At 70.1% G+C, this 57475-nt stretch carries 48 protein-coding genes and 5 pseudogenes; 22 read left to right on the forward strand and 31 right to left on the reverse strand.

Going from position 1 to position 57475, the window contains the following annotated elements:
• From KBY19_RS08175 to KBY19_RS08185, 3 genes are all read left to right on the forward strand, one after another.
• Positions 1-567, forward strand: a 567-nt coding sequence (locus KBY19_RS08175) for a 4'-phosphopantetheinyl transferase superfamily protein (protein ID WP_210965489.1), incomplete at its 5' end; no start/stop codon positions are given.
• Between the two features lie 10 nt (positions 568-577).
• Positions 578-1744: a RedV protein gene (locus KBY19_RS08180; protein WP_210965490.1), complete on the forward strand. Its 1167-nt coding sequence runs from the start codon at positions 578-580 to the stop codon at positions 1742-1744.
• A gap of 346 nt (positions 1745-2090) precedes the next feature.
• Entirely contained in the window at positions 2091-2741 is a 651-nt protein-coding gene (locus tag KBY19_RS08185; protein WP_099878152.1) for a response regulator transcription factor, read from the forward strand.
• Positions 2742-2814: 73 nt separating this feature from the next.
• Here KBY19_RS08185 and KBY19_RS08190 read toward each other — a convergent pair whose 3' ends face one another.
• From KBY19_RS08190 to KBY19_RS08205, 4 genes are all read right to left on the reverse strand, one after another.
• Entirely contained in the window at positions 2815-3132 is a 318-nt protein-coding gene (locus KBY19_RS08190) for a RedY protein (RefSeq protein ID WP_099878155.1), read from the reverse strand.
• 76 nt (positions 3133-3208) lie between these two features.
• The gene (gene redW, locus KBY19_RS08195; protein WP_099878157.1) at positions 3209-4372 is read right to left on the reverse strand and encodes an L-prolyl-[peptidyl-carrier protein] dehydrogenase; all 1164 of its coding nucleotides are present in this window, start codon (positions 4370-4372) and stop codon (positions 3209-3211) included.
• Positions 4362-7271 carry a polyketide synthase gene (locus KBY19_RS08200; RefSeq protein ID WP_247690743.1) on the reverse strand — a complete coding sequence of 970 codons (2910 nt, stop codon included), beginning with the start codon at positions 7269-7271 and terminating at the stop codon, positions 4362-4364. The genes redW and KBY19_RS08200 overlap by 11 nt, the downstream gene beginning before the upstream one ends.
• Positions 7272-7277: 6 nt before the next feature.
• Positions 7278-8087, reverse strand: a complete 810-nt coding sequence (locus KBY19_RS08205; RefSeq protein ID WP_099878160.1) for an AfsR/SARP family transcriptional regulator — start codon at positions 8085-8087, stop codon at positions 7278-7280.
• A 646-nt stretch (positions 8088-8733) separates the two neighbouring features.
• On the opposite strand from KBY19_RS08205, the gene KBY19_RS08210 reads away from it, so the two are divergent.
• Complete coding sequence (locus KBY19_RS08210) at positions 8734-9480, forward strand: 1-acyl-sn-glycerol-3-phosphate acyltransferase (RefSeq protein WP_099878162.1); 747 nt, start codon at positions 8734-8736, stop codon at positions 9478-9480.
• Between the two features lie 161 nt (positions 9481-9641).
• Here the strand turns inward: KBY19_RS08210 and KBY19_RS08215 are convergent, their stop codons facing one another.
• The 3 genes and pseudogenes from KBY19_RS08215 to KBY19_RS08225 form a co-directional block, all read right to left on the reverse strand.
• Entirely contained in the window at positions 9642-11306 is a 1665-nt protein-coding gene (locus KBY19_RS08215) for an alpha/beta hydrolase (RefSeq protein WP_210965491.1), read from the reverse strand.
• A gap of 118 nt (positions 11307-11424) precedes the next feature.
• Positions 11425-12210: an urease accessory protein UreD gene (locus tag KBY19_RS08220; protein ID WP_185016197.1), complete on the reverse strand. Its 786-nt coding sequence runs from the start codon at positions 12208-12210 to the stop codon at positions 11425-11427.
• Positions 12207-12467 (reverse strand): annotated as a pseudogene (locus tag KBY19_RS08225) (GTP-binding protein); the annotation flags it as partial. The gene KBY19_RS08220 and the pseudogene KBY19_RS08225, both read right to left, overlap by 4 nt.
• On the opposite strand from KBY19_RS08225, the pseudogene KBY19_RS08230 reads away from it, so the two are divergent.
• Positions 12450-13163: pseudogene (locus KBY19_RS08230) on the forward strand (FAD-dependent oxidoreductase); the annotation flags it as partial. The pseudogenes KBY19_RS08225 and KBY19_RS08230 sit on opposite strands and share 18 nt — an antisense overlap.
• Before the next feature lie 1615 nt (positions 13164-14778).
• Complete coding sequence (locus tag KBY19_RS08235; protein ID WP_099885982.1) at positions 14779-15900, forward strand: hypothetical protein; 1122 nt, start codon at positions 14779-14781, stop codon at positions 15898-15900.
• 234 nt (positions 15901-16134) lie between these two features.
• Here KBY19_RS08235 and KBY19_RS08240 read toward each other — a convergent pair whose 3' ends face one another.
• Together KBY19_RS08240 and KBY19_RS08245 are read right to left on the reverse strand one after the other, a co-directional pair.
• Entirely contained in the window at positions 16135-16596 is a 462-nt protein-coding gene (locus tag KBY19_RS08240) for a GNAT family N-acetyltransferase (protein ID WP_210955608.1), read from the reverse strand.
• Between the two features lie 236 nt (positions 16597-16832).
• Positions 16833-17183 carry a helix-turn-helix domain-containing protein gene (locus KBY19_RS08245; protein ID WP_099885981.1) on the reverse strand — a complete coding sequence of 117 codons (351 nt, stop codon included), beginning with the start codon at positions 17181-17183 and terminating at the stop codon, positions 16833-16835.
• Between the two features lie 130 nt (positions 17184-17313).
• On the opposite strand from KBY19_RS08245, the gene KBY19_RS08250 reads away from it, so the two are divergent.
• The 3 genes from KBY19_RS08250 (at position 17314) to KBY19_RS08260 (ending at position 20191) form a co-directional block, all read left to right on the forward strand.
• Positions 17314-18057, forward strand: coding sequence for an ANTAR domain-containing protein (locus KBY19_RS08250; RefSeq protein WP_099885980.1), 744 nt, complete (start codon positions 17314-17316; stop codon positions 18055-18057).
• 211 nt (positions 18058-18268) lie between these two features.
• Positions 18269-18970 carry a 2-phosphosulfolactate phosphatase gene (locus KBY19_RS08255; protein WP_185019645.1) on the forward strand — a complete coding sequence of 234 codons (702 nt, stop codon included), beginning with the start codon at positions 18269-18271 and terminating at the stop codon, positions 18968-18970.
• Between the two features lie 603 nt (positions 18971-19573).
• A complete protein-coding gene (locus tag KBY19_RS08260; RefSeq protein ID WP_185019119.1) occupies positions 19574-20191 on the forward strand; it encodes a TOPRIM nucleotidyl transferase/hydrolase domain-containing protein in 618 nt (205 codons plus the stop codon).
• 236 nt (positions 20192-20427) lie between these two features.
• On the opposite strand, the gene KBY19_RS08265 is transcribed toward KBY19_RS08260, so the two are convergent.
• Together KBY19_RS08265 and KBY19_RS08270 are read right to left on the reverse strand one after the other, a co-directional pair.
• Positions 20428-20835: a VOC family protein gene (locus KBY19_RS08265; RefSeq protein WP_099885978.1), complete on the reverse strand. Its 408-nt coding sequence runs from the start codon at positions 20833-20835 to the stop codon at positions 20428-20430.
• 10 nt (positions 20836-20845) lie between these two features.
• Positions 20846-21646, reverse strand: coding sequence for an AraC family transcriptional regulator (locus KBY19_RS08270; protein WP_210965492.1), 801 nt, complete (start codon positions 21644-21646; stop codon positions 20846-20848).
• A 246-nt stretch (positions 21647-21892) separates the two neighbouring features.
• On the opposite strand from KBY19_RS08270, the gene KBY19_RS08275 reads away from it, so the two are divergent.
• The 3 genes from KBY19_RS08275 (at position 21893) to KBY19_RS08285 (ending at position 24015) form a co-directional block, all read left to right on the forward strand.
• Positions 21893-22399 (forward strand): carboxymuconolactone decarboxylase family protein, encoded by a 507-nt coding sequence (locus tag KBY19_RS08275; RefSeq protein ID WP_210955604.1) that lies wholly within the window; start codon positions 21893-21895, stop codon positions 22397-22399.
• A gap of 141 nt (positions 22400-22540) precedes the next feature.
• A complete protein-coding gene (sigJ, locus tag KBY19_RS08280; protein ID WP_307843467.1) occupies positions 22541-23428 on the forward strand; it encodes an RNA polymerase sigma factor SigJ in 888 nt (295 codons plus the stop codon).
• A 113-nt stretch (positions 23429-23541) separates the two neighbouring features.
• Positions 23542-24015, forward strand: coding sequence for a hypothetical protein (locus tag KBY19_RS08285; RefSeq protein ID WP_210965494.1), 474 nt, complete (start codon positions 23542-23544; stop codon positions 24013-24015).
• A 121-nt stretch (positions 24016-24136) separates the two neighbouring features.
• On the opposite strand, the gene KBY19_RS08290 is transcribed toward KBY19_RS08285, so the two are convergent.
• Positions 24137-24724 carry a TetR family transcriptional regulator gene (locus tag KBY19_RS08290; RefSeq protein ID WP_210965495.1) on the reverse strand — a complete coding sequence of 196 codons (588 nt, stop codon included), beginning with the start codon at positions 24722-24724 and terminating at the stop codon, positions 24137-24139.
• Positions 24725-24820: 96 nt separating this feature from the next.
• Between KBY19_RS08290 and KBY19_RS08295 the strand changes: the two genes are divergently transcribed.
• Positions 24821-25861 (forward strand): NAD(P)-dependent alcohol dehydrogenase, encoded by a 1041-nt coding sequence (locus KBY19_RS08295; RefSeq protein WP_210965496.1) that lies wholly within the window; start codon positions 24821-24823, stop codon positions 25859-25861.
• Positions 25862-26232: 371 nt separating this feature from the next.
• On the opposite strand, the gene KBY19_RS08300 is transcribed toward KBY19_RS08295, so the two are convergent.
• The 7 genes from KBY19_RS08300 to KBY19_RS08330 all read right to left on the reverse strand — a co-directional run bounded on the left by KBY19_RS08300 (position 26233) and on the right by KBY19_RS08330 (position 33079).
• Positions 26233-26832 (reverse strand): hypothetical protein, encoded by a 600-nt coding sequence (locus KBY19_RS08300; RefSeq protein ID WP_099885972.1) that lies wholly within the window; start codon positions 26830-26832, stop codon positions 26233-26235.
• A gap of 4 nt (positions 26833-26836) precedes the next feature.
• A complete protein-coding gene (locus tag KBY19_RS08305; protein ID WP_210965497.1) occupies positions 26837-27739 on the reverse strand; it encodes a carbohydrate ABC transporter permease in 903 nt (300 codons plus the stop codon).
• A complete protein-coding gene (locus KBY19_RS08310; RefSeq protein ID WP_185019115.1) occupies positions 27739-28758 on the reverse strand; it encodes a carbohydrate ABC transporter permease in 1020 nt (339 codons plus the stop codon). Before KBY19_RS08310 ends, KBY19_RS08305 begins: the two co-directional genes overlap by 1 nt.
• A complete protein-coding gene (locus tag KBY19_RS08315) occupies positions 28758-30041 on the reverse strand; it encodes an ABC transporter substrate-binding protein (protein WP_210955600.1) in 1284 nt (427 codons plus the stop codon). Before KBY19_RS08315 ends, KBY19_RS08310 begins: the two co-directional genes overlap by 1 nt.
• 123 nt (positions 30042-30164) lie before the next feature.
• Positions 30165-30908, reverse strand: a complete 744-nt coding sequence (locus KBY19_RS08320) for a cupin domain-containing protein (RefSeq protein WP_210965498.1) — start codon at positions 30906-30908, stop codon at positions 30165-30167.
• Positions 30909-30950: 42 nt separating this feature from the next.
• Positions 30951-31904, reverse strand: a complete 954-nt coding sequence (locus tag KBY19_RS08325; RefSeq protein WP_307843468.1) for a PmoA family protein — start codon at positions 31902-31904, stop codon at positions 30951-30953.
• Positions 31901-33079, reverse strand: coding sequence for a Gfo/Idh/MocA family protein (locus tag KBY19_RS08330; protein WP_210965499.1), 1179 nt, complete (start codon positions 33077-33079; stop codon positions 31901-31903). Before KBY19_RS08330 ends, KBY19_RS08325 begins: the two co-directional genes overlap by 4 nt.
• Before the next feature lie 612 nt (positions 33080-33691).
• Here KBY19_RS08330 and KBY19_RS08335 point away from each other — a divergent pair.
• Entirely contained in the window at positions 33692-34099 is a 408-nt protein-coding gene (locus tag KBY19_RS08335; protein ID WP_210965500.1) for a (2Fe-2S) ferredoxin domain-containing protein, read from the forward strand.
• An 83-nt stretch (positions 34100-34182) separates the two neighbouring features.
• On the forward strand, positions 34183-34668 hold the full coding sequence (locus KBY19_RS36310; RefSeq protein ID WP_247690744.1) for a hypothetical protein: 486 nt from the start codon (positions 34183-34185) through the stop codon (positions 34666-34668).
• A gap of 76 nt (positions 34669-34744) precedes the next feature.
• Here KBY19_RS36310 and KBY19_RS08345 read toward each other — a convergent pair.
• Positions 34745-35108: pseudogene (locus tag KBY19_RS08345) on the reverse strand (zinc-binding dehydrogenase); the annotation flags it as partial.
• A 468-nt stretch (positions 35109-35576) separates the two neighbouring features.
• Positions 35577-36086 (reverse strand): DinB family protein, encoded by a 510-nt coding sequence (locus KBY19_RS08350; RefSeq protein ID WP_210965501.1) that lies wholly within the window; start codon positions 36084-36086, stop codon positions 35577-35579.
• A 329-nt stretch (positions 36087-36415) separates the two neighbouring features.
• On the opposite strand from KBY19_RS08350, the gene KBY19_RS08355 reads away from it, so the two are divergent.
• Entirely contained in the window at positions 36416-37861 is a 1446-nt protein-coding gene (locus KBY19_RS08355) for a cellulase family glycosylhydrolase (protein ID WP_307843469.1), read from the forward strand.
• Positions 37862-38069: 208 nt separating this feature from the next.
• Positions 38070-38174, forward strand: a pseudogene (locus KBY19_RS36315) (VOC family protein); the annotation flags it as partial.
• A gap of 6 nt (positions 38175-38180) precedes the next feature.
• On the opposite strand, the gene KBY19_RS08360 reads toward KBY19_RS36315, so the two are convergent.
• Both KBY19_RS08360 and KBY19_RS08365 read right to left on the reverse strand, forming a co-directional pair.
• A complete protein-coding gene (locus KBY19_RS08360) occupies positions 38181-39281 on the reverse strand; it encodes an ABC transporter permease subunit (protein ID WP_210965502.1) in 1101 nt (366 codons plus the stop codon).
• On the reverse strand, positions 39278-40264 hold the full coding sequence (locus KBY19_RS08365) for an ABC transporter ATP-binding protein (RefSeq protein WP_210965503.1): 987 nt from the start codon (positions 40262-40264) through the stop codon (positions 39278-39280). Before KBY19_RS08365 ends, KBY19_RS08360 begins: the two co-directional genes overlap by 4 nt.
• A 314-nt stretch (positions 40265-40578) precedes the next feature.
• On the opposite strand from KBY19_RS08365, the gene KBY19_RS08370 reads away from it, so the two are divergent.
• The 4 genes from KBY19_RS08370 (at position 40579) to KBY19_RS08385 (ending at position 43413) form a co-directional block, all read left to right on the forward strand.
• On the forward strand, positions 40579-41850 hold the full coding sequence (locus KBY19_RS08370; protein WP_185019642.1) for a sensor histidine kinase: 1272 nt from the start codon (positions 40579-40581) through the stop codon (positions 41848-41850).
• A complete protein-coding gene (locus KBY19_RS08375; RefSeq protein WP_099885962.1) occupies positions 41847-42503 on the forward strand; it encodes a response regulator transcription factor in 657 nt (218 codons plus the stop codon). Before KBY19_RS08370 ends, KBY19_RS08375 begins: the two co-directional genes overlap by 4 nt.
• 194 nt (positions 42504-42697) lie before the next feature.
• A complete protein-coding gene (locus tag KBY19_RS08380; protein WP_210965504.1) occupies positions 42698-43171 on the forward strand; it encodes an NUDIX hydrolase in 474 nt (157 codons plus the stop codon).
• Between the two features lie 101 nt (positions 43172-43272).
• Positions 43273-43413, forward strand: a complete 141-nt coding sequence (locus KBY19_RS08385; protein WP_185019111.1) for a hypothetical protein — start codon at positions 43273-43275, stop codon at positions 43411-43413.
• A gap of 105 nt (positions 43414-43518) precedes the next feature.
• Here the strand turns inward: KBY19_RS08385 and KBY19_RS08390 are convergent, their stop codons facing one another.
• From KBY19_RS08390 to KBY19_RS08425, 8 genes and pseudogenes are all read right to left on the reverse strand, one after another.
• A complete protein-coding gene (locus KBY19_RS08390) occupies positions 43519-44184 on the reverse strand; it encodes a GNAT family N-acetyltransferase (protein ID WP_210965505.1) in 666 nt (221 codons plus the stop codon).
• A 65-nt stretch (positions 44185-44249) separates the two neighbouring features.
• Positions 44250-45431 carry a serine hydrolase gene (locus KBY19_RS08395; RefSeq protein WP_210955597.1) on the reverse strand — a complete coding sequence of 394 codons (1182 nt, stop codon included), beginning with the start codon at positions 45429-45431 and terminating at the stop codon, positions 44250-44252.
• Between the two features lie 122 nt (positions 45432-45553).
• The gene (locus KBY19_RS08400) at positions 45554-46315 is read right to left on the reverse strand and encodes a hypothetical protein (protein WP_210965506.1); all 762 of its coding nucleotides are present in this window, start codon (positions 46313-46315) and stop codon (positions 45554-45556) included.
• 261 nt (positions 46316-46576) lie between these two features.
• Complete coding sequence (locus tag KBY19_RS08405; protein ID WP_180289850.1) at positions 46577-46969, reverse strand: peptidase inhibitor family I36 protein; 393 nt, start codon at positions 46967-46969, stop codon at positions 46577-46579.
• 201 nt (positions 46970-47170) lie between these two features.
• A pseudogene (locus KBY19_RS08410) lies at positions 47171-47419 on the reverse strand (RNA polymerase subunit sigma-24); the annotation flags it as partial.
• Positions 47420-47641: 222 nt separating this feature from the next.
• Positions 47642-48766 (reverse strand): hypothetical protein, encoded by a 1125-nt coding sequence (locus KBY19_RS08415; protein WP_210965507.1) that lies wholly within the window; start codon positions 48764-48766, stop codon positions 47642-47644.
• Between the two features lie 100 nt (positions 48767-48866).
• Positions 48867-49079 carry an MbtH family protein gene (locus KBY19_RS08420; RefSeq protein ID WP_099885955.1) on the reverse strand — a complete coding sequence of 71 codons (213 nt, stop codon included), beginning with the start codon at positions 49077-49079 and terminating at the stop codon, positions 48867-48869.
• Between the two features lies 1 nt (position 49080).
• The gene (locus KBY19_RS08425; protein WP_210965508.1) at positions 49081-56328 is read right to left on the reverse strand and encodes a non-ribosomal peptide synthetase; all 7248 of its coding nucleotides are present in this window, start codon (positions 56326-56328) and stop codon (positions 49081-49083) included.
• 936 nt (positions 56329-57264) lie between these two features.
• On the opposite strand from KBY19_RS08425, the gene KBY19_RS08430 reads away from it, so the two are divergent.
• The gene (locus KBY19_RS08430; RefSeq protein WP_210955591.1) at positions 57265-57453 is read left to right on the forward strand and encodes a hypothetical protein; all 189 of its coding nucleotides are present in this window, start codon (positions 57265-57267) and stop codon (positions 57451-57453) included.
• Positions 57454-57475: the final 22 nt, after the last annotated feature.

Raw genomic sequence — 57475 nt, forward strand, 5'->3', positions numbered from 1 at the left:
CTGCCGAGCAGACGGTGCGAGTGGCTGGCGGGGCGGCTCGCTCTCAAGCACAGCGTCTGCGCCCACCAGTTGCGGCAGCGGGGCCACCTGGTCACGAACCGCGAGGTACGCGTCGACGCCATCCCCGACGGGATGCGGGCGGGCAAGCCGGTGGTCGACGCGCCGGTGGAGGTGGGGCTGTCCCACTCGGCCGACCTGGCGGTGGCCGTCTGCGGGCCGCACGCGGTCGGGGTGGATCTGGAGCACCGGCGCGTGGTCCCGCCGCTGCTGGCCGAGTTGCTGACCGCCGAGGGGGAGCCGCACTCCGCCGACCCCGAGCGGCGACTCCTGGCGGCGATGCCGCTGCCGCTGCGCTGGGCCTGCAAGGAGGCCGTGCTCAAGCACTACGGCTTCGGTCTCCGCGTCGACGCCTGCGAAGTGGCGCTGACCGGGTGGCGGCCGGACGGCCGTTTCAGCTGGCGGGCCGGCGTCGGGCTGCTCCGTCACGCACCCGCCGCGGAAGGCGGACTCAAGGAGAGCTGGGCGTTCGAGATCGACGGCTATTACCTGGCCGTGGTGAGCACGTAGTGGAGGATCCATGCAGCCGACGAGCCATGCGGCGACCGAACTGGAGCGGCGCTTCGACGCGGCCCTCACCGGAGCGACCGCGACGGCCGCGCTCAGTCCCTCGTCGCACAACTGCCAGCCCTGGGGCCTCGCCCGGCTGTCCACGGACGCGGCGCGGGCTGCCGCGGCCACCCTGCTCGGTGGCGGGGAGGAGAGAACGGACGAGGAGTATGTGGCACTCGCCCTGGACCACGGCCGCGAGCTGACCGCCCTGCCGGCCCACGCCGTCGAGATGCGGGTGAGCTGCGGCGCGTACTGGCGTACGCTGCTGCGCGCGCTCGCCGCGCAGGGCTGGGCCCCGTCCCGGGTGCGGGTCCTGGAAGCCGACGCTCGGGCACCCTTCAGCGGGTGGCCGCCGAGGTGGTCCCTGCTGTGTGTGGCGGCCCTGAGGTACGGCGAGGGGTCCGGCGAACGGTTCGCCGAGCTCCGCACCACAGCCGGGGCCCGACGTACCCAGCGCGGCGCCTACCGGAGGGAGCCGCTCGACGCCGGCCTTCTCGACGGTCTGGAGACCCCGACCGTCGAGGAGCTGTGGCCGGGCACCGTGACCGTCCAGCATCTGACGCGACCCCAACAGCTGGAGGCCTTCGCCGCCTTCTGCTCCCGCTACGCCGGACGCGACTTCAGCCATCCGGAAGCGTGGCGGGAGACCCATTCCTATCTGCGCCTGAGCCGTGCCGAAGCGGACATGCGTGGTGACGGCTTCACGTTGCGGCAGCTCTTCGGCCCTCTGACACCCGCCCGGCATCTGGCCAAGCGGGTGCTGCTCGATCCCCGGGTGCTGCGGCCGTTGTGCCGTCTCGGCTTCGACCGCCGCCTGGCCGACGGTCTCGCCGCCACCGTACGCGCCGGCACCCCCGCCCTGACGACCATGGGCTTCACGACTGCACAGCCCGGACCCGCCGATCTGCTGGCCGGCGGTGCGCGGCTCGCGGACTACTGGCTGGCGGCGGCCGGTGCGGGACTGGCCCTGCACCCGGTGAGTGTCGTGGTGCAGCACGAGGACCTGCGGCAGAAGCTGCAGGCCCGGCTCGGGCTGGCGGGACGGACGTTCTTCGTCAGCCGGCTCGGCCGGCCCACCGCCGCGGTCCCGCCCACGGCGAGACGCCCCGACGCCGGGGAACACCGCTCGCTCTGACAGCGGCGAAGCGACGGGACCGCGTCACCAAGATTTCTCCTGTTGTATGCCGCAACAGGCAAACACCCGGCAATAGGTTGCAGCAAGCGATTGGCTGTCTCGCATTCCACGCACTTGAATCCTGTTCAAGCCGTGCGGATTTGCCTGGTCGACATTACCCTGGCTACCGCCTGAAGGTCGTGTTAAAGTGACCCATTCCGACGGACGGGGGACGGATGCTTATGAGGGTATGGTTGTTGACGCATCGTTCAATTACCAGGACCTACGCCAAGCCACCCGGGCACTTCGGCCGGGAAGTTCATTCACCACACAGACCCCCTCGGCCGACCACCCGGGGGGGTCGGTCATGAGCACCCGCATACTGATGTTCTGCGACAAAGTCATCATGTGCGAGGGCATGCGCGCCCTGCTCGAAGAACACAACCTGCAGGTCAGGGCGGAGACATCGGTGCAGAGCATCGTCGCGCTCGCGACGGAGGACCCGCCCGAGGTGATCGTCGTGGTGAGTCCGGCGCTCACCGTCGACGACCGAACCGAGCTCGCCGAGCTCGCCCAGCTGAGCAAAGTCCTCATGCTCGCCAAGGCCGAGAACATGCCCAGGGCCTTCGAAGCGCTCCGGGTCGGGGTACGTGCCGTACTTTCCGTGGAAAGCTCGGTGGATGAACTCATTCACGTGATCAGAACGCTGGTCGAAGTGGATGCCATTGTGGTTCCGGTTGCCGCGCGAAAATCCGTGGAAATGTTGGCGCGTTCCTGTCCGTTACCCCCGGCAGCGAATACATTGACACTACGGGAGAACGAGGTGTTGCTGTTGCTGGCGCAGGGAATGGCCAACGACGAGATCGCGGAAAAGCTTTCGGTCTCCGGCGCCACGATCCGGTCCCATGTCCACAATGTGCTGCACAAGCTCAACGTCCGGTCACGGGCGCAGGCTGTCGCCGTCGCGTACGAGACGGGACTGATCAACACGATCGAACAGAAGGTGTCCCGCCGATGAGCGGGCTGCCGCTCCCGCCGACCCCGCCTGCGACGGCCCCGGAGCGGGGCACAGGCCCGCCCGCTGGTGGGCCTCATGCCGCAGAGTAGCCGGGCTCGACGCGCTCGCCGACCAGCTCGTCCACGACGGTCGCCAGCTTCTCGAACTCGGCGGCCAGCCCCTGGAACGTGTCGCCTTCCATATCACGCCGGAACTCCGCACGGCTGCGCACGGAGATCACCTCGAAGTAGTCGAACTGCGTCGAACTGTCGTCCGTAACCCGCTGCACGGTGAAGGACAGCACACTGGGCAACAGGGGGCAGGTGGCGTAGTCCGTCTCCCGCACCCACCTTTCGAACGCGGCGGGGTCCACTCCGCCGCGCAGCCGGATCCGGTGAACAATGACGTCCATTCCGTTCTTCCTTCCCTCATATGCTGACCATTCTCTTCATATGCCGACCGCCCTCTTCGCTTCCCGGCGGTCGGATTCACAGCCGTCCGGTGCCGCGCCGACGGGGGTTGAGTCCGAGCACACGTGCCACATTGTTCTTCTGGATCTCGTTCGTGCCGGAAAAGATCCGGGCGGGCAGGGCGTCCCGCAGCAGTGCTTCGGCCTCGCCGTCGAGGATCCCCAACGCACCGCGCAACTGCACCGCGTCCAGGCCGAGCTGTACCGCTGCCTCGCTCACCGCGATCTTCGCCAGCGCCGGGCCTATCTCGTCGCCGGTACCGTCGGCCAGCCCCCGGGCCGCCTTGTAGAGCAGCAGCCGGGCCGACTCGTGGCGGACCATCATGTCGACCACGCGGTGGCTCACGGCCTGGAAGGCGCCGATCGGCGTACCGAACTGTTCACGTTCCCTGACGTGCGCGACCGTGGAGTCCAGCACCCGTTTCATGGCGCCCAGGTAGGCAGCGAACAGGCAGGTGCGCTCCCACTTCATCGAACAGGAGAAGACGGCGGCGCCCGAACCCTCGGCTCCGAGCACCTGGGTGGCCGGGACGAGGCAGTCGTCGAAGTGGACGTCCGCCATGGGTGAGCCGCGCAGACCGACCTTCTCGTAGCGCTGTCCCACGCTCAGGCCGGGTGTTCCCGCCTCGACGATGAAGGTGGTCAGGCCGAAGAATCCGCCGTCCGGATCGGTGGCGGCCTGCACGATGAACAGGTCCGCGACCGGCGCGTTCGTGGTGAAGCACTTGGAGCCGCTGAGCCGGTAGCCGTCGCCGTCGCGCGTGGCGCGGGTCCGCAGCCGCAGTGCGTCCGAGCCGGCCTCCGGCTCCGTGATGCAGTGCGCGGCTATCCACTCCCCCGAACCCAGCGCGGGGAGCCAGGTCTTCTTCTGCTCCGGTGTCCCGAACTCGACGATGGGCATGACGGCGGCGAACAGGTGCGCGGCGATCGAGAAGGCGAAGCCTGTGTCGTCGCAGCCGAACCCGAGGGCCTCCATCATCGCCGCGGCCGACTCCGCGTCCAGGCCGCTGCCACCGTACGCGGTGGGGACGCTGCTGCCGACGAGCCCCTGTCGGCCGGCCGCCAGCCAGCGACGACGGAAGTCCACGGCGTCGAAGGCGGCCGGCGGGGCCAGCTCGCGCTGGGCGAAACGCACGACCATGTCGCGCATCTCTTCCGTTTCGGGCGAGAGATCAAAGTCCATGACTGTCCGTGTACTCCTCTAGGAGCAGGTGATAGTTGATGCCACCGGTGCCGAACGAGCTGACACCCGCGCGCCGGGGGCGGCCGGACCCCGTATGCCAGGGCTGCGCACCGGTGGAGACGCGGGCGGGAATCAGATCGAGTTCCAGTTCCGGGTTAAGCGTCCGGAGGTTGGCGTTCGGCGGAAGGGTCCGCGCGCCCACGGCCAGCAGCGCACGCAGCAACCCGGCGGCTCCCGCGGCCGCGAAGGTGTGCCCGAAGAACGACTTGGCGGAACCGATCTCCAGCGGGGCGCGCCGCGGGCCCGAGTAGACCTGCGCCATGGCCGCGACCTCCACACGGTCGCCCACCCGGGTCCCGGTTCCGTGCGCCTCCACGTAATCCACCGCCGCGGGGGCGAAGTCGACCTGCTCGAAGGCCTGTCGCATGGCGCGGGACTGGCCCGCCGCATCGGGAGCGATGAGCGACTTGGCGTCGTTGGACGCGCCGACGCCGCGCAGCAGACCGAGGACCCGATCACCGTCCCGCCGCGCGTCCCGCAGCCTCTTCAGCAGGAAGAGCGCGCAGCCGTCCCCGGGGGTGAAGCCGTCGGCCGCCAGATCGAACGGCGTGATCTTGTCGTGCGAGAGCAGGCCCAGCGCCGAGCAGAGAATCATGTCGCGTGCGTTGCAGGGCAGTTCGACGCCGCCGGCGAGCGCATAGTCCGCGGCGCCCGTCCGCAGCCGGGTGACCGCCATGTCGACGGCGGCGAGCGAGGAGGCGCAGGCGGCCTCGACGGCGACCGGGACGGCGGCCAGACCGTATTCGTTGGCGATGAGCGCCGCCACCCCGCTCGCCAGACAGCCGTCGAGCATCGTCGGACGGTCGGCGGGCCCCGGCTCGCCGTACAGCTCGCGCACCGACTTCAACAGGGGCTCCACCTCGTCACGGGACCAGCCCTCGAGCGTGCCCAGGGAGCGCACCGTCTCCTCGAACACGTCCAGGCACCGCCCGGTGTGCGCGTTCCGCTCGGTGGCGAGCCCCAAGTTGCTGCCCACGGCGACCAGACCGGTACCGGTCAGCGTGCCGGGCGCCATCCCCCGGCGGGCGAACAGTTCGTCGGCCACCGCCAGCCCGACCCGCTGAGCCGCATCCAGCGCCTCGTACCGGCCCGGCGGAATCCGCACGCCCGGCGGCGGTGTCCTCGGCACGGGCATCGGAGCGCCTTGTTCGGCGTAACTGCGGTTGAGGCTGAGGGCGTGCGGGCTGTGGTAGAGCTCCCGGTCGAGCAGGGCGTCGGGGACCGGGCGGATGTGGTCCCGGCCGGCCAGCATCGCGGCCCAGAACGCCTCGGCATCGGCCGTGTCGGCGAACCGCCCGCCGTATCCGATCACGGCGATGGGTTCCGGGCCGGTTCCGTGCCATCGGAGCCGGGCACCGCGCCTCTGGGGCTCCGGGGGCTGCGAGCGGTCATCGTCCTGCGCGTATTCCTGGAGCACCAGGTGGCACAGCGTGCCCGTCACAGAGGCCCCGCCGACCACGGCACGGCGGGGGCCGCCGCCCGCCGGCCGCTGCCAGTCCTCCGCCTCCACCACCGTGCGCAACGGTGTGCCGGAGACGGGCAACTCCCCGGGCACCGCCGCGCGCTGTGCGGGGAGCCGTCGGTGGTACAGCGCCAGGGCGACCTTGCTGACACCCGCCAGCCCGGCGTTCGCGTAGGTGTCCCCGAGCCGGTCCCGGACGCTGCCGACGGCCACGGGGGCGGGCGCGGCCTCCAGCAGGCCCGAGTACGTCCCCGCCAGCAACTCGACACCGCCCCCCGCGCACTCCACGTACTGCACGGAGGCCGCGGGCGCACCCGTCCGCCGCCAGCTCGCGTCGATGGTCTCCCGCTGCCGAGGGGTCGAGGACGAGTGGCGGAAGACACCGGGGTGCGCGTCCTGGCGCAGGGTGCAGTCCACGAGGGTGGCGTAGACGCGGTCACCGTCCCGCACCGCCGAGGACAGCCGCTTGAGCAGCAGCGCCCCGACGCCCTCGGAGAGCGGAAGAGCGGCGCTGCCGGACGACGGCCCGGGGGCCGGGGAGGCCGAGCGGCCCTCATGGCACTGCCCGGCCAGCACCAAGGCGGCGTCCGTCAGGTCGCAGCGGAGGCTGTCCACCGCGTGCGCGATGCCCAGATACGAGGTGGCGTCGGCCGACTCCACGGCCAGGGTGCGTCCTCGCAGCTTGAACGCCGCCGCCACCCTGGCCGGGATCGTGCTCGCCATCTCTCCTATCCGGTCGTGGGGCGAGGCACCCAGTCGGCGCAGCATCGCGGAGCGGAACTCCTCGGCGGCACGGGCCCCCGCGCCACCGGGACCGGGCGTCTCGGCCTCGGCCGTCGCCCGCTCCAGGTCGCGCGCGTACCGGCTGCCCTCCACCCGCAGGGCGTTCGCGTACTGCCGGTCGAGCCCGAAGCAGGTGCCGGTCACCACGTCCGTTCTCTCGGACGGCAACGGCCGCTGTGCGTAACCCGCGTCGTCCAGGCACTGGCGGGCGGCCTCCAGCATGAGGAGCTGCATGCGTGCCATGGAGGCGGCCTGGGCCGGCGGGATGCCGAACCGGGCGACGTCGACCTCGATATCGTCGAGTCCGGAGCCGGATCCGGAGCCGTAGCCGGCTTCCGGTGGCCCGGCGGTACCGGTCGTCGTGCTCGTACCGCTCGTACCGGCGGCTGGCCGCCCCGTTTCCCGGTCGCCCTCGCCCGCCGCGTCCGTGTGCAGCCGCCAGTAGTCGGCCACTGACCGGGCCGCCGGGTAGAGCGCCGCGATGCCCACCACGGCGATCGGCTCGGACCCGAAGGCCCCGTGGTCGTCGTCGGTGCTGCTGCCCCGTCCCGAGTGCATGGCGGGCTGCTCCTGTTCCTCGTCTGGGGTGGTCATGTGGCGTCAACCCGTGGGAAGTCCGTCGCGCCCCGGTTCGCGACGGCCCCACAGCACCCCGGGATGGGAGAGCGCGGGATCGTGCGCGAGGATCTCGGCGTGCCGGCGCTGGAGGGGCTCCGCCGGTTGGATGCCCAGTTCCTCGTCGAGGCGCCGCTGGGTGAGGCGGAAGAGTTCCAGCGCGTCGCTCTGCCGGCCGGTCCGGTACAGCGCGAGCATCAGCAGTTCGCAGAAGCGCTCGCGCAGCGGGTACTGCGCCGTGAGCTGGCGCAGTTCGGCGATCGCCCGCGACTCGTCGCCCAGGATCAGCCGGGCGCTTGCCAGGTCTTCCCAGACCGTCAGCCGTCGCTCCTCGAACAGCGCGCCCGCGCTGCGGCACCGCAGCCCGTCGCCCGCATCCAGCAGGGCCGGCCCCCGCCACAGCCCGAGCGCGGCTTCCAGATGGCGCAGCGCCCGCTCCGGTTCGCCGGCCAGGGCTTCCGAACCCCGCACCGCGTGATCCAGGAACCTGTTGCCGTCGATGCGGTCCCGGGAGACGTTCAGCAGATAGCCGTTGGGGACGGCACGCAGCAGCGCCGCGTCCCCTGCCGGCAGGCCCAGCACTTTGCGGACGCGCGTGGCGTGCGCCTGCAGCGCGTTGCGGGGATTCCCGACCGGATGTCCCGCCCACAGTTCATCGGCCAGTTCCACATGCGAGACGACGTGCCCCGGCTCCAGCGCCAGGGTGGCGAGCATGGCGCGGACCTTGCTGGCGCGCACCCCGATGGTTCGTCCCTCGCAGGAGACGGACAGCGGGCCGAGTATGTCAATGTCCACAGCGTTATTCCCCCATGATGCTTGAACTCGCTCATCGGCCGTGGCCGAGAGAATTCGCGCACTGAATTCCTCTGTGACTCGAACTGCGCCCACCCGGCAGGCGGGACGCCTGTTGCGCTACCGCGCTCGTACTCTTCATCGACCGTGCCGGGATGCGGCATTCCGCCCAACACATTTTCTGGAAGTTGCGACTCGGAACGGTGTGGCGCTGACCAGGTGCTCTCCTGCTGCAGACAGCTGAATTTCCTTTCAGATGGGCCATACTTTCAGCCGGCCGGGAGGGTGTCATCGATCAACCGACTCGTTTTGCCCATGCACGGACGATGGAACCTGCCCTGTCCACTCATCCATTCGTTGAGTGACCGCATGATCACCTCAACGGAGCACCAGGAAACACCCGAGGACCTCATGAAGAGGACGTTTACGGCGATTAGCGACAGAACGCCGTTCGTCGGGTCGAACATGCCTGAGAGGCAGTACCCCGGACCGCGGCCCGTCCAGGCGCTACGATCGGTACCTCAATCACATGAAGTGACGTTCGGTCAGGAGCCGACAGTTGCCCGCGCTGACCGGCGAGGAGCGCATCGTTGAGCCACCTGAGGCGCCTGAGGCACCTGAGCCGCCGCGGTAGAGCCGGGAGAGGCACGTGTTCTATTACGTCCTGAAGTACGTGCTGCTGGGGCCGCTGCTGCGGCTGGTGTTCCGGCCACGGATCGAGGGCCTGGAGAACGTACCGGACGAGGGGCCCGCGATCGTCGCGGGAAACCATCTGTCCTTCTCCGACCACTTCGTGATGCCGGCGATCCTCAAGCGCCGCATCACCTTCCTCGCCAAGGCCGAGTACTTCACGGGCCCGGGTCTCAAGGGCAGGCTGACCGCGGCGTTCTTCCACAGCGTGGGCCAGATCCCCGTCGACCGCTCCGGGAAGGGCGCCGGGCAGGCGGCCATCGACGAAGGGCTGGGCGTTCTGCGCAAGGGAGAGTTGCTCGGCATCTACCCGGAGGGCACCCGCTCCCACGACGGACGGCTCTACAAGGGCCGGGTCGGCGTCGCCGCGATGGCGCTCGGAGCCGGGGTGAAGGTGATCCCGTGCGCGATGGTGGGGACCTTCGAACTCCAGCCGCCGGGCCGGAAGGTGCCCCGCATGGGCCGGGTGACGATCAGGTTCGGCAAGCCGCTGGACTTCTCGCGGTTCGCGGGGATGGAGCACGAGCGGACGGTACTGCGGGCCGTCACCGACGAGATCATCCACGAGATCATGCAGCTCTCCGGCCAGGAGTACGTCGATATGTACGCCCCCGACGCGAAGGCCGCCCAGGCCGAGGAACGGGCCCGCGAGAAACAGGAGAAGCAGGGAAAGCAGGAGAGGCGGGAAAAGCGGCAGAAGCATTAGGCGACGGACAAGGGGCAGCCCGAAGGATTCGGGCCGCCCCTTGTCCGTGCCGGCCGGTCGACTTCCGTGGCACCTCGGACTCGCTCCGAGGCGCCACGGAAGTCGGCGTTCACTGAACGTCGACGTACTGCGGAAGCCGACGCTCTACCGAAGCCGACGCTCTACGGAACTAGCGCGGGCACCGCTGCGGCCTTCGCTTTCGCGGTTGCCTTGGCCGGGGACCCGACGGGCTCCGGGGTGGCGTGCGGGGCGCAGGTCACGTCCTTGGCGCCGACAGTCCCCTTGAGGAGATAGGCGTCGACGCGCTCGTTGATGCAGGGGTTCTTCAGGTTGGTGATGCCGTGCGAGCCCGCGTCCCTCTCGGTGATCAGCCGGGAGCCCTTGAGGCGCTTGTGCAGCTCCACACCGCCCGGGTAGGGCGTCGCGGCGTCCCGGGTGGCCTGGATCATCAGCACCGGGTGCGAGGTCTTGGCGCGGATCTCCAGGGCGTCGTGCTGCTTGAGCGGCCAGACGGCGCAGGGGTAGTTCATCCACGCGTTGGACCACGTCAGGAACGGGTACTTCTCGTGCAGCCGGGTGTTGTCCCGGTCCCAGGTCTTCCAGTCTCGGGGCCACTTGGCGTCGTTGCACTCGACGGCGTTGTAGACGGCGTTGCCGTTCTCGCTCGCCTTGTTGCCCGCCACGTCGGACAGGTCCGGTGCTGCGGACTCGATCAGCGGCTTCTCGTCCCCCTTGAGGTAGGCGGACCACACCGAGGCGACACTGGCCCAGGCCGAGTCGTAGTACGGCGCGCTCTGGAAGAAGCCCAGCAGCTCGGCGGGGCCGACGACGCCGCCGATGGGGTTCTTCTTGGCGGTGGCGCGCAGCTCGCGCCACTTGGCCTCGACCTTCTCGGGGGTCGAGCCGATGCCGTAGACGTCGTCGTGCTCGGCCACCCACTTCTTCCAGTCGTCCCAGCGGGCCTGGAACGCCACGTCCTGGTCGAGGTTGACGTCGTACCAGATCTTCTTCCGGGAGGGGTTCACCACGCTGTCGGTGATCATCCGCCGGATGTGGCCGGGGAACAGCTCGGCGTAGACGGCGCCCATATAGGTGCCGTAGGAGACACCGAGGAAGTTGAGCTTCTTGTCGCCGAGCGCGGCGCGGATGACGTCGAGGTCGCGTGCGGCGTTGGGCGTGGTCATCTGGGAGAGCAGGTCGCCGCTGCGCTCCTTGCAGCCGTCGGCGTACTCCTTGGCCAGCTTGCGCTGGGCGAGCTTGTCGGCCTCGCTGTCTGGGACCGGGTCCGCCTTGGGGGCCTTGACCCACTCCTGGGGGTCGGCACAGGAGATGGGAGCCGAGTGACCGACACCGCGCGGGTCGAAGCCGACGAAGTCGTAGGCGGTGGCGGCCTTGGCCCACAGCGGGTTCTTGTCCGGGATGCGGTTGGGGAAGCGCAGCCCGGAGCCGCCGGGGCCGCCCGGGTTGTAGACGAGGGAGCCCTGGCGCTTCTCCTGGCCGCCGGTGCTGCGGGCCCGATCGACGGCGAGCTTGATCTTCTTGCCGTCGGGGGCGGCGTAATCGAGGGGGACGGTGACCCAGCCGCACTCGACGCCGTCCTTGAGTCCCCAGTCGGCCGGGCAGTCCCTCCAGTCGATGCCGGCGCGGGCGGCGCGGGCGGCTGCCTTCCGCACCCCGCGCGCCTCGGCGGCGCCCGAGTGCTTGCCGGCTCGCGCGTGGGTGCTGCCGCCCTCCGCGACGGCGGACGGAACGGATATCAGCCCCGCCGTGAGGGCTCCGGCGGCGATGGTGCCGGCGGCGGCTATGGCCGCCTTCCGTCTGTTCACGTGATTCCCCTCCGATTGCTGCCGGGTGCGACGGCTGTTGTCGGTGACCACGGTGGTGGCCTTCAGAGGGGATCCTTCATGGTCGTCGCCGGTAAGGGACAGGCCGCCGGATCGTTCTTTACCAAGAAGTGAACGTCAGTGCGGAATCGAGAACACGCCGCAGTTGAAGAGCGTCCGGGGCGAGGGCGGTGACCAGCACGGCGGGCCCCGCCAGCGGGGTGACGACCGCCGTCTCCCCCAGGACGCGGGCCCGCGGGGGCTCCTGGTCCCACACCGGGTCGACCACCAGGAGCTGGCCCACCGCCCGGTGTCCGCCCAGGGCCGCACCGCCGTCCCAACCGGGAGCACCCGGCCCGAAATCGAGTTGCTGGTCCAGGAGCGGGCGCCCGGCGCGGCGCACGGTGAGGCGGCTGCTGAGCCGGCCGGGCTCCTCGCCGGTACGGCCCAGCACCTGTTCGTCCCGCACCACAAGGCGTGCGCCCGGCGCCAGTTCGGCACGGAGCTGCTGCCGCAGGTCGCTGCCGCCGACGGAGATCAACGGCTCGGGCAGCCAGTGCAGCACAGCGCCCTCGCCCGCCTCCAGTCGTACGTCGTGGCGGGCGGGCTCCGCCGTACGGCCCGGCAGTGCGAGGGTGGCCGCACTGCCGTCCACCCGCAGTGCGGCGCCCGCTTCGGCCCGGACCTCGACGGCGAGCCGGTCCCCGCGCAGCGGAGCGCTCATCGCCCCGACCAGCGTGACCCGGGCGGCGCTCGGATCGGCCGAGCGGGTACGGCGCAGCGCCACCGGTCCCCCGCCGCTGAGCAGCGGCAGCGCGGTCCCGCCGCGTCCGTCGGGTACGGCGGTGATCCGGGCGCGGGCGCTGACGCCCGCGGTGGCCTGCGGCGCCGTGGCGGTCGTCGTCATGCGGGAAGGGCCGCTGTCGCCGTCCAGGCGGCGAACTGCTCATGAACCCAGTCCGCGACCGGTCCCACGCCGGGCTCACCGCGCAGCGACTGGAAGAGCACCGGCAGTTCACCGCGCTGCTCCTCGGCGTCCCGCGCCATGCCCGCAAGGTCCGAGCCGACGTACGGGGCGAGGTCCGTCTTGTTGACGACCAGCAGATCGGCGGTGGTGACGCCCGGGCCGCCCTTGCGGGGGATGTCGTCGCCGCCCGCCACGTCCTCGTCGGCGCCTCGCCCCGGGAGCTCGCCTCGCTGCTGGGCGAGGAGCCGCCCGCTCCCGTCGAGGGGTCCCAGCTCAAGGTCAACATGCTGCTGAAGCGGCTGCCGAGGCTCCGCGACCCGGCCGTCGACCCGCATCAGGCGTTCGCGGGCACCTTTCACATCGCCGAGGGCTACGACCAACTGGCCGCCGCGTACGCCGATGCCGCCGCCGGCCGGCTGCCCGGGGCCCCGCCCTCCGAGATCTACTGCCACTCGCTCACGGACCCCTCCATCCTCGGACCGGAACTCACCGAACAGGGCTGCCACACCCTCACGCTCTTCGGCCTGCACACCCCGGCCCACCTGTTCACCCGCGACCACGACGCCGTACGTGACGCGTTGCTGACATCGACCCTGGCCCAGCTCGACGCCCATCTCGCCGAGCCGCTCGCGGACTGCCTGGCCACCGACGCCGACGGCAAGCCCTGCATCGAGGTGAAGACCCCGCTCGACCTGGAACGTGACCTCGGCCTCCCCGGCGGCAACATCTTCCACCGCGACCTCGCCTTCCCCCACGCCCAGGACGGCACCGGACGCTGGGGTGTGGAGACGCGGCACGCCAACGTCCTGCTCTGCGGTGCGGGAGCCGTGCGCGGCGGTGGCGTCAGCGGCATCCCTGGCCACAACGCGGCCATGGCCGTACTGGGGCGCTGACGAGCCGACAGCCTGTTCGACGGCGGCCGACGTTCCGCCCGGGCGCGGACTTCGACATGCGCTTGGTGCGCGGTCGTACGCCTCGCCTTCTCGCAGGCATCGATGTCGTTCACCTGGATGGCGATGTGATCGAGCATGCCCCAACTGCGCACGGTCGCGGGGAGCCAGACGCGCGGTTTTCCCTCCCCCGGCGATGCGGGCCCTGCGAGACGGCGCCGACCGTCCGAAAAGCAGTGGAGCCGAACTCCCGTGTGCCGTTATCGTGCTCCGGCCCGCAGTCGTCCTGCCAAGGATGTGCCGTTGTACACCAAGTGAGATCTCCCGAGCGCTGATTCGTCGCGTATCGCGTCTGTGCGATGCGCTCCTTTCCGCTGCGATCTTCTCACTGGAACCGGTGTATTTCTGTGTCCAAGAACCGGGTGGTCGTACCCACCTGCCTGCCGATCGTTGCCCACCGTTGCCACGGGTGCGCCTCCGGGCGTTTCCGGGCGAACGGAGAATCCCGCGTCACTGCGGACCACCAGGCCCTCGGCGCGTGGCTCCTCACACTGGGCGCCGGAGGCCGGGAGACCGCCGACCCCGCTGTCCCGGGACCGCTGCACGTGCGGTCCGTACAAGGCGAGTTCCGGTGTCCGCTCCACGACAACGACAACGACCTCGGCGTGGCGGGCGAACGGCTCCACGACCCGGTCCTACGGCGCCGCGACGTGGACGGACCGGGTCGAACCGAGCGGCCGGCCTGGCAGTCGCCGTACGGTCCCCCGCCGCGCCGGGCGCGCCGGACGCGGCGGGGCCGGTGGGCGCCTGCGCCGGCTTCGGTCAGGTCCCGGTCCGCTCTGCGGCGCGGGTACCTGTGCGGCCGGTGCCGCTGACCGCTGAGGGGCGCGGCTTTCCGCCGACCGAGGCCGAGCGGCTGCTCGCCGAGGGCCTTCCCGCGCCGTCCGCATGTCGTCGCGAAGGTCGCGGTTTCCTGACCGACCCGTCGCCTGCGACTGGTCGGTCAGACGAGCGTCGGTGCGGGATCGGGCAGGTAGGGGGTGATGTTGCGCCAGGCGCACTCGGCGTATTCCTCCCTCGCTCGAACGCGCCATCCGGGCGACCACTTGGAACACCCCCGCCCTCACCACCGCCATCGCCTGCCGCTGGCTCGACGACGGCACAGTGAACCAGTTGGAAGCGCGGAAACGAGACGACGCCAAGACGCGCCAGGCACTCGTCGGGCAGGAGCTGGCGGGCCTCCGCTCATCGGCCACCCCTCGTCCTACCACACCTGGCTGCCACTGCCGACGACGCACGCGCCGACCGACTGACCGCCACGCTCGCGCGCCGACACATCTCGGTCACCACGGCGGAGCCGTTCACCACCTCGTCGCACACACCACAGGCGATCCGCCTCGCCCTGGGCTCGACCGATCTGGGCACTCTCCGGTCGACGCTGCGCACGGTGCGTCGAGTCGTCGTCGCGGACGCCTATGCGTGAACGCGGGCTCCAGCCCCTCGATCTGCCACCACCCATCGACCGCCGCCAGGCACTCGGGGCGGACCGGGGTTGTACGATCATCCGCGCGACGCCCGGCAGTGGGACTGAGGCGCGGAGAGGGGCGGGGAGAACAGCGTGAGCAAGGGTGGGGAAGAGGACGGAGCCTCCATATCGGACGAGGAATTGGAGCGGTTCCTCCGAGAGTCCGAGTCCGGGGCGAAGGAGGCTCCCAAGGAGCCCTCGGCACGGGCGCGGATGGTGGCCAGGAGGCTGCGCGAGGAGCCTGACCGCCCGACCGGCTGGCGAACGTACGAGCTGGGCGGCAGCCCCCGGGGCAAGCAGCGGCGGACCGGTCGCCGCGGGAGGAAGATCTGGTACGGGACAGGGCTCCTGGTCGCGCTCGTGCTGCTGGTGCTGGCGCTGAATCCGGCTGGGGTGGTCGGGTGGTTCCCTGGTGCCGACGGCGAACAAACGCCGAGCGCCGAGGAATCGGCCGCACCGTACGCGGTGAACGCACAGCGGCCCACACTGGAAGAGCCGTTCAGGGGATCGCCCGCGCAGAAGTGGGACGACGGCCTGGCCGGCATCCGCCTTCCGGAGGCACGGGCCACCGGGTGGATGAACAAAGCGCAGGTCGATCAAGCGCTGAACCGGACCCGCGACTTCTTGTCCGCGTCCAGCCTGGACGCGGCTGTGCTGCGCGGAAAGCACCCCAGGAAGGCAATCGCGCTGATCAACCCCCGTCAGCAGGATGTGCAGAAGCTGTTGAAGACCGGGTTCCGCGATCCGAGCCGGAAGAACAACCCGCTCCTGCTGTTCAGTCGCTTCGACCCGGCGAAGGTGAAGCTCGCCGGAGACGTGGTGAAGACACGCGGCCGGGTCACCTACGAGGTCGGCGAGCGTGGGGCCCTCGAGGTCACCGCGGACGTCACCTATGTCTACCCGGTCACCCCGGCCGAGGCGGGAAGTGACGAGGTCGCGCGGACGATCGTGCGGCGGGAAATGGTGATGAGCTGGGACGATCCCGACAAGGTGGTCACCCGGCCGGGCACCTTCTCGGTCGTCTCGTACAAGCTGGACACCACCAACGGCGGCTGCGACATCTTCAACGGCTACCTCAATCCGAGGTTCGGCCACGAGCAGGCGGCAGGCAACGGAAGCGGCCCGGCGGTCGATCCTTACGACCGGAGCCGACCGATGGACGAGCGGATACGGGAAGCCGAGGGCCAGGGGTGCGGCAGGGCCACCCGAACCTGATCGGGCTTTCCTCGGCACAGGCCTGGGCGTGGTGGGGGACTTGGGGAGTGAGCAGGCCATCGTCCCGCATGGGGCATATGGGCACAAAACGCACCACTATGGACTAGCAACACATGCGCCGAGTCCTCGGAGTTCTCCGGCCCCGGGGCGACGCGAGCCACCTTCGCGCCCCGGGGGACACCGCACAAGGATCGAGCTGAGGAAGTCGTACCAGGCGCGGCGGTGGCGCAGGCGTCAGGCGACGGCCCGGCGGTAGATCTGCCGCGAACCGCCTTCCGGGCCCGGATCGGTGGCCTCAGCCGCGGTGAAACCGAGGCTTTCGTAGAAGACGCGTGCCCCGCTGGCAACCGCTCCCGGGTGGTCCGCCCCGAAGGTGACCACCTCGATGCTGCCCGGCCCTTGCACGAACCGGCGCACGGCGTCCGCCATCAGCGCACGACCGGCGCCCTTGCCCCGCGCCTGCTCCGAGACGACGAGCCAGTGGACGTGGTAAGTCGGGGCCTGCGCGCCGAACAGCAGGCCACCGAGGAGCACCGGCCCCGCAACGGCGACGAGCGCCGTGGACCGGCGTATGTGCTGGGCCACGGCCCTGTGGAAATCGGGATCCGCAACCATCGGGCCGAACCAGTGCTCGACCTGGGCTGCCAGGTCGAGGAACCCGGGGAGATCCTGCTCCCGCGCAAGTCTGACGATCACCTGAAGAGTCTGGCAGACGAGGCGGACGGTGCCCTTTCGCGGCACCGGCGGAGCCGGTGCACCTCCTTGTCCGCCCTGTCCGCCTTGACCCGTCCGCCCTGACTCGGCTTCGTCCAGCGGGCGCCAGCACGCGCCCGGGACCTCGGCGAGCGCCGCCGCCGCACGGCGCCGGCAATGGGAACCTCACCAGTTTGCGCGGCGGCGCCGAGCCCGTCCCCGATCGAAGTGATCGGTCCTCAGGCAGTGGCGTGGGGGCGACTTCGATCGTGGGTGGCCGTCTTGCGGTCGGCCTCGTCCTGCACGAGCCAGGACAACAGCGAGGCCACCGTGAGGCCGGCTTCGGCAGGGTGACGCAGCACCTTGCTGGGGTCGATCCGGTACGTGTTCGTGCGCCCTTCACGGGTGTGGGAGAGGTAACCGTCCCGCTCCAGGTCGGAAATGATCTTCTGTACAGCACGCTCGGTCAGCCGGCAGTGCACGGCGATGTCACGGATGCGGGCGTTGTGGTTGTCAGCGATAGCTGCCAGCACCCGTGCGTGATTGGTCAGAAACGTCCATCCAGTGTGTGGCTCGGGCACTCCATCCATGGGCTGAGTCTACCGGCCCAAGATTCACGCACTCAAAAACAGGTACTCAAGTTCACGTATGATCGGCGTGTGCGGGTCGGGCAAGCGGCCCTGAGACCGAGACGGGCTCCGCAGAAGGGGAGAGAAGCCCATGTCGGAACCTGCGCTCTCCGCGCAACCTCTCACCGCGCCGGCCACTGCTGAGAACTCGCAGACCGGCGGCGGCGACATCCCGGAGTCGCCCCCGCCATGCCTGGCGACCATCGGCACGGTGCCGGACCGCGACCGGATACGCGTGAGCCTGCGGGGGGACCTCGACCTCCAGGGGCAGCGTCTCCTGCCTGACCTGTCCCAGGCCCTCCGCCGGTCGGGCAACGGCATCGACCTGGATCTGACCGGAGTCGAGTTCTGCGACCGTGCGGGATTCAACGTCCTGCTCGACCTGCGTCGGCAGGCGCTCGCACAGGGAAAGACGGTCACGCTTCGCGCCAGCAGTCCACAAGTCGAGCGGCTGCTCGACCTCACAGGAGCCCGGGAATTGTTCGTTCATCTGGACCAGGAAGCCGCGGATGCGGCCGACACCCACGGATCGCACCAGGACACCGAGCAAGATCTGCGAACCGAGGTGCTCCATCTGCGACGAGCCATGCAGACCCGGCCGACCATCGACCTGGCCCGCGGCATCCTCATGGCCACCTTCCACCTGAGCCCCGAGACGGCCTGGGACGTGCTCGTCGCGACCTCCCAGAACACCAACACCAAACTGCGCCAGCTGGCCGACGACCTCGTACGCACCGTTCACGGGGACCCACTTCCCAAAGCGGTACAGGAGCAGCTGATGACCGCAGTTGCCAAAGCCGAGTCCGCCCCGACCGTCTCCGATCCGCCGACCTGACCTGACCTGACTGGACGAGGCGGGCGGGACGGGGCGGGACGACGTGCCCACCCGACCGACGTGGCCGACCGGTCCGCCGTTTCTCGTCGCCCCGCGCCGAGTCGGCGCCGGCCCACATGTCGGAGGCGGCGATGTCGCGTTCCGGCGCTTTCGATGTGACGCGTACCACTTTCCAGGGGCTTCGGGTCGGGTATGAGCGATCGTGATCGACATGGATGCTCGGTTTCTCGGCATCGCTGATCTGGCCGAAGCCCCCTCCGTGGCGGTCGTGGTCGATGTCATGCGTGCCTTCACGGTGGCTGCCTGGGCGTTCGCCCGGGGGGCGGAAGAGATCGTTCTTGCTGAGTCGCTGGACGAAGCCCTGACGCTCAAGGACCGCCACCCGGATTGGGTGACGCTCAAAGACGGTCCGCCGGCGCCCGGGTTCGACACCGTCAACTCGCCCGGCCTGCTGCGGTCCGTCGACCTCGGCGGGCGGACCGTAGTGCAGAAGACCACGGCAGGGACGGTCGGCGCCCTTGCGGTCAAGGAAGCAGCACTGGTGCTGTGCGCCGGCTTCGTCGTTGCGGAGGCAACGGCTCAACTGTTGCGGGCACGCAAGAGTGAGAGCGTCACATTCGTGGTCACTGGCGAGGACGGTCAGGCCGATGAGGATCTGGCGTGTGCTCAATACATCGCTCGAAGGGCCGCTGATACCGGGACCGATGCTGCTGAGTTCCTCCACCGCGCCGCCGAGTCACGCGCCGCCGGCGAACTGGCGGAGGGAGTGCGTCAAGGAGTCCATCCCGATGACGTTGCGCTCTGCCTCGAGCTCGACCGGTTCCCCTTCGCCATGGTGGCGACCTTGGAAGGCTCGCTCATGGTGCTGCGTCCACACACGACATCTTCGCCAACTGTCGAGGAGCCGGTCTGACAGCTGGTGAGAGCCGGGGCCGGCTCCGGAGATCCTTATCAGGCCTCGTCGTCCGCGGTGGCGGCGTCGGCGCTCGCCGCGCCGATCCCGGTGACGGCCCGGAGGGCTCGGTCGCGATCTGTCCGGACCGGGCGATGGCCGGGGGTTGGGCGGTCTGCGGATGGGATCCGGGCGCTCTGCGGGGTGGGATACCCCGGCCCCCGAACCGCCGGTGAGGGACGTCGAAGGCGAACCGGCCGCACGGCAAGGCCCCCGTCCTGCGGGCATCGTCGCCCATTGCACCGTCGTCGCAACGGGGCTGCCCAGGTCTTTCGGCCCTGCCCGGAACATCCGCCGACGCCGGCCCGTCACTGCCTGGCCTGCCGTAGTCATGACCGTCAGCAACCCGGGAGGCTCACTGTGCGGACACCGCATCTCGCACGCACCGCTGCCGCTGCCACAGCCCTCGTCGCCACCGGGCTCCCTGACACGCCAGGCGTCAAGTGGGGTGGGTGCTGATGTCGGCGTCCGGTTCAACACCGCCCGCGGCCCCCTCTCCCCCACCGGCGCCGCGCGCCGGAAATTCACTACCGGGGTGGCCGGAAAAAAGCGGAGACTCGTCCCATGGATGACATGGAGTCGTTCCGGGAAGCGGTCACCTCGTGGGCGGCCGGAGGCGCCGGCGACTCCGCGCGGGAGCTGGCCGCACGCTTGTCCGTCCGGGCAGTTGTCCTGCTCGAAGGGCCCAGCGACGCCGCAGCGGTCAGCGCGCTTGCCGCGAGACGCGGCCGGAACCTGGCCGATGAAGGCGTCTGCGTCCTGTCGATGGGCGGCGCCATGAGCGTCGGCCGCTTCGCCCACCTCCTCGGACCGCCCGGACTGGGCCTCCGCCTCACCGGACTGTGCGACGAGGCGGAACGTCGCTACTACGCCCGCGCCTTGGAGCGGGCCGGTGCGGCACATCCCGGGTTCTTCGTCTGTGCGGCGGATCTGGAGGACGAGCTCATCCGCGCGCTGGGAGCGACACGGGTGGAGGAACTCGTCCGGGTGGAGGGCGACCTGCGCGCACTGAAGACCTTCCTGCGCCAGCCCGCACAGCAGGACCGCACTTCGCAGCAGCAGTTGCGGCGCTTCTTCGGGACGAAGAAAGGGCGCAAGATCCATTACGGCCGCGTCCTCGTCGAAGCCCTCGACCCCGACCGCGTACCCGCCCCACTCGACGACCTGCTCACCAGCCTTTGACCACTGGACGAGGTCGAGGGTCGGCGTAGTGGGCAATGCAGGAGCGGCCAACTCTGCCGGGCGCACCCCCAGACCCCGGAGGCCTGCGCCTTCCACCGTCTCGCCATGGACACCCCACGCACCCGTACCGGAGGGGCGGCGGCGGGCACGGGCGCCCTGAAAGCCGGGGCTGCCGCCGACAGCCTCCTGTCTCTTCGGTCAGCAGTGCGCTCGGCAGGCGGGACGTGGACGTCACCTCATGAGGGGTGTGCTGCACCCTCACGGAGATCACCACTGATCACCCAAAGGTGCCCGAACGGGTCCCTCACCCTGCCCTGCCGCTTGCCGTACGGGCGGTCCTCGACCGGGATCACGAGCTCGCCTCCCAGCTGCACCATGCGATCTGCTGTCGCGTCCGGGTCCGACACGTTGGCCGTGACGAGGACGGGTGAGCCTCCCAGCGACGCGGGATCGTGCCACCCCCATTCCTCGACGCTCTGCGCCAGCGCAAGAACCGCGGTGCCCAGGGTGAGTTCGGCGTGGTTGACGACACCATGGTCGTCGGCCACTCGGATGGTCGGCGTCGCTCCCAGCGTCTTTGCGTAGAAGTCGATTGCCGCGTCGGCGTCGGATACGAGCAACTTGGGGTGGAGTGCACTGGTCATGGCTCCACGATCACGGGGAAGGGTGTCGCCGGCCTTGTAGATTTCGGCCCTCCTCCGCGAGCCAGGCGGTCGGTGTCGTCTGCATCAGGTCGTGGAAGTCCCGCACGAGATGGCTCTGGTCGTGGTAGGCGCTCTCGGCCGCGATCCGGGCCCAGGAGTCGGCCCCTTGACCGGCCCGAGTGACGGCAGCCGACAGCCGCGCGACGCGTGAGGCGAACTTCGGGCCGACCCCGAGCGCGCTGCGCATCACATGCCGCAGTCGACGTGGGCTCAGATGCACCCGGCGGGCCAGCTCCTCGACGGACATCTGTCCCCTGCCGAGACCGATGATCTTCAGCGCCTCGAAGGCGTCTCGGGACACGTCCAGCCGTGCGGCTTCCTCAAGACGCTCAAGGAGCCGAATCCGCAGGAGCGAAGCCCGTTGGTCGGCCGGGTGGTCCGCGAGCTCCTCGCTCAACCGGCTCACCCACGGCAGGAGCACATCGGCACCGACGCCGCCCGCGTCCACTTCGCTGAGCGGTACTCCTACCAGACGTTGCGCCGCCATGGGCGACAGGTCGACGTAGACGATCGGCTGGTGCGGCCGCAGGGTGAGGGACGGCGTTGCCACGCCAGGGCGCATCAGTCCGGCAACCACGGCCTGCATGGTCCGGGCGTGCCCGCCGTACCAGATGTCCATGGGTGTTCCGAGGCTGACGACCAGGCGCGCCGACAGAGCCGGGAGGGCTCGGTGCAGTCGAGGCCGGCCGGTGTGCTCGCTGTTGGCGACCGTGCCGATACCTGCCGCGCGACATGCCTGAAGCAGTTCCACCCCGGCATTGTCCCACCACTGCGCACCCGACGCCGGGCTGATGACGCTGATGCCCCCTGGTCACACCCCTGGTGAGGCCCCGTGGCCACGCCGCCTTGCGACGCTGCCGAAGTGCCTCTCGTCGATCGGTCACATCCCTCGGCCTCGATCCGTCATAGGGGTGCAAGCGGCAGCGAAGCGCGAAGCGCGGCGTACGGAACACGAAGCCGCGAAGCACGAAGTACGAAGTACGAAGGGAAGTCGACCATGGAAGCACGTTCGATCACTGCTGAGGTACCGGTGGGCCCGCGGATGTCCCAGGACCCCTTGGAGCTCGTCCCGGAGCTGGCGGAGGTGTCGGCGGCGCTGTTCAAAGCCACAGGTAACCGTTCGGTGCCGCGGACCACGATCAGTCTCGTCCAGCTGCGCGCCGGCCAGCTCGTCGGCAACACCTACCTGACCGTCCTGCACACAGGATTCCTCCGCAAGGCCGGCGAATCGGAAGAGCGGATCACCGCGGTGTCGTCCTGGCCGGACGCACCGTATTTCACCGGCGCCGAGCGTGCCGCGCTCGCTCTGGTGGAAGCGGTCCTCCAGCCGTCCGCGCACGGTGAGCGGGTGCCCGACGAGCTGTACGCCCAGGTGTCCGAGCACTACGACGAGAAGGCGCTCGCGACCTTGACCATCGCCATCGGACAGGTCAACTTCTTCACCGCTCTCGCTCTCATCGCCAAGCCGACTCCCGGCCGGTCGTTCACCGACCCCTGGGCGTGAGACCGACACTTCGCTTCCGTACGAGACGATCCGGCCTGCGCCCCGGAGTGGGGCCGAGGCCGGATCGGCGTGCGGAGCGACCAGCCGGCCGACCCTTGAGGCGGCAACAACCACATGGGCGATGATGAACGGAAGAGACTGGTGAACGAACGAGACCTTCTGGCGGAGCGCTTCGAAGAGCACCGCACACATCTCAAAGCGGTGGCGTACCGGATGCTCGGTTCCCTGACCGAGGCAGACGACGCCGTCCAGGAGGCGTGGTTGAGGCTCGCCCGCACCGGGGCGGGCGACATCGGCAACCTCGGTGGCTGGCTGACCACGGTCGTCGGCCGGGTCTGCCTGGACATGCTGCGCTCACGCACGCAACGGCGCGAAGACCCTCTGGAGTCCCGCCTGCCGGACCCGATCGTGAGCGGACAGGCCACCGATCCCGAACACGAGGCCTTGATCGCCGACTCGGTCGGGCTGGCCCTGCTGGTGGTGCTGGAGTCCCTCACCCCACCGGAGCGGCTGGCCTTCGTCCTGCACGACATGTTCGGTATGCCGTTCGACGAGATCGCGCCGGTCATCGACCGCACACCGACCGCCGCACGCAAACTCGCCAGCCGCGCCCGGCAGCGCGTCCAGGGCGCGGCCCCGGAGCCCGACCCCGACCCGGTCGCCCAGCGCCGGGTCGTCGACGCCTTCCTCGCCGCTGCGCGCGGTGGTGACTTCGACGCGCTGGTAGCCGTCCTGGACCCCGAAGTCGTGCTGCGCGCCGACGGTGGAAAGGCGCTGCCCGGTGGCATGAAGGTCCTGCGCGGCATCGACTCGGTGGCCGGTCAGGCCGCCACCTTCCATCGCATGGCCACCGCCTCCACCAGCCGCCCCGCGCTTGTCAACGGTATGGCCGGCCTGGTCAACACCGTCGGGGGCGCGCTGTTCTCGGTCATGAGCTTCACCGTCTCCGGCGAGAAGATCGTCGCCATCGACATCCTGTCCGACCCGGAGCGCCTGGCCGCTGTCGACCTCACCGGACTGGAACGCTGATCCCGTCACGTCCGCCCGGACCGACGCGGAGGAGAACGTCTCCTCCGCGCGGCTGAGCGGGATCGTCCCGCTGTGTGATGGCTGCCGCGTCGCCCCTGCCTACGGTTCGACGCATGGCAAGCGAAGCAGGGCGTCAAGTGCGGTGGCCCGGTTGGGCGATGGTGGTGCTGTTCCTCGGGTACGGCCTCGGCAAGGCCGTCTTCGCGGCACAGGGCAAGCTGGGGTTTCCGGGCGGACCCGTGGTACCCGCCGCTGAGTACGAGAGCTATGCCCGCGATGTGATGGACGTGGCCACTGCGCAGTGGCTCGCGGCGTCGAACGGCCTGCTGGGCGCGGCTTTGTTCCTGGCGACGGTGGTCGGCGTGGGACGCCGGATACCGCGCCCGCTGATGCTGGTCGCTCTCGCTCTCACGTCCGTCGGCGTCGGCGCGGGCATGGTGGTCCTGATCGTGGACGGTTTCCTCGGCCTCGGCGTGGGCTGGCGGTGGTACCACGGCCTTCTCGGAGTCGTCGTGCTGGGACTCCAGACGGCGGCCTTCTGGTCCTACGCACGGGCCCCCCGGTACGCGGTGCGGTCGTCCGCGTGAGAGGCGCCGGCATGAAGCACGGTGAGGCGTGCGCGCCGCGGCCCAGCCCGTCCCCGGGCCGCCGGGCGTCCGAAGTCCGGTCGCCGGCCGGCTCCTCCTTCAGCTGCGCGGCAGTCGTCGGCTATCCGGCTGTCGTCGCGCGCCGGACGCTCTCGCGGAGCAGTGCGCGACGCTGCTCATGCAGTTCCGGGGGTTCCTGGGCGGTCGCCGCGTAGACATTGCTGACCGGCGACCACGCCATCGACATGGCGATGACCATGGCCATCAGGTCGAACGGGTCCCCCTCGCGCACCAGGCCGGCGGTCTGCGCGTCAGCGATGGCGCGCAGTTTGCCGTCGTCGAGGCGGTTGGGGTCATCCACCAGGTGTCCCGTCGGGCGCCGCTCCAGACGCGCCCAGGTGGCCAGCCGGATGAGGTCGGGACGGCGGAGGTATTCGTCGTAGAGACGCACGGCCCAGTCCGCGAGGTCCGTGGCGTCGATCGGGACGACGTTGACGATCCGTTCCAAAGAGCCGAAGAAGATGGCGTCGAACAGCCCTTCCTTGCTGCCGAAGTAGGCGTAGAGCTGCGCCTTGTTGGTGCGTGCTGCAGCCACGATCCGCTCGATGCGTGCCCCGGCGATCCCGTGCTCGGCGAACTCCTGGGTGGCCACTTCCAGGATGCGCTTGTACGTCGCGGCTCCGCGCGAGGTCAGGGGCTGGTCGACCATGTCCGCCACCGTACCAAACAGAACAGTTGGTTTGCTTTGCCTCCCGCCTCCGTCTACCGTGAAACAGACCGAACAGTCTGTTTGAGATGAGGTACCGTGCGGACCACAGTTGGCTGGCAAGCGGACCCGGCACCGACACTGCGGCGGGTGCCGGTGGAACGACGCGCCCTGCGCCCCGACGATCTCGCGGTCCGGGTGGACTACTGCGGTGTGTGCCACACCGATCTGCACGCCCTGGACGCCCTCGACAGCGCAGCACATACGCCCCTGGTGCCGGGGCACGAGTTCACGGGCGTCGTGACCGAGACCGGTTCCGAGGTCACCCGCTTCGCCCCCGGCGACCCGGTGGCGGTGGGCAACATCGTCGATTCCTGCGGTGAGTGCGCGATGTGCCGCTGCGGCCAGGAGAACTTCTGCCGTGCCTTTCCGACTCTGACCTACGGCGGCGTCGACCGCCACGACGGATCGACCACCCTTGGGGGCTACTCCCGCGAATACGTCCTCCGCGACCGATTCGCCCACCCCCTGCCCCCCGGCCTGGACCCGGCCGCCGCGGCCCCGCTGCTCTGCGCCGGGATCACCGTCTGGGAGCCGCTCCAGGCGCTCGGCGCGGGGCCGGGAGTCCGCGTCGCGGTGGCAGGGCTGGGCGGCCTGGGCCATCTCGCGGTGAAGCTGGCGGTGGCACTCGGCGCTGAGACCTGGGTCGTCAGCCGCTCGCCGGACAAGGGCGACGACGCCCGGCGCCTCGGCGCTCACGGCCTGCTGGTCTCCACCGACCCGGACCAGATGGCCGACGCCCGCGACCGCTTCGACATCGTCATCGACACCATCTCCGCCCCGCACGACCTCGCTGCCTATCTACGTCTGGTCGCCATGGACGGGACACTCAGCCTGCTCGGGCACCTCGGTACCGTCACCCTGGAAGCGATGGACCTGCTCGTGGGACGCAAGAAGCTCAGCTCGGCAGGCAGCGGCGGTCGGCGGGCGACCGCCGCCATGCTCGACTTCTGCGCGCAGCACGACATCACCGCAGACATCGAGCTGCTCGCCTCGGCGCGGGTGAACGAAGCCCTGGACCGGCTACGGCGCAACGACGTCCGCCACCGCTTCGTACTCGACATGTCCGACCTGGACTGACCGGGCGAGGAGAGCGATGCACGGTGCCCGGCTATGACTCAGATCACACGAAAGGAGCGATTCGGGCGGAACACCGGGGACCCCGTTGCCGTTGTAAAGGACGTGGCTGCGGAAGGGAACAGTGTCCCCGGGCCTCACCTGTCGCCCATGGGGAAGATCGTTCGGCTGAAGCCCCATGGAGCCCACCGCCGAGAGGCGACCGCCCTTCCGTAGACCACCCCGAACAGGCCCCGGTCGGTATTCCCCCCCACCGGCCAGGGGCCTCCGCCCCGGCCGGTTCCCCCGCTGGCCGGGGCCTTTGCATGTCCGGGGCCCGACTGCATGTCGGGGGCCCGATGCGAGCGGCGTCACCGGCCCCGGTGACGGCACGGTCAGCGCAGGCGCAGCTCGACGGCGGTCAGTGCGACCGCCAACGGCCCCGCTACCAGGAACAGCAACGGTGGCAGCGCCCAGACACACATGCCTGCTGTGCACAGTGCGAGCAGCACCAGCACGCTGCCCGGCACGTCCCGCACGGCCCGGCCCGCCGCATCCCGGCAGGCCGCCCGCCAGCCGTGGCCCGCCCCGGCCCGGTATCCCGCGCAGGCGCGCAGCCCCACCAGGGCCGCGACGGCCGCCGCGGCGGCGAGGAAGAGAGCGAACTGCGCGGCGCCTGGCAGTCCCGCCGCCACCAGTGCCGCGTCTGCGGCCAGCAGGGCGCAGGCCGCCAGCAGCACGGCTCCCGCGGCCAGGTCTCCGCGTCGATCCTCCCGGGCCCGCAGGACGGTCAGGTAGCGCCTGGCGGTGCACGGTTCGTCGTACAGCCGGCGGCGGCGCAGTACAGCGCAGGCCGTAGCCAGCGCGGCCGGTGCCGTGACCAGCGGTAGGGCGGCCACGGCGGTGGCCAGCCCGATGCTGAGCACGTCGGCGAAGAGCTCGAAGCGCGGGCTGAACAGCTCTCCCCGCTCGCGTACGCCCTGGGGTGTGCTCATCGCGTCAGCCCTTCAGTCCGGAGTTGGCCATGCCCTCGACCAGCAGCCGCTGGAAGGCGAGGAAGAACAGCACGATCGGCAGCAGCGCGATCACCGACATCGCGAACATGGGCCCGTACGCGGACTGGCTGGAGGTGTCCACGAAGGTACGCAGCGCGAGGGTGAGGGTGTATTTGCTCGGTTCGAACAGGTAGATCAGCTGGGTGAAGAAGTCGTTCCAGGTCCAGATGAAGGTGAAGATCGCGGTGGTGATGAGCGCGGGTCTGGTCAACGGCAGGACGATGCGTGCGAAGGTGCGGAAGGGACCGCAGCCGTCGATCTTCGCGGCCTCGTCGAGCTCACGCGGCAGGCCGCGCATGAACTGCACCATGAGGAAGACGAAGAACGCGTCGGTGGCCAGGAACTTCGGCAGCACCATCGGCCAGAAGGTGTTCACCATGCCGAGCTGGTTGAAGACGATGTACTGCGGGATGAGCACCGCGTGATGCGGCAGCATGATGGTGGCGATCATGAACGCGAACAGCGGCCCGCGCAGCCGGAAGCGAAGCCGGGCGAAGGCGTAGGCGGCCAGTGAGCAGCTGAGCACATTGCCCAGTACGGCGCCGAGCGAGATGGTCAGCGAGTTGCCGAACAGCTGGAGGAGGCTGACGCCCTCGATACCGTCCGCCGCCGTCGAATAGTTCTCGGTGGCGAGCCGGGAGGGCAGCAGGGCCAGGCTGGAGAGCACCTCGTCCGCCGGTTTGAACGAGGTGGCCACCAGCCACGCCAGGGGGTAGAGCAGCACGATGAGCGCGCCCAGGCATCCGGCGTGCAGCGCGACGCGGGGCCAGCCGCCCCGCCCGCGAGCTCTTCGAGCAGGGGGTACGTCCCTGCCGGACGGGGGACTCGCGGTGGCGTGCGCGGACATCAGTGGCCCTCCTCGTTGGCGTAGAAGACCCAGGAGCGGGAGGTGCGGAAGAGCACCGCGGTGACGATGCCGATGGCCAGCAGCAGCATCCAGGCCATCGCGGAGGCGTAGCCCATGTGGGAGGCGGTGAAGCCGCGGTCGTAGAGATAGAGGGTGTAGAAGAGTGTCGAGTCGGCGGGACCACCCCGGCCGCCGCTGACCGCGAAGGCGGGGGTGAAGACCTGAAACGCCTGAATGGTCTGGAGCACCAGGTTGAAGAAGAGCACCGGGGAGAGCATCGGCAGGGTGATGGAGACGAACTGCCGCCACCGGCCCGCCCCGTCCACCGCCGCGGCCTCGTAGAGCTCGCCGGGTATCTGTTGCAGCCCGGCGAGGAAGATGACCATGGGCGCCCCGAACTGCCAGACGGTCAGCAGGGCGACGGTGAGCAGGGCCCAGCCGGGCCGGTTGACCCAGCCTCCGGTGTGCACACCGAACGTGCTCAGAAGATTGTCGACGGTGCCGCCGTCGTTGAAGAGCGCCCGCCAGACCAGTGCGATGCTCATGGAGGCGCCCAGCAGTGAGGGCGCGTAGAAGGCCGAGCGGTAGAAGTCCTTGCCGCGCCGCATCGACTTGAGCGCGACGGCTGCTGCCAGCGCCAGGGCGAGTTGCAGTGGCACGGCGACCAGGACGTACAGCAGGGTGTTGCCGACCGAACGCAGCAGCCTGGGGTCCTCGGTGAACATCTGCACGTAGTTGCGCAGCCCGATCCAGGACGGCGGGTCGAACAGGTTGTAGTCGGTGAACGACAGATACAGCGAAACCGCCATCGGCAGCAGGGTCAGGACGGCCGCGCCCAGCACCCACGGCGAGAGGAAGATCCAGGCGGGGCCCTGCGGTTCCCTGCGAGGCGTGCGTCCGCCGCTGCGGCCGGGACGACGGCCGGGGGCTCCGGCCCGTGCCCGCCCTGCGGCAGCGTTCGTGCCGTCGGCGCCCGGTGCGGTGGCTGCTGCGGGTGATGTGGTGGGAGTAGGGGGCATCACGGCCTCAGCTCCGCTCTTGCCTCGGTGAGGAATTGCTGTGCCATCCGGCGCGGGGAGGCCTTCTCGAAGGCCACTTGGTCGTAATCCTTCTGGAAGACCGACTGGAGAGCGTTGTCACCGCGCGGGGGTGCTGTCGGCGGGGCCTTCAACTTGCCCTCGAGCGACTCCTGCAGATCGGCGACGGCCTTCTGGAAGCCGGTGAGGTTCGGCAGCATCCGCTCGCGCTGTCGGTTGTTGACCGGCGTGCCGCGGTCGACGGTGAGGATGTCTGCGGCCTTGTCGGAGTTGAGGAGGAAGTCGATGAAGCGGGCGGCCTCACGCGGGTGCGAGCTTTTGGCGGAGATACCGATGAGCATCGAGGGCTTGTAGTACTGGCCCATGGTGCCGTTCTCACCTGCCGGCATCGGTGCCAGAGCGAGCCGGTCACCGTAGACCGCCTCGAAACCGGCCGAGGGCGCGTCCCAGTTGAACTCCGCCATCGCGTTCTTGCGGCCCATGGGCGAGTTCTCCACGGAACCGTCCAACTGCGTGGTGCCTTCGGCCGGGCTGACCAGCCCCTCCTTGCGCAGCTTGCTCGTGTACGTCCAATAGCGCGTCAGGTCGGCCTCGCTGAAGGCGACCTGGCCCTTGTCGTCGTAGAGGCGTTTGCCCCGGGAGCGCAGCCAGACCTCGAACCAGTCCTCCATCGAGCCGGGGTCCGTCATCACCGGGCTGTCGTGCTCGCGCTTCACCTCGCGCAGGACGCTCTCCAAGTCGTCCCACGTCCAGCCGGGACGCGGCGGCGGCAGACCCGCCTCGCGCCACGCCTTCTTGTCGTACGCGAGTGCCTGGGTGCCCACGCCCATCGGGATGGCGTACTGCTTCCCCTCGAACTGGCCGGTCCTCAGCAGCGACTTGTCCATCTGCCCGGTCGGCAGGGCCTTGCGCTGCTCGGCGAGGTCGAGGAGGATTCCGGACCCGGCGTACTGGCTGATCTGCCGGTAGTCGAGCTGGGCGATGTCGGGCGCGTCCCCGCCCGCCGCCTGGGTGGCGAGCTTCTGCTTGTAGGCCTCGTACGGGGAGTAGGACGTCCGGATGTCGACGTTCGGGTGAGCCTTTTCGAAAGCAGCGACGGCCTTCTCTGTGCGGGCCGCGCGATCGGCGTTGCCCCACCAGGTGAACCGGAGCACGACCTTGTCGTCGCCCGCCGCCGAGGCGCCCTGGCTGCAACCGGCCAGAGCAGCGCACAGCGCGAACGCGGCGGCTGCGGCACCGAACGCCCGCGTTCTGGGTCGGTACATGAGGAAGGGACCTTTCGTGGACGGCGGGAGGGAGGGGGGATGCGGTGGCAAGGGGGCCGAGAGCGGTGGGAGACGCGCGCCGGAGGACGGCGCCGGACGCTGACCCGCCAAGAGGCGCGGACACTACTCGCCGTAGTACGGCAGGGTGGTGCCCGCGAGCGCGTACTCGTCGCGGCGTCCACACATTCCGTAGCCACCGCGCCGGGTGGGGCCGGCGGCGTACGCGTGGGCGGCGGCCAGGTGGGAGGGGTCGCCCTCGGCGAGCGCGTCCAGCTGCTCCCCGGTGCGCTCGGCCGCCGCCAGGGCCCCGTGCCGCCAGCGCTCCCGCCAAGCGGTCACCTTGGGAGCGACGATCCGTGCGGCGGCCCGGTGGAAGGCCCGCAGCGCTCCCGTGTCACCGTCCGCCAGGGCCTCGCGCAGCAGCAGAAAGCCCTCGACGGCGAGGTCGCGCCGTCCGAGCGCTGCGCTGTCCGTCTCGGGTCCGGCCGTGCCGGGCAGCGTGGCGGCGGCGGCGTAGGCGTCCGGGTCGTCGAGCACATGCGGCGGGAAGGTGAAGACCGCGTCACCGGCCTCCGGCAGACCGCTGTTCTGCATCAGCACGGTGACCCGCAGCCCGGAGCCGTTGACCATGCGGTGCACGGTTCCCGGCGTGAACCAGGCGAGCGAGCCGGGCGCCAGCGGTGTCTCGGTGAAACCGTCGTCGAGGGTCAGGGTCTGCACCGCCCCCTCCCCCTGGGTGACGACGTACGCCTCGGTGCAAGCCAGATGGATGTGCGGGCTGCCGCCACACACACCGTCGACTGCCTGCCAGGTGTAGGCGCTGATATGGGACAGGCCGATGCCGCCCGGCAAGGGTGCGTCCAGCACGGCGGGTCTCCCTTCGTCGGTGGGTGCGCTCCCTGGTGCCCGTCACCAGGGCAGAGCGGACAGATACCGGTCGACGGCGTCCGCTTCCCATGCCCCGTCGGCGATCAGCACGCGGTAGCGGTAGCGGAAGCTGTTGCCGGGCGGCAGCTCGAACTCCTCGAAGAACGCCCAGGAGAAGGCGACGGTGGGTGTCGGTTCGGAGCGGACGAACCAGTGGGAGGGGTGTACGGCCTCGGCGTTCTCCGGCGCGTGCGCGAAGACGACGGTCGCGTGTCCGTCCACGTCGTCGTGCTCGCCGACGAAGCCCAGCCAGGGGTGATCGGCGGCGGACTGCCCCATCATGGCCTTGTCGGTGCTCGGCCCGCCCCGGACCAGCACCTGCCCTCCGGTGAAGGCGCGGGGCCCCCGCCAGTGCAGACCGGTGTACCCGGCCATCTCACGGCCGTGCGTGGTGGGCGAGCCGAAGTGCAGCGGCTCATCACGGGTGTTGGTCAGCTCGATCGACCAGTCCAGGGCGTAGGCGCCGGCCTCGGTGTCCACGGAGTGCAGCGCGACGGAGCGCGTCTCGCTCGCCCACTCGGCGCCGCCGTTCTCCACCCAGGTGAGCCGTTCGGTGAAGTGCAGCGCGGCGTCGCTGACCTCGAACGCGTCGAAGCCGTCGTGTCGCATGGACCCCACCCGGTCACGCAGCGGCAGATAACCCTCCCCGTGCACATAGGTGTTGCCGCCCCAGAAGTTCTGCCCGGACAAGTGGCTGGCTGTCATCTGCAGGCCCTTGTGCCATCGGTGGTCGTTGGGCCGGTAGCCGGTCACCGTACGCCCGCCGAGGGTCCGCAGCGGGTGTGCGTACGGCTTGCGGGACTCGAACGGATCGGGGTCGGGCGCGTACACGTATGCCATCAGCTCGCTTCCGCCGGCAGCGCGCACACTGACGCGTTCGCCGTGTACGTGGGTGACGGTGAGGGTGCCGGCTGCGGTGGTCGGTGCGCTCGTCACTGTTCGGTCCGCTCCTTCGGTGCCCAGTCGGGGTGGTTGCCGTGCATGGCGCGGTAGTACGGGTCGCCGGGGGCGATCTCTCCCGCACCGACAGGCCGGCCGGTGAAGGCCGATTTGTAGACGGCGGCGGCGAGTTCCAGGGTCCGGCGCGCGTCCTGGCCGCTGCCGGGCGGTCGGACCCCCTTCTCCCGGGCATCCAGGAAGTCACCGAGCTGGGCGGCGTGCGAGCTGGGGACATCCGCTGCGGGAGTGCGCCAGCGGGTGCTGCGCGGCCCGCGGTCGTCCACGTGCGGCGCCGGGGTGTACGCCCAGTCGTCGTTGCGGTGGCCGTACAGATGGGTCAACTCCACGGTGGCGTCCGCACAGTCGATACGGATACGGCTGACCTCGTCGGGGCTCAGCACGCTGTTGACGACGGTCGCCATCGCCCCGCTCTCGAACCGTACGAGGGCCGTGGAGACGTCCTCGCTCTCCACGGCGTGCACCAGCCGGCCGGCCATCGCCCGGACCTCGCTCCAGTCGCCCAGCAGATGCAGCAGCAGGTCCATCTGGTGGATGCCGTGCCCCATCGTGGGACCGCCACCCTCGGTGCTCCACCGGCCGCGCCACGGAACGCCGTAGTAGGCGGCATCCCGGTACCAGGTGGTCTGGCAGTGAGCGACCAGAGGGCGCCCCAACTCCCCGGCGGTCAGCAGTTCACGGGCGTGGACGGCGCCGGAGCCGTAGCGGTGCTGGAAGACGACGGACGCGTACGGCCCGCCCGGCCCGCCGCCATGCCGGCCGCCGCCGGCGCCGGAGTACTTCTCGCCGCACCGCTGCTCGGCGGCGGCTATCTCGTCGTACTCGGCGAGCGAGAGACACAGCGGCTTTTCGCACAGCACCCAGGCGCCGGCCTCCAGCGCGGCGCACACCTGCTCGGTGTGCAGCGAAGGAGGTGTGCCGATCAGCACCAGATCGGGGCGCTCGGCGGCGAGCATCCGCGCGGTGTCGTGGTAGCCGGCCACATGCTCTCCGGCCTGGTCACGGAAGGCCGCAAGCCGTCTCTCGTCCACGTCGACGGCGGCAACGAGGCGCACCTGGTCGGCGTGCGCGCGCAGCGCCGGCAGATGGCTACCGGTGACGATTCCACCGGTGCCGATGACGGAGGCACGGACGGGAGAGGTCTCAACAGGCATACGGAAGAGGCTCCTTGTGGGGGCAGAGGGGTGGGGCACGGAGGAGCACGGACGCGCGCGGGTGCTGGAGCGACGCGCACGCAAACAGCGGTGGCGAGCACAGGTGGGGCAGGAACAGGGGAGGCGGCAGAGGACAGAAAGCGCTTTCCTCGCGAGGGACACTAGGCCCGCCCCCGACGCCGGAACAAGACCCGGGCAACAAGAGATTGAAACGACTCAACACATGCCTGGCCCGGCCCCGTTGCCTGCGCCCCTTGGGCCTCCTCCGGCCCGATTCCCCCTCCCGCCACGGCCAACCCCCGGCTCCCCCCGGCCCCCTCACGGACACGAGCGGCCCCCCGTCCGCCGCGCACCGTCCGGCCGTGCTATCCGTGGAGGCCGCTGCTGGACGGATCGGGAGGCCGGGCCAGAGGACGGCCCAGGGGCCGCTCTTCCCTCCCTGCTCCCCCGCCGACCGAACCGACAGGAGTCATACGTGCCCGTTTGGAACCTCCCGGCCACAGCCCCGGCCACAACCCCGGCGGGCACCGCTCCGCCGGGCCCGTCGCCGTCGGCCGTCGGCCGCGACGACGCGCGGATGCAGGCGTGCGGCGTGCCCCCGAGGAGCGCGCTGTGAACCGTTCCGTGCTCCGCGCGGCCGGGCAGCGGCCCTGCACTCTGGTGGTGTGCCGGGGCTGCTGCTGCGGCAACCCGGCCAAGCACCCCGGCACCAACCACGCCTGGCAGCTCGACCGACTACGCACGGGCGCCGCCGCATCCGGCGGACGCTTCGCCGTCCGTACGACGGACTGCCTCGGCCCTTGCGGCCAGGCCAACGTCATCGTCGTCCAGCCCTCCACAGCCGGGCGCCGGGCCGGCGCGCGTGCCGTCTGGGTCGGCTTCGCCATGGACGACGACTGCACCGATGACCTGCTGCACTGGGCCGCCGCCGGTGGGCCGGGCGTCGCCGAGCCGCCGGTCGCACTGGAGCTGCAGTTCATCCCCCCACCGCGGGAGGCCCGCGCTCGCGCCCGCCGCTGAGCAGATTTCTCAGCTGTTTCTCATCGAGCGCGGGAAGGTCCCGAAGCTCCCCTTTCTTAGTCTGGAGAGGTGAGGAGGTCGCGATGGTCAGGGACAGCGGTGGTGGGCCGGGCGGTGACGGGCAGAGCAGCCGCGGCCCCGAGAACGGAGCTTCGCCCGAGGACGCGGCTGCTTCGTCGCAAACCTCTCGGCCGTCCGAAGCGGATGCTCCGGAGAGGACGGACGGCTCCCAGGCTGCAGCCACAGCCCCCGGGACCGCCCCCTCCCACGGGAATCCCGTCGAGACGGACCCCGACGAGACCGGCCCTGACGGGACCGGCCCCGATGAGACCGGTCCCGTCGAGTTCGACGAAGCGTTCATCCGCGCCGCCGGCGTGACGGAGCCGGCGGCCCGCACCCGGGCGCTGGCCGCCCGGTGGCAGCGGGAGGGATACCCCCAGCGGGAGCCGTGGCGCTCCGACGAGCCGCCGGCCGGCTGGTTCTGGAGCCGGGCCCGGCGGGGTGACAACGAGCGAAAGCGTCGACGCAGACTGCGCCGCCGGCCCTGGAGACGCAAGCCCGAGGACTGACGCACGGATACGTACGGCTGTGCACCTTCGCCCGACCCGGGTCCCCGGACTCGTCGTGCCCGCGACGGGCACCGGCTCAGCTCACCAGCACGATCTTTCCACGGGGCGTGACGACTCCGGCTCAGCTCGTGCGCCGCCGCAGTCTCGGCGAGCGGGAACGCCGCCGCGCCGGGTCCCCGGCGATGGCGACCTGGTCGGGCAGCGCTCCTCCGGCGCAGTCGAACACCCCGGCCACCCCGGCCGGTGCGAGCGCGTGGACCCGTTCGGCCGGCCCTTCCCCGTAGGTTGTCGGCTCGACACCGAGGGAGCGCGGGAAGTCGTGGCTGTGCTTACTCGCCGTACCGATGACGGTGCCACCGCGGGCGACCGCGAGCTGGACGGCGATCGTGCCCAACCCCGCCCGCCGCGCCGTGCACCAGCACGGTGTGTCCTGCGCCGACGGCGACCGGTCGAGGACCCGGATGGATGTCCCGGCGCGCACAGGTGGGCGTCGCGACCGTCCACCGGCACCTTCCGAGCAAGGAAGCGCTGCTGATCGAGGCCTTCACCGAGCAGCCGGCTTCGCCGAGGAGTGTGATCGCACGCTGCAACTGCTGCTCGACCTCGTACGACGCGCGAAGGAAGCGGGCACCCTGCGGCGGGACTTCGTGCTGGAGGGCGTCAGCCTGGCGTTGATGGCGAACGAGGGCATCCGCGGGGTCGCCCGAGGTACGGGCTGCGGCCTCACGGCGCTTCGCTGCCCCGATGCTCCAGTCGTTCCAGGCGGACCCCGTCTCGGCGCCGCTTCCACCGGCCGACCGACTGCCGCTCTCCGGACACTGGACGGGCTGTCGGGTCGTAAACGCCCACCGCCCCACCGATGGCGGCCACCGCATCGACTTCCGGAAGGGCCGGAGAGCGCTGCGGGCTCAGGCGCCCACGGTGCCGTCGACACCTTCGCGCAGGAAGTCCGCGTGCCCGTTGTGGCGGCCGTACTCCAAAAGCACGTGCACCATCACCATGCGCAGCGACACCTCTTGGCCCCACCTTGGTTGATACCCGGTCCGTTCCAGGGTGTCGGCCTCACGCTCGATGCGGCGTGAGTGGCGCACCTCCGCCTCCCAGGCCGTGAACGCTTCGTCCCTGGTCGACGTGCTCGCGTCGTACGCCGCCTGGAAATCGACCTTGTCGGACCAGACCATGGGCGCGTCGTTGTCCTCGAACACGCGGCGGAACCAAGCACGTTCCACCTCCGCCATGTGCCGTACCAGACCGAGCAACGAAAGCGTGGAGGGCGGCATCGACTGCTTCCGCAGCTCCTCATCGGTGAGCCCTTCGCACTTCATGGCGAGGGTCGCACGGTGGTGGTCGAGAAAAGCCCGCAGCGTGTCGCGTTCGCTTCCCAAACGGGGCGGTGCTGCGCGATTGCCACTGGTCATTGGTCTCGCTCCTCATCCGCGCTTGGCATCGGGGCCGCCGTCGACGCCCGTGGGCTCGCCCCGGACGAGGACCGTACACCGGGCCCGAGCGCCGGCAAGAGGGCGAGCGCGCGACGCAGCCGGACGGAGCGGAGGAGGCCGTCGGTCGGCCGGCAGTGGCTGCGTCGGGGAGCCGATCTCGGGAGAACCGGCGGGAGGCGGGGCGAGGAAAGTCCAGCCTGATGATGACTTGATGGGTCGTCAGGCGGCTGGTGGGATCTGCGGCACCAAGGAACCAAGGAACCGACGACCCAAGGAACCGACCGTACGACCGACCCGGAGGCCCGCCCGTGTACCGACGTCTGCTCGCCGCCCTCGCCGCCTTCACCATGCTCGTCGGCTCCCTCTTGCTCGGCGCGGTGTCCACTCCCGCGGTCGCGACCGGCACGGACACCGGGCCGCCGCAGCCGCCCCGTCTCACCGACGACCGCGGACGGGTACTCACCCTGCGCGGCTGGAACATCGAGGACAAGAAGCACCGGGGTGAGCAGGCGCTTTCGGCCATCACCGAGCGCCATTTCAGGGATCTGCACGATCAGGGCTTCAACTTCGCCCGGTTGCTGGTCTTCTGGGACGACCTGGAGCCCCGGCGCGGCCACTACAGCGCGGACTACCTCAAGAAGATCGAGCGCGTTCTGGACTGGGCGCGCCGCTACCGCGTCCATGTTCTGATCGACGCCCACCAGGACGTCTTCGGGCCCGCCTTCGGACACCGTGGGATCCCCGCGTGGGCCACCAGGACCGACGGCCTGCCCTTCGAGCCGCGTCCCGACGACTGGTTCTCCGAATACTTCGAGCCGGCCGTGCAGCGCGCGTTCACCCATCTGTACACGGACGCCGATCTGCAGCGGGCTCAGGCACGTATGTGGCGAGTGCTGGCGGCCCGGTTCGCCGACCATCCGGCCGTCATCGGTTACGACCTGATCAACGAACCGATGGGCGAGATCCGGGCGGGCGAGGATCTGCCGACGGCGGCCCGGCGCATCGAGGCGGAGCAGCTCACCCCGATGTACAACCGCCTCGCGGACGCCATCCGTTCTGTCGACGACGACAATTGGATCTTCTTCGAGCCGACCCCGATCGTGGGCGAGGGCGTCCCGACCGGCCTCGGCCGCATCGACGACCCCAAGGGCGTCTACGCGCCGCACTTCTACAACGGAGCGATGGAGGCGGGCGACGACTACGACCCCGCCGCGGGCTGGATCGAGGCCTACGAGGCGGCCGTGACCGACTACCCGGCACGGTACGGCGTCCCGGTGGTCGTGGGTGAGTGGGGGCCGCTCAACAACGCCCTGCCCAACATGGGCCGCTTCTACCGCGACGCGCTCGCCTCGCTGAACCGTTACAGCTCGGGCTGGGCGAGTTACGTCTGGTGTTACGGGGGCGGCTACTGCGCCGTCGACGAGAAGGGCCGCTTCCGCACCAACAAGGAGCAGACGGCGGCCCCGTACGCCCCGGCCGTGGCGGGCGAGTTCGCCGCGGAGGAACACACCCCGGAAACCGGCGCCTACCGGCTGGCGTACCGGGCGGGGCACGGCATCACCGAGGTGCGCGTACCGCCACGCCCTGGCGGATGGCGGGTCCGGGTGACGGGACCGGCAGGGACCGCGACGCCCGTACTCCCGTCGAACCGGACGGCGTTGGCACGGGTGCACGCACGGCCCGGGGCGACGGTGACGGTGGTCGTCACCCCCCGAACCAGCGCTGATGCCGGTGGCGGAAGGACGGGCACCTGACAACCCGGCGCATGCTGCGCGCTCCCGGGAGCGGGCGGCGAAACGGTGCTCCGCAGGGCGCGGGATATAGCGTGCTCCGCAGGGGCCGGGGGAACCGGCCTGCGGCCCGGGGCGAGGGAGAGTTCCAGCGCGGAGGGCGCCTCCCACGCCCGGAGCGGAGCGATCATCAGGCTTGCCGGATGTTGAGGCTGCGTTTTCCCGTCATATCACCGATACAGCGGAGGAACAACAGGCCGAGGTCCGGCGGCTGGTCGACCTCGGTGCGCAGGTCGTCGACTGGGACCTCTACCCGCCCGAACCCGACTTCGTGGTTCGAGTTCTACCTCGAACGGCTGAAGGTCGCCATCGATCTTCCGACGCGCTGAGCGGCCCCGGCTGCCTTGCCCATCGATGCCCAAGGGATGATGAAGGCGACGACGACGGCTGCGGTGACGGCGAGCATGATGCCGGCTCCGAGCCACTGCATCGTGTGCATCTGGGAGACGGGGAGGTAGTCGATGGACCAGCCGATGACGTGCTTCGACTCCAGGCAGGCGGTGTGTGCCTTGGTGTGTTCCGACTGAGCGACGCACGTCGTCCAGTCCAGCTTGTCTCCGGAGCTGGTGAGGAAGTACGCGCCCTGTCCCTGCTGCACCGCCTGGTCGGGCAGCTTCGGAGGCGCGGCACCGGGACCGACGCCGTTGTGGGTGCTGACCGACAGGACGCTCCCCAGGTCCAGACGGAAGCGGTCCCAGACGAGCCCGATCGCCCCGACGATGCCGAGCGTGACCACCATCGACACCAGCGTGCGGCGCAGGACCATGCCGACCGCCACGCCCACGGTGAAGGTGAGCAGGGCGTAGGCCACCGGCATGATCCCGGTGCCGTCGAAGAACACGCTGCTGGTCCATTCCAGGGTGTCGGAGCGCCCCCTGAGCGGGCTCCACCACCAGTTGAACACCGCGCCGAGCACAGCGGTGCACAAGGCGATCAGCCCGGCGGTCATGGCCAGCTTCGTGGTGAGCCACCGCAGCCGGCTGACGGACTGCGAGGTCACCAGCTTGGCGGTGCCGGACTCCAGATCACCCGCGATGAGCGGGGCACCGAGGAAGACACCGACCAGGATGGGGAGGTAGCCCAGATAGCTCCCGAAGCCGAACAGGCGGCTGGTGTGCTTCTCGAAATCGGGCGGAAGGCTGTCCGACTTCTTCGGGGGCGAGTCCAGGGCGTTCAGTTGGTCCATCATCTGCCCGCGCAGACAGACCATGACGGCCACGCCGAGAAGGGTGACGGCGATGAGGGTCCAGTACGCGGCGCGGTGCTGGCGCCAGACGAGCCAGGACGTACCGCCGAGCCTGGGGCCGGCCTGCCGGGAGCCGCGTCCGTCGCGTGGGCGCCACGCGGACACCGAGTGGGCCGGGTCGTGAGTGAGCGTGGTCATGCGGTCACCGTGTTGTTCCGGTCGCGGGCGATGATGTCGTGGATGTCGCCGGCCTGGGCGCTGGGGGCGATCAGCGAAGGCCCGTCGGGTGACCTCAGATAGGCGAGGAGAAGCTCCTCCAGGGTGGGGTGCTCGGCCTGCCCGTCGTACTCGTTCGGCCCGCCGAGGCGTACCAGGGCACCCTGCCCGCCCTCTTCACCGCGGAACTCGACGACCCTGTGCGGTGCGAGGGCGGACGACGGGCCGCCGCCCGGGGCGGCGAACCAGGCGTGCGCGGCGCGCAGTTCGTTCACCTCGCCCGCGAGCCGCAGACCGCCGTTCGCGACGACGAGAAGGTAGTCGCAGATGTGCTGGAGCTCGGCGAGCATGTGCGAGGACACCAGCACCGTCGTACCGTGCTGGGCGGCCTCCGCCGTCAGTGTGGCCATGAGCTCGCGGCGGACCAGCGGGTCCAGGTCGGACATCGGCTCGTCGAGGATGAGCAGGTCGGGGCGCTTGCCGAAAGCCAGGGAGAAGGCGACGCGGGTGCGCTGCCCGCCGGACAGGGTCCCGATCCTCGCTGACAACGGCACCTGGCCCGCGCTGACGAGGCCTTCCGCGACACCCTGGTCCCAGCGGGGGTTGAGTTCATGGCCGAGCCGCAGGGTCTCGGCCACGGTGAAGCGCCGGAACAGCGACTTTTCCTGGGACAGGAACGCCGTCCGCAGGACCGCCTCCCTCGACCCCGGTGCCGCACCGAACACCCGCAGGGTGCCGGTCGTGGCCTGGATCATGTTGGTGGCCAGGCTCATCAGGGTGCTCTTGCCCGCCCCGTTGGGGCCTACCAGGCCGCACACCCGCCCGGCGGGCAGTCGGAAGGAGACATCCTGCAGCGCCCAGCCACGCCGGTACTTCTTGCCGAGCCCATGGGCTTCGATCGCCGCGTTTCCGACAGGGGGTGCGTACCCCGTTCCGCCTGGGTGGTGCATCCCTGAGTGGTTCATGTGTGGCTCCTGTGCGTGGGAAAGAGACGGCCGTATGCCTTGGGGGCAGAGGGGCCGGTCGTCGTCCGTGCGGCTGCCGTCGCGTGCCGTCGAGGCCGGGAGCCCGGCAGCACGACGCGGGCTCCGGCAGCTGCGGGGTCCCGCCGAGCTGAGGTCGGCCGTGATCATGACATGCTCCTCGGGTGATGGAAGGCGAACGCCGCCCGGTGAGCACGACTCTTCTCCGTCGCGTCGCGCGGCGGATCGGGCGAAAGGCAGATCTTGCGCGGCCGACTCCGACTTTCGGCCGGTCGGCGGGAGGGACGGTGACGAAGATGGCGGAGGCGGCGGACGAAGCGAACCCGCCCTCGGCCGCACCCATGGCCCCCACGGCCACACGTGGGAAGGGAGTTTCGCAGCTCCTGCCTGTCCCGGTGTGGGCGCTGCTGGCCGGCGGCCTGGTGGGGCTCGTCGTGCTGGACTGGGCCGGCGGCTTCTACGGGGTTGCCGGTTTCTCCAGGGTCGTGGATCAAGGTCCCCCCAAGCTGACCGGCGCGCTGCTGGCCGTCGCCCTTGTCGTCGCCTCGCCCCGGCTCGGCAGCCAGACGCTGCCGAAGGCCGCCTGCGTACTCTCGGTCGTGTCGCTGTGCCTCTCGGTCTGGCTGCACCTGGAGATGCGCGCCAGTTCCCAGGCCATGGGATTCGCCGAACCGGCGGCGCTGACGTGGCTCCTGCTGATCGTCGCCCGGCGAGGGCGGCCGTCGTGGGCGACGGCTGCCGTCCCCCTGCTGTGCATGGCGATCGTGCTGCGGCCGGTGTCGGTCTCGGTGCGGCAGTCCACCACCATCATGGCGCTGCTCTTCGCGCTCGCAGCGGTCACGGCGTTGGGTATCGGCCTCGGGATGCGACTGCTCCTGGCGGACCGGCGGCGGCAGGCGGCGGCCCTCAGGCTGGAGCAGCGGACAGAGTTCGCCAGGGACCTGCACGACTTCGTCGCCCACCACGTGACCGGCATCGTCGTACAGGCACAGGGAGCCCAGGTGGTGGCGGACCGACGGCCCGAACTCGTGCCACCCGCGCTGCAGCGGATCGAACAGGCGGGGGCGGAGGCGCTGACCTCCATGCGGCACATGGTCGGAATGCTGCGCGACGCCGACGCGGAAGTGGCACTGACACCGCTGGCGGGCATCGACGAGGTACGTACGCTCGTCGAGGAGTTCTCGGCGATCGGTGGCGCCAGGGCCCGGCTCGAACTGGAAGGGTCCTTCGACGACCTGCCGGTGGAGGTGACCACCACCGCCCACCGGGTGGTGATGGAAGCCCTCACCAACGTGCGCAAACACGCTCACGGATGCACCGAGGTGCGGGTGCGCGTGGACCGCTCGGGAGACCGGATCGCCGTACGGGTCAGCGACGACGGACGGCCGCGCCACGTCTCCGACAGCGGCTTCGGGCTGAAGGGCCTGGCCGAACGGGTGGGCCTGATCGGCGGAAGTGTCCAGGCGGGACCTGTGACTGCCGGCGGCTGGGGTGTCGAGGCGACACTCCCGGTGACACCTGTGCCACCGGGGACACAGGTGCCACCGGCACGGGTGGTGGCCTCGTGACGATCCGCATACTGATCGCCGACGACCAGGCCATGGTCCGTGCCGGGTTCGCGATGTTCCTGGCCGCGGAGGACGACATCGACGTCGTCGCGGAGGCCGCGGACGGAGTGCACGCCGTGGAACTCGCCGAGCGCCACCGGCCCGACGTGGTGCTGATGGACATCCGTATGCCCCGCATGGACGGGTTGGAGGCACTGCGCAGACTGACTCGCCCCGGCACCGTGAATCCGCCGAAGGTCGTCGTGGTCACGACGTTCGACGACGACGAGTATGTGCAACGCGCCCTGAGCGAAGGGGCTTCCGGCTTCCTGATCAAGGACTCCGGACCGGCCCTCCTCGTCGAGGCCATCAGAGCGGCGGCCTCGGGCGAGGCCCTGGTGAGCCCGGCCATCACGGTCCGCTTGTTGCAGCGCCTCAACAGCACCGTCCCCGCACCACGCAAGCCGCACACCGCGCTCTCCGCACGGGAGGAGGACCTGGTGCGTCTGGTGGCCAGAGGACTCACCAACGCCGAGATCGCCACCGAACTGACCATCTCGGTGGGCACGGTGAAGACCCACCTCGCCAACGTGCAGACCAAGTTGACCGCCCGCAACCGCGTGGAGATCGCCGCCTGGGCCTGGGAATCCGGCCTGGTGGACGGACGGGGATGAGAGCCTGTCCCCCGTTGGGTGACCGGACCGCCGTACCAGCGGGGACACCTCTCCCCCAGCAGCGTTGCCTCAACTCCGCGGCCGGTTCCAGGGGTTCTCGGTGACGCGGCCGCTGGGATCTTGCGTACGGACCAGGCTGGGTCCGGTTCTGTGTGGGTCTGTGGCGTGCGAAGCGTCCGGTGGGGAGGTACGGGATGAGTTTCCGGCTGGCAGCGTATGCCGTGTGCGTGGAGGACGGACGGGTGCTGCTCGCCCGTCACGTACCGCCGAACGGCGAGGCCAACTGGACTCTTCCGGGCGGCGGGGTCGAGCACGCGGAGGATCCGTTCGACGCTGTGATCCGGGAGGTCGGCGAGGAGACCGGTTGCGACGCGGTGGTCGAACGCCTGCTGGGTGTGGACTCACGGGTCGTCCCCGCGGCCGACCGCACCGTCCCCGGTGGACCGGACCACCAGAACGTCGGCGTCTTCTACCAGGTCCGCATCACCGGCGGCCGGCTCCGGCCCGAACCGAACGGTGAGATCGTCGAGTCGGTGTGGACTCCGATCCCCGACGTCGCCGGCCTGCGCCGGTCCTCCCTGGTCGACGTCGGCCTCGCCCTGGCTCGGACCCTTCCGGCGACCGGCCACGTCGCTCCCGTCCCGGTCGGCGGTCTGATCCAGCACTGAGGCAGCACCGACCTGAACGTGGTCTGCTCGATCGTCGTCCGGCCCCGGTGATCGGCCGGACGATCAGTCGGAGTAGCCGGGACGGCAGCCTGCGAGCCGATGTGGCCCCTGACGACGTCCTGCTGCTCATGGGCGGCGTCGCCTACTCCGTGCAGCACCGCACCAAGGAGCAGGCCGGCCGACTTGTCGACCTCCTCATGGACGTGTTGACCAAGGAGTCGACCGAGTCGACCACGAGTTGAGCTCCGCTGCGGACCGCCGGGTCACCGACCCTGCGTCCGGGATTTGTACGCCGTGCCCCGCGTCCCCGTCCCGCGTCCAGCGCCTCGCGGTCCGTCGGCGACGACCTACCGGTCGGACGAGGGAGCGCGCGGCAGAGTCATTCCCCCCCTCCGGGCCTCGGCCGGGCGGTGGCGCGGCTCGCGCCACATCGTCCACAGCACCGGCCCCTCCCCCGGCAGCCGCACCTCCTCACGCACCGCGAAGCCGAAGTGCTCGTAGAAGGGGAGGTTGGAGGGCTTGGAGGACTCCAGATGGACGGGCGCACCCGCCGCGTCGGCCTTGGCCAGTCCCGAGCGGAGCAGGGCGGCCCCCTGCCCCTGCCCCCGGGCGACCGGGTCGGCGCCGATCACGGCCAGGGACCAGTGCGGTTCCCGCGGGGCGTGCTCGGCCGCCTTCTCCACGGCGGCTCCGAACAGGCGGGCGCGGTCGCCGAGGATGTTCTGGAGTTCTTGGATGGTCTCCGCGTCGGGAACAGCCTTGGCCTGCGCCTCAGCGGGTACCCAGAAAGCAGCAGCCGCGTCGGTGCGCTCGCACACCCCGTGGTGGACGTACTGCCGGACGAAAATCGTGGCGAAGTAGCGGCCCAGCGCCGCCTCGCGCGAGGTGTCCTCGGGGAAGAACCAGCGCATCATCGGATCGTCGTCGAAGGCCCGAGCCAGGATCCAGCTGATCGGCTGAGCGTCGTCGATCGCCGCCGTCTTCGGCATGTTCGTTATCGGCACACGGGCCATTCTCCACCCGGTGATCTTCGTCGGCGGCGCGGGGTCCTGGCTCCTCTCCTGCCCACCCCTCGGGGTCACTCCGACGACAGGACCCGGCGCCCGGCGGCTGCCGCTACCGCGGCCTCGGCCAGCCTGTGGTTCTCCAGGCCCGCGCCGAACCCCGTCGGGAAGCCGAAGCGGCGGCGCGTGTACGCGTAGGCCACGCCACTGGCCGGGTCGGCGAAAGCGAGCGATCCCGTGGCGCCGCTGTGGCCGAAGGCATCCGGTCCGAGGAAGGAATAGCGGGCGCTCAGCTCCTCGAAGCCCAGCCCGAAGACGTCCTTGTTGCCGGTGACCAGGTCGGTCCCGCGGTAGTGGATCCGGGCGAACTCGGTGACGGTCTCCGGCTTGAGCAGCGGGGCCCGGCCGTCCACCTCGCTGATCGCCGCGGCATACATCCCCGCCACGCCCCGGGCGGTGCCGACCCCGCCGACCGAGGTGGGACCGAGCGCCCGGACGGCACGGCTGTTGGCGAAGGCCACCAGGTCGGTCGGTGGAGTCGCGTTCTGGTTGAAGGCGACGGCCTGGACGCTGTCCGGTGCCGTCGCGTTGGCCGCCAGGAGCGCGGCCTCCTCCGCAGTGGGCAACATCGGCAGTACGTCGGCACGGCGCACTTCGAGCGCCTCGGGCAGCCCCAGATGGAAGTCGAGGTCGTACGGCGCCCGGATCCGCTCCTCGTAGATCTCCTGGATGGAGCGGCCGGTCACCCGCCGCACGACCTCGCCCGTCAGTGCACCGATCACTAAGCCGTGGTAGCCGTAGGCCGCCCCCGGCTCCCAGAACGGCCGCTGCCCGGCGAGCCGCGCGGCCGTCAGCCGGTCGTCGGCCAACTCCTCGGTGGTGAACCCGCCGTCGACGCCGACGACTCCGGAACGATGCGCAAGCAGCTCGCGCAGCGTGAGCCTGTCCTTGCCCTCGGCGGCGAATTCCGGCCAGTATGAGGCGACTTGGCGGTCCAGGTCGAGGACACCGTCCTGCACCAGGAGCGCGACCACCAGGTGGGTCGCGCCCTTGGTGATGGAGAAGAGACCGGTCAGCGTGTCCGCCTCGGTCCCTGGACCGCCCCACAGGTCGACGACCCGGCGGCCGTCCACATGGACCACGAGCTGGGCCTCGGGCGCGACCCGCGCTTCGTCGAGCACCGAGGCGAAAGCCTCCCGTACGCCCTCGAACCCCTCCGCCACGATTCCGCGCACCTGGTCGTCTTCCCGCGCCATGATCCCGCCCCCGCCCCTCGTTGTTGATCAACTGTTGATCGAGACATCACAACAGCCGTAGGGGGACGGTCATTCCCCCCAGGGAGTGAACGGAACAGCGGGAGAGCGCACCCGTCCGGAGCTCAGCTCTTGTCCAGCACCCGGTGCGCGGCGGCCATCCATGCGCGCTGCGCACGCAGCAGCTCGGCGAAGGCGGCGGAGTTCTTCTCTGTCGCCGCACGCTGGATGCGGTTCTCCGCCGCGTTCCACACCAGCACCAGGTCGGTACTCTTCTTGCAGCGCACATCCGCACGGGCCTGCCGGATCTCCCCCTCGGAGACCTGGTCGCCGTTCAGCCGGCGCTCGTCCGCGAGGGGCTCCATCGGGTCGGCGTAGCGGTAGCCGGCCCGCCGCATGCAGGCGCTCCAGGCTCGGAAGACCCGCACCACCGCTCGGTCCTTCATGGACTGCTCGTAGGTGGCACCGATGGTGTCGTTCAGCAGGCCGAAGTCCGCGTCGGGAACCTCTTCGAGCAGCGTCTCCTCGGCCTTCCTCAGACAGCCTCCGGAGGTTTTGCCCGGCCGCCCTTCCGATCCGTAAGCGGCCTTCTTCTCCATGTCGTCGAGCCCCTTCCGGCGCTTCGCCTCGGCCGCCGCCCGCCGTGCGACGGTGGGCCGGTCGGGAGGCAGGTGGTAGCCGTAAGTTCGGGCCACCTCCGGCTCCACGACCCCGTAGCGGCGCCGGTTGCGCGGCTCGGCATCCTTCGCGGCGGCTCTTGGAAGGCGCTTCCAGGACAGCCCCTGGCGCCGCATGCACTCGCCGACCAGGACATCCTCGGCCGCGTCGATGACTTCCAGTTCGGCGGGTGAGGGGTCGTAGCGGTCCAGCGGCACACTGATCGACACGGCCTCGTCCCCGGGCGGCGGCACGGGGGTGGTCGCCCCGCCCGCCGCGGCCGGCTTCGACCTCGATGCGGAGTCCACCTCCGCTGCGCAACCGGTGACCACACACAGCAGCACCAGCACGGGGACTGCCCTGGAACACAGTGACACTGTCGGCCTCCAGCGAGGAGAGGGCGCGGCGCCGGTGGGCCGCCGGGCCACGCCCCCTCGTGTGATCACGTCCGATGAGCTCTCATGTCCGATGAGCCCTGCGATGCCGCGCTGCTAGAACTTGAACCGCACCGAACTGGCCTTGTTGTCGAAGCGGTTGTTGGTCAGGTCCTTGTCCTCGCTCTGCTTCCTGGCGACGTAGCGAGCGCCGCCGTAGTTCTTGTACTGGTACAGCGTCACGCTGTAGCCGGTGTTGTTCGACATGGAGCTGGCCTTGTTGTCGAACCTGTAGTCCGAGGCCGCCAGGTTGGGGACGTTCTTGAGCAGGATGCGGGCGCTGCTGCCCCGGTAGTTGTCGTGCTCGTACAGGCAGAACTGCCAGTTCGGGCATTTCAGCCTCTTGAGTTCCGCGTCGGCCTGCTGGGCCTGCGCGGCGGAACCCGACCCCAGCACGGCAACGGCCCCCAGGGACAGCGCGCCGAGCAGTCCGCCGATTCTGAGCTTCACTTGGACATCCTCCCAGTTGCACAGGAAAACTCGCGGAGTAACGGCAGTGCGCATGCCGCGAGTTACCGGCGAACTGCTCGTCACAAGAGCGAAGTAAAGCATGTACGACTGGCGGGTGTACACGTTTCCGTTCGGTCGTCACGGGCACCGCGGCCGGTGCTGCCCGGACGACCGAACCCGGTGGCCGCACTACGACTGCCGTCAGCGGCGCAGAGTGGTCTCCCGCTCGACGCGTGACAGTTTCTCGGGGTCGCGTACGGCGTACAGGCCCGTGACGAGCCCACCGTCGATGCGCACCGCCATGACGGTGCCGATCGCGCCGTCGAGTCGAAGGATCAGCGCCGGGTAGCCGTTGACCTGCACCGGCTGCAGCGACGCCGTGGCGCCGAACCTGCCCGGTCCGGCCATCAGCGCAGCCACCGGGTCGGCTCCCCCGACGGGGTGCAGGACACGCTGTGCACGGGACGCCAGAAGGGCGTAGCCGAACCCTGGAAGGCATTTCGGTCCTGCCCGAAACAGCAGAACCCGGCCCGCCCCCCAGTTACCGCCACGGCTGACCGACGCCCGAGCGTGGGAGTCGGGCACCGGCGCATGGAGCGAGTGAGGTGGGTACGTGCTGACCGGCTGTCAGGTTTCCGGCCCGGGGCTTCGATTTCGGGCCGGGCCCCGCGCTCACCGGGGCCTGAGGGGGCGGCCGACCTGGTCGAGTCGGGGCAAGAGCCTCTCGGTGAACTGCCACAGCAGTGACGAGTCGTGCGTCTGGAACGCGGCGCCGTTGTAGAACGTGCGGTTGCGGCCCTGCAGGGAGTAGAGCCTGCGGTAGAAGCCGTCGGCGATGTCGTCGCGGCTGACGGTCAGCGCGTACGGGCTGTGGCTCTTGAGCGTCTCCAGTTCCATCGTGGTCCTGGGAAGCGTTCCCGCGGCCACGAGGCGCCTGATGTCGGCGAGGACACGCGCCCGCACCTGCGCATGGGTGAGGGCGACCGTACTGCCGTACTTGACCTTGTGCAGACCCGTCACGCCACTCGGCTCGATGAAGTAGGTCACCGGCATCGCCGGCGTGTGGAACGGTGGTTCAGCGGTGGCGTTCTGGACCGTGAGGTTGTCAGGGACGCCCGGCAGCCGCAGCAGGCCGGTGTAGAAGAACGTGGAGCGGAAGCGGCCGAAGAGGGCGCGCTCGGTGTCGTCCAGATCGAACGGCGCCAGGTTGCCCGGCACCGGGGGTGCGGTCAAGACGACCCGCTTAGCCCGGATGGTGTGCACTCCCTGCGGCGTAGCGGCCCGGAGTGTGACACCACCGTCCTCTCGGGCGACACCGGTCAGCTCGGCGCCGAACAGGACGTCATCGCCGAGGCGTGCGGTGGCCTTCTCGTACAGACCGCCGTTGTTCCGGGCCTTCGTGGTGAGAAAGGAATGCCCTTTGATGATCCGGGAGGTCCCGTCGATGTCCAAGCCCTTCATGATGTAGAGCGTGGGCAGGTCGAGCAGGTTGCCGAATCCGTCCAGAGCTCGGAAGACAAAGGGAACGAGACTTCCGAGATTGTGTTCGGCGGCGAACTCCCGGAATGGCATGAGCAATTCGGAGGGGACCGGGTCGGGCAGGTCGAAACCGGCTTCCAGGAACGGGTACTTCCGACGGATCCGCAGGTAGGCGGACATCACGGTGGTCGGTGGATACTGGTAGTCGATCAGGCGCCCGGTCCGGAAGTCGGCGAATTTCGGCGGCTCCTGCCGGCCCGCCGAGATCTCGACGGGAACGTCGAGCTTGTAGAAACAGCACCGGGAAGGCCGGTGCACTCGCCTCCGCATTCCCGCTGCCGTCTGCCGAGACGTGAGGGGGCGTGGCGGGGGCCGCTTGCCTCCCGCCCGCCGTACCTACCCGCCATACCTGCCGGCTCTACCGCCCGTCCATGGCGCGGGCCAACGTCGCAGGGCGCATGTCGGTCCAGGTGCGTTCGACGTAGTCCAGACACGCCTGCCGGGTGTCGTGGGGGTGGACGACGCTCCAGCCGTCGGGGACATCGAGGTGCGCCGGCCACAGCGAGTGCTGGTTCTCGCTGTTGGCCAGAACGAGATAGGTGGCGTCGTCGTCTTCGAACGGGTTGCTCATCTCAGCTTTCCTTACTGGTCGGGTGAGGGTGAGGTGCGGGGCGCGCGGTCCGGTCGAGGTGTGAGGCGAGGACCGGGCCGATCAGGGCCAGCGCTTCGGGCCGGGTCATCTGGTGGTGGCCGACGGCGACCTCATGGGTCTCGATCCTTCCGGTGATATACGGCTGCCAGGCTCGCGGGTCCCAGCGCTGGGCGTCGCCGTCGAGCGTGGCTGCGAAGACCAGCAGGTCCCCGTCGTACGGCTCCGGAACGCAGTCGGGCATCAGCCGGGCCAGGTGCGTTGCCGTATCGAGGACGGTCCGCACCTGCTGGGGCGCGAGTCCGCCAAGGGCGCTGCCCTGGACGCGAAAGGCCTCGACGATCCGCTCCGGTGTGAGCGGCTTGGCGGCGAGCGCTTCCTCGTCGCAGCCGAGGACACGGACCAGCACGTCCTGCTCGGACAGCGGCGCGCGCTCGTGGGGGGCGAGTCCGGTGAGCGGGTAGGAGTCGAGGACGGCGAGCAGGGCGGTCCGCTTGCCGCGCCGTGCGAGTTCGGCCGTGAGCGCGTGTGCGATCAGCCCGCCGGCGGACCAGCCGAGCAGTTGGTACGGACCGTCCGGCTGCACCTTGAGCATCTGGTCCGCGTAGTCGGCGGCGATCTCCTGGAGCGACGCCGGCCTGGCCGTGGGGTCCGTGAGCCCGCGGGCCTGGAGCGCGTACAGCGGCTGGTCCTCGTCGAGGTGTTTGGTCAGACCGTGGAAGGACCAACTGATGCCCGTGGCCGGGTGGACGCACCACAGCGGCGTGCGCCTGCCGTGCGGGTGCAGCGGGAGCACCACATCGAACGCGTCGTCGGGCGTCGTCGGTCCGCCGAGTCGTTCGGCTAGGGCGGCCACGGTCGGTGCCTCGAACACGGTCGGTACGCCCATCTCCGCGCCCAAGGTTTCACGCACGCGTGTCACGAGCCGGAGGGCGAGGAGGGAGTGTCCGCCAAGGTCGAAGAAGGAGTCCTCCGCCCCGACCTGGGGGACTCGAAGAACCTCCGCGAACAGCTCTGCCAGCAGCCGCTCGCGGGAGTTGCGCAGCGGGCGACCGGCAGCACTGGTGGTGCTGAGCTCCGGATCGGGGAGGGCGGCGCGATCCAGTTTCCCGTGCGCGGTCACCGGGAGCGTGTCGATCGGCACGAACGCCGAGGGCACCATGTAGCCGGGCAGCCTGGAGGCGGTGTGCGCGTGCAGGTCCGGCAGGGGCGCACCGTTGCGGGCTGCGGGTACGACGTACGCGACGAGCCGGTTGTCCCGGGCCACCACAGCCGCGTGACCGACCTGAGGGTGCGCACTGAGGACGGTCTCGATCTCGCCGGGTTCGACGCGGTGGCCGCGGACCTTGACCTGCTCATCGGCACGGCTGACGAACTCCAGGTTGCCGTCCCCGTTCCAGCGGACCAGATCGCCGGTCCGGTACATCCGCGTCCCGGAGGGCCCGTACGGGTCGGCCACGAAGCGCTCGGCTGTGAGGGCGGGCCGGCCGAGGTAGCCGCGTGCCAGGCCGACACCGGTGATGTACAGCTCTCCCACCACCCCCGGTGGCGTCTGACACAGCGCCGCGTCCAGGACGTACACCCGTGTCCCGGCGACCGGCCGTCCGATCGGCGGCGGTGCCGCCGCCGGCGTCAGCGGCTCGCTCATGGTGGCGCACACCGTGGCCTCGGTCGGACCGTAGGCGTTGACCAGTCGGCGCCCCGGCGCCCACCGCGCCACCAGCTGGGCGGAACACGCTTCGCCGCCGACGGTGAGCGTCGAGGCGGACACCCGAGCCGGATCGGCTGCCGCGAGCACGGAGGCCGGAACGGCCGCGTGGGTGACCTCGATTTCCGGATTCGTGAGGGCGGACAGCAGATCGGCGCCGGGCGCCTGCACCAGCGTGGCCCCGGTGAGCAGGGCGCCGCACACGTCGCTGATGGACACGTCGAAGCTGGGCGAGACCAGTTGCAGGACACGGCTGTCGGGGGTGATGGCCAGTGCCCGTGCCTGTGTGGCGGCCATGGCGGCGATACCGGTGTGGGAGACCACGACGCCTTTGGGCCGGCCGGTCGATCCGGAGGTGTAGATCACATAGGCGGGGTGCCGTACCGACAACGGCACGGAGCGCTCGGCGTCGGTGGGATCGGCACTGTCCATGGCCTCCAGTTCGGCCGACACCGCGGGATCGTCGACCGGTACCACGGACAGATCGGCTTCTTGCGGCAGCCGTGGTGCCACTGCGCTGTCGGTGAGCACCACGACCGGGGCGGTGTCCCCCAGCATGAACGCGATGCGCTGTGCCGGATACGCCGGGTCGACCGGCACATGGCCGGCTCCCGCCTTCGAGACCCCCAGCAGCGCGACGATCCATCGCACGGAGCGCTCCATCACCACGGCGACCAGCGACTCCGGGCCCGCGCCCCGCTGCAGCAACAGGCGCGCCAGCCGGTTCGCCCGCTCGTTCAGCTCCGCGTACGACACCTTCTCGTCGCCGCACTCCACGGCCACCGCGCCCGGCGAACGCTTCACCTGCTCCTCGAACAGCCGCGGCAGTGTCCGCTCCGACACCGCCTCCCGGCCTGCGCCCCATTCCTCCAGCAGCCGACCGCGCAGTGCCGTATCCAGCACCTCCAGCCGGCGCAGGGGCGTCTCCGGCGCCGTCTCCAGCGCGGTGAGCAGGCCTTCTGTCGCAGTGAGCAGCATGTCGCACACTGCCGAGGCGTCGGCCGGTTCGGCGGCGTCGACCGTGATGTCGAACCCGGTCCCGGTGGCGTCGACGGAGGCCGTCAGCGGCACGTCGGTGGCCTCGCCTGCATACAGCCATTCAGCTCCGGCCAACTGGGCGTGTACGGCCAGCTCTTCGGCCGAGACGTGCCGGAAGTTCAGCAGCGAGGTGAACAGGGGCCTCCGACCGACGATTCCGCTCGACCGTACGGCCAACGCGAGAGGCGCGTGCTCGTGCACGAGGAGATCGGCCAGTTGTCGGTGCATGCCCCGGACCGCGTCCTCGACGCCGACTCCGCCGTCGCGTACGCGTGCGGGCAGTGTGTTGATGTACAGGCCGGGACCGCGGTCGGAGCCCGCTCCGCCCTGCAGCCGTCCGAACAGCACCGTTCCGAAGACGACGTCGTCGTGGCCGGACGCCGCCGCGACCACTCGTGCCCACGCCACGTGGAAGAGAGTCGCCGCACTCACTCCGAGCCGGCGCGCCTGCTCATGCAGCCGTTGGACCACCTCCGGCGCCACAGCCCGCCGTACGCTGCTCACCGCGGTGCCGTCCCCCACCTCCACCAGCCCGAACGGCGTGGTCGGCTGCTGCACGTCGCCGAGCAGCGAGTCGAAGAAATGCTCGTACTGCTGCGTCGTCATGCGCAGGCGGGCCTGTCCCACGTAGTTCCGGAACGACAGCGGAACGGGCAGCTCCGCCTCCCTCCCTTCGAGAAAGGCCCGCACCTCCTGCAACATGACCTCTAGCCCCTTGTGGTCCTGCACCAGGTGATGAACCTGCAGCAGCGCGAGCCGGTGCCCCTTGCGGGAAGGGTCGGGCGCTGTGAACGCTCGTACCAGTGGCGCCCGCCCCAGGTCGAAGGCGCCGCTGCCCTTGGCGAGGAGGGAGGGGATCGGGTCCGACCCGCTCTCCAGCGTGACCTCGTACACCGGCAGGGTTGCCCGGCGCGCCACGACCTGCACGGGCTCGCGCAGACCTTCCCACAGCACCGCGCCCCGCAGACAGTCATGGCGTTCGATCACCCGCTGCAGTGCGGCCAGATAGCCGTTGAGCCGCTGCTCGGATGCGAAGCCCAGCACCACCGAGAGGACGTACGCCGCGCCGTCGCCCGAGGTGTTGGGCTGCACGTCCGGATGGCCCTCCTCGGACAGACCGGCGTCGTCCGGGCGCATGAGGTCGCGGAAGAGAAAGCCTTCCTGGAGGGGCGCCAGGGGATAGATGTCCTCGATGTTCGCAGCACCGCCCGGCACCCTTGCGGCGATCTGCTGCAACTCCTGCGCGGTCAGCCCGGCCAGGGGGACCATTTCCGGTGTGACCGTCTGTGCCCCTTCCGGAATCAGGCACGGCGGAACAGCCACCTCTTCCTCCCCGATCGCGGCTGCCAGATCGGCCACCGTCGGGGATGTGAACAGCGTGCGTACGTCGATGGCCACGCCTTCCCGACGCAGCCGTTCCACCAGTGCGACCGCCAGCAGGGAGTGCCCGCCGAGTTCGAAGAAGTTCTCGTCCACACCGACGGTCTCCAGGCCGAGCACTTCGGCGAAGCCCGCGCACAGCGACTGCTCCCTGGGCGTGGCGGGAAGACGTCCGGAACCCGCAGCGTCCGCCTCCCGGCCCGGTGCGGGCAGGGCCTTCCGGTCCACCTTGCCGTTCACCGTCAGAGGCAACGCGTCCAGGAAGACCACGGTCGAAGGCACCATGTGCCGGGGCAGCTCCCTCGCCAGGTCCTTCCGCAGCCGCGCGGCGTCCGGTCGGCCGGAGCCCGGCTCGCCGGTTACCTGGGCCCCAGCCCTGGGGACGACATAGGCGACCAGCCGCTTGTCGCCGGGCGTGTCGCCATGTGCGAGCACCGCCACCTGGTCCACCTGCTCGTGCTCGGCAAGAGCCGCCTCCACCTCCCCCAGCTCGACCCGGGCGCCGTGCACCTTCACCTGGTCGTCCGCCCGCCCCACGAACTCCAGCTGCCCTTGGCTGTTCCACCGCGCCAGATCCCCCGTGCGGTACATCCGGTCGCCGTTCCCGAACGGGCAGGCGACGAACCGCTCGGCTGTCAGTCCCGCACGCCCCACATAGCCCCGCGCCACGCCCGTACCCGCCACATACAGCTCGCCCGCGCTCCCGGGCGGCACCGGCTGCAGGTACGCGTCCAGTACGTAGGCCCGCATATTGGCGATCGGGCGGCCGATCGGGACGTCCCCCTCGGTGAGTTCTTCGCCCGGAGCCACCTGGTAGGCGGTACATCCGACGGTGGCCTCCGTCGGGCCGTACTCGTTGGTCACCTCCACCTCGGGATGGGCCCGGCGCCACTCGTGCAGCTGCGCCGCGTGGAGCGGCTCCGCGCCCAGGAGGAGTTGGGCCGTAGGCGCACAGGCTTCGGGTGCCGCCTTGAGGAGCGGAAGGTGGCTGGGGGTGATGTCGAGGAATGCCGCGCGGCTCCCGCCCAGCATGTCGGCCAGTTCGGTGCCCAGTTGAGCGAGGTAGATCCGTCCACCGCAGGTGAGCAGGGCGTGGAAGGCTGTGGCCATGGCGTCGAAGGAGATGGTGTGATGCAGGACCGCGCTGTGCCGTAGCTCGGGGAAGACGTCCTTGCACCGCTGCACGTAGTTCACCAGGCTGCGGTGTTCGACGGCGACGCCCTTGGGCCGTCCCGTCGAGCCCGAGGTGTAGATCACGTACGCGGTGTTGCGGGGTCCCAACGGAGCGCCCCGTTCGGCGTTCGTCAATCCTGAGTCGGGGAAGCCGGCCAGCTCGTCGGCTGTTGCGGCATCGTCCAGCACCAACACCGGTCCGCCGATGCTCTCGGGCAGCACTCCGGCTGACGCTCTGTCGGTCAGCACCGCTGCCGGACGGGAGTCCTCCAGCATGAAGGCCACTCGCTCGGCCGGGTAGGCGGGATCGACCGGCACATAGCCGCCCCCGGCCTTCATGACACCCAGCAGCGCGACCACCACGTCCACCGAGCGCTCCATCACCACGCCCACCAATGCCTCGGGTCCCACCCCCCGTGCCGTCAGCCACCGCGCCAGCCGGTTCGCCCGCTGGTCCAGTTCGGCGTAGGTCACCTCGTGGCCGCCGCCCACCACCGCGACCGCATCGGGGGAGCAGGCAACCTGCGCCTCGAACAACTGGGGCCATGTCGTGTCCGGAAACGCGCTGCTGGTCGCGTTCCACTCCTCCAACAGCCGGCGCCGCTCCCCCTCGTCCAACAGCTTGAGCGTTCCCAGGTTGTCGTGGGGTGCGGCCGCCTCGATCCACTCCAGCACCCTCATGAACCGCTTCGCGTGACTGCGGGTCTCCTGCGGGGTGTAGCGGTGCGGGCTCGCGTCGAAGTTGAGTTCCGCACTCCCGTCGAAGGACCTGTCGTAGAGGGTGAGGGCGAAATCGTCACACGGGCCGAACGAGAGGAGGTGGGCACGTGTGACACAGTCGTCGAAGGCCACCGCGTCGAACGACTGGATGTTGACGGTCATACCCACCAGGTCGCCGCCCTCCCCCACCCGCTTCAGGTCGCGGCGCATCTCCTCGTACCGGTACCGCTGGTGCCGCAGCGCCGCCCGCACACGCGTCGAGGTCTGCTCCAGCAGTTCTCCCAGCGACATCCGAGGACGCACTGTCAGGCGCAGCGGGAGAACGTTGGCCGTCGTCCCGGCCGCACGCCGCTGCCTGCCCCTGTCCCTGCCGAGCACCGGCAGTCCGATGAGCAGGTCCTCCGCGCCGGTGCTCCGGTGCAGAAAGACCGCCGCCGCAGCGATGAACAAGCCGGACAGCCGGGTTCCCAGCCGTTCTGCCGCAACGCGCAGGGCGGCCATTTCCTCGTGCGCCAGATCGCGCGTGTGGCGGAGAGGAAGCGAGGAAGCAGTCGTCACCTCCCGCCCGCTCAGGCTGGTCGCGGACGGTGCGTCCTGGAGCGTCTCCAGCCAGAACTCCCGGTCCTGCGCGTACGCGGACGAGGAGCGATAGGCGGCATCAGCGTCCAAGAGCACCGAGACCGGCTCCAACGGGCCGTCCGCCCCCTGCACTGCTGAACCGCGCAGGATCTCCGTGTAGAGCTCCCCGACCCGCCGAGCGACGAGCGACGAGCCGAAGGCGTCCAACGCCAGATGGTGAAAGCCGTTGAACCAGAAGAAGCGGTCCCGGGCCGCTGTGAACAGCGCTTGCACGAAGAGAGGTTGCTCCTCCAGATCGAGAGGCTTCCGCAGTGCCGCCCGCATCCACTCCTCGGCGGCGCTGCGGGGCTCGGACGTACCGCTGACGTCGACGAGGTGCAGCCTCCAGTCGTCGCAGGGCCGCACGCGCTGGCGCACTTCCCCGCTGTCGTTCGTGCGGAAGCGCAGGTGCAGGCCCTCCGCCTCGCTCACGGCCCGACGCAGTGCCGACTCGAAAGCCCCCACGTCCAACGGCCCGAGGATTTCCAGATACTCGCCCGTGAAGTATGCCGAGCTGCTGCCGGGGACGAGCCGTTCCGCATGCCAGATACCAAGCTGCCCGGCCGTCAACTCGTAGGTAGTGGGTTCAAGCATGCCTCTTCAACCTCTACTGTTCTCTGCTTTCGGACGAGGGATGTGTCAGCCGGGCAGTGCGGCCGTGATCGGTTGCCGGACCAGATGAACGGCGCAACCGCGCGGCTTCCCGCGCGTCTTCCCGCGCTGACGGTGCTCGTGCTTCCGGCGGCTTAGCGCGTATCGGTCGAGGTCGCGCTGCCGGCGGTTCAGGCTCTTCCGCCCGCCCTGTCAGCAGCCGTCCACGACCTGGTGCACCGGCAGTCCACCGAAGAGGGGTGCCGGTTGTCCGCTGTCACGGTCCTCCCACCGCGTCTCGGTGACGACTGCCGGTACAGAACTCTGCGCATCCGGGCGTCGAGGACAAATACGTTCTCTTTTCCTGTTCTCTTTCGCGCAGATATGCGAGTCTCTTTCTGCGCGCATATTCATCGGCCGCATCCCGCATCCCGCAGACGGAGAGGACGCGGGCGAGCATCGGCCGTCGCGCCCTACCGATTTTCACGTTCCGCGTGGAATGCCCGGCCCAAGAAGCCGCCCCACGCGACGCATACGTTCCCCCCAGCGTCCTCTTCCGCCCCAAGAATCCCCGTCAGCCCCCGCTCCGGCTTTCTGGATCAACGCTAGCGAGAGAATCGAGCAGCGAGGACAGCGGCGTTCATTTCTCACCCGATCGAGAGACGTCCGGTGAAAATCGGGTCGACCGTCGGGACTGTCCCGACCCAGGGCGTTGGACAGACAGCTGCCGTGCCCTTCCCCAGGCACTCGCCCCCGGGGCGCTGCCCCCCGGCCCCACAAGGTGCGCCTTCCAAGGACGCCGACGCTCGCGGGGCGCACCCACCGACTCGTGACGTGGATCACATGGGGTCTCGTGAACAATCCCCGGCCGACCGCCATCTCAGTGGACGACCGACCAGTGACCGCGGTCGGGCGCCCCAGGGGAGAGGGGTCCGCGCCGTGTCCGACACCAATGGGGGGCCTCATGAAGACCACTCGCCGCGCTCGCCGTACCGTCCACGTACCGTCGGCCTCGTCGCCGCCGCTGCCGCCGCCACGTTCTCACTGACCGCCTGTCAGGACGGCGGCGGCAAGGACGACGACGACGGCTCCTACTGGAACACCATCCCCGAGTCGGCGATGCAGTAAGGCGGCACCGTCTCCGCGCGGA

The organism is Streptomyces sp. B15, assembly GCF_018070605.1.
Taxonomy (GTDB): domain Bacteria; phylum Actinomycetota; class Actinomycetes; order Streptomycetales; family Streptomycetaceae; genus Streptomyces; species Streptomyces smyrnaeus.

Excerpts from the sequence above, each read along its gene's own strand:
- KBY19_RS08180 (WP_210965490.1), top strand. The coding sequence starts at position 578 with ATGCAGCCGACGAGCCATGCGGCGACCGAACTGGAGCGGCGCTTCGAC.
- KBY19_RS08185 (WP_099878152.1), top strand. The coding sequence starts at position 2,091 with ATGAGCACCCGCATACTGATGTTCTGCGACAAAGTCATCATGTGCGAG.
- KBY19_RS08190 (WP_099878155.1), bottom strand. The coding sequence starts at position 3,132 with ATGGACGTCATTGTTCACCGGATCCGGCTGCGCGGCGGAGTGGACCCC.
- redW (WP_099878157.1), bottom strand. The coding sequence starts at position 4,372 with ATGGACTTTGATCTCTCGCCCGAAACGGAAGAGATGCGCGACATGGTC.
- KBY19_RS08200 (WP_247690743.1), bottom strand. The coding sequence starts at position 7,271 with ATGACCACCCCAGACGAGGAACAGGAGCAGCCCGCCATGCACTCGGGA.
- KBY19_RS08220 (WP_185016197.1), bottom strand. The coding sequence starts at position 12,210 with ATGACGACGACCGCCACGGCGCCGCAGGCCACCGCGGGCGTCAGCGCC.
- KBY19_RS08245 (WP_099885981.1), bottom strand. The coding sequence starts at position 17,183 with ATGGATGGAGTGCCCGAGCCACACACTGGATGGACGTTTCTGACCAAT.
- KBY19_RS08250 (WP_099885980.1), top strand. The coding sequence starts at position 17,314 with ATGTCGGAACCTGCGCTCTCCGCGCAACCTCTCACCGCGCCGGCCACT.
- KBY19_RS08255 (WP_185019645.1), top strand. The coding sequence starts at position 18,269 with ATGGATGCTCGGTTTCTCGGCATCGCTGATCTGGCCGAAGCCCCCTCC.
- KBY19_RS08260 (WP_185019119.1), top strand. The coding sequence starts at position 19,574 with ATGGATGACATGGAGTCGTTCCGGGAAGCGGTCACCTCGTGGGCGGCC.
- KBY19_RS08265 (WP_099885978.1), bottom strand. The coding sequence starts at position 20,835 with ATGACCAGTGCACTCCACCCCAAGTTGCTCGTATCCGACGCCGACGCG.
- KBY19_RS08275 (WP_210955604.1), top strand. The coding sequence starts at position 21,893 with ATGGAAGCACGTTCGATCACTGCTGAGGTACCGGTGGGCCCGCGGATG.
- KBY19_RS08285 (WP_210965494.1), top strand. The coding sequence starts at position 23,542 with ATGGCAAGCGAAGCAGGGCGTCAAGTGCGGTGGCCCGGTTGGGCGATG.
- KBY19_RS08290 (WP_210965495.1), bottom strand. The coding sequence starts at position 24,724 with ATGGTCGACCAGCCCCTGACCTCGCGCGGAGCCGCGACGTACAAGCGC.
- KBY19_RS08300 (WP_099885972.1), bottom strand. The coding sequence starts at position 26,832 with ATGAGCACACCCCAGGGCGTACGCGAGCGGGGAGAGCTGTTCAGCCCG.
- KBY19_RS08305 (WP_210965497.1), bottom strand. The coding sequence starts at position 27,739 with ATGTCCGCGCACGCCACCGCGAGTCCCCCGTCCGGCAGGGACGTACCC.
- KBY19_RS08310 (WP_185019115.1), bottom strand. The coding sequence starts at position 28,758 with ATGCCCCCTACTCCCACCACATCACCCGCAGCAGCCACCGCACCGGGC.
- KBY19_RS08315 (WP_210955600.1), bottom strand. The coding sequence starts at position 30,041 with ATGTACCGACCCAGAACGCGGGCGTTCGGTGCCGCAGCCGCCGCGTTC.
- KBY19_RS08330 (WP_210965499.1), bottom strand. The coding sequence starts at position 33,079 with ATGCCTGTTGAGACCTCTCCCGTCCGTGCCTCCGTCATCGGCACCGGT.
- KBY19_RS36310 (WP_247690744.1), top strand. The coding sequence starts at position 34,183 with ATGGTCAGGGACAGCGGTGGTGGGCCGGGCGGTGACGGGCAGAGCAGC.
- KBY19_RS08350 (WP_210965501.1), bottom strand. The coding sequence starts at position 36,086 with ATGACCAGTGGCAATCGCGCAGCACCGCCCCGTTTGGGAAGCGAACGC.
- KBY19_RS08360 (WP_210965502.1), bottom strand. The coding sequence starts at position 39,281 with ATGACCACGCTCACTCACGACCCGGCCCACTCGGTGTCCGCGTGGCGC.
- KBY19_RS08365 (WP_210965503.1), bottom strand. The coding sequence starts at position 40,264 with ATGAACCACTCAGGGATGCACCACCCAGGCGGAACGGGGTACGCACCC.
- KBY19_RS08370 (WP_185019642.1), top strand. The coding sequence starts at position 40,579 with ATGGCGGAGGCGGCGGACGAAGCGAACCCGCCCTCGGCCGCACCCATG.
- KBY19_RS08380 (WP_210965504.1), top strand. The coding sequence starts at position 42,698 with ATGAGTTTCCGGCTGGCAGCGTATGCCGTGTGCGTGGAGGACGGACGG.
- KBY19_RS08390 (WP_210965505.1), bottom strand. The coding sequence starts at position 44,184 with ATGGCCCGTGTGCCGATAACGAACATGCCGAAGACGGCGGCGATCGAC.
- KBY19_RS08395 (WP_210955597.1), bottom strand. The coding sequence starts at position 45,431 with ATGGCGCGGGAAGACGACCAGGTGCGCGGAATCGTGGCGGAGGGGTTC.
- KBY19_RS08420 (WP_099885955.1), bottom strand. The coding sequence starts at position 49,079 with ATGAGCAACCCGTTCGAAGACGACGACGCCACCTATCTCGTTCTGGCC.
- KBY19_RS08425 (WP_210965508.1), bottom strand. The coding sequence starts at position 56,328 with ATGCTTGAACCCACTACCTACGAGTTGACGGCCGGGCAGCTTGGTATC.